Origin of the sequence: Streptomyces sp. NPDC097640, from assembly GCF_040302705.1 — a bacterium.
Lineage (GTDB): Bacteria > Actinomycetota > Actinomycetes > Streptomycetales > Streptomycetaceae > Streptomyces.
In genome coordinates this window covers 1-51,606 of sequence record NZ_JBEOSB010000049.1, presented here as the reverse complement: position 1 = coordinate 51,606, position 51,606 = coordinate 1, and the positions used below count along the sequence as shown (strand labels likewise).

Here is a 51,606-nt window from a genome sequence, read left to right as displayed (position 1 = left end):
CAGTGCCTCGCCGACACCCACGGCAACGTCGTCGTCGTCTCCACCCGCGACTGCTCCCTCCAACGACGCCACCAAAAACTCGTCGAAGAAGCCCCCGCCCCCTTCCTCACCCCGGAGCAGAACGCCCAGCTCTACCGCGCCTCCAAAGCCATCCTCAAGGAGGCCGGATACGTCGGTGCGGGCACCGTCGAATTCCTCGTAGGGACCGATGGCACGGTCTCGTTCCTGGAGGTCAACACCCGGCTCCAGGTCGAGCACCCGGTCACGGAGGAGGTCACGGGGATCGATCTGGTGCGGGAGATGTTCCGGATCGCGGACGGCGAGCCGATCGGCTACGACGACCCGCCGGCGCGCGGCCACTCGTTCGAGTTCCGTATCAACGGCGAGGACCCGGGCCGCAACTTCCTGCCCGCCCCCGGCACCGTCACCACGTTCACACCCCCGAGCGGGCCGGGTGTGCGCCTGGACGCGGGCGTCGAATCCGGCAGCGTGATCGGCCCGGCGTGGGACTCCCTCCTCGCCAAGCTGATCGTCACCGGCGCCACCCGCACCCAGGCCCTCCAGCGCGCCGCCCGCGCGCTCGCGGAGTTCCAGGTCGATGGGATGGCCACCGCCATCCCCTTCCACCGCGCCGTGGTCACCGACCCCGCCTTCACCGCCGACCCCTTCACCATCCACACCCGGTGGATCGAAACCGAGTTCACCAACACCATCACCCCCTACGCCCCCACCAACACCGACGAAACCGACGAGCCGGTGGCGCGGGAGACGGTGGTGGTCGAGGTCGGGGGCAAGCGGCTGGAGGTCTCCCTCCCGGCGTTCCTGTCCGTGGCCGCCGCGCCTGCCGCCGGGGACGCGGGCGGGGCGAAGAAGCCCAAGCGCAAGCCTGTGAAGAAGTCCGGATCGTCGGCCTCGGGGGATGCGCTGGCGTCGCCGATGCAGGGGACCATCGTCAAGGTCGCCGTGGCCGAGGGGGACCAGGTCGCCGAGGGCGATCTGGTCGTGGTCCTGGAGGCGATGAAGATGGAACAGCCCCTCAACGCCCACCGCGCGGGCACCGTGAAGGGTCTGGCCGCCGAGGTCGGCGCCGCCCTCACCGCCGGCGCCGTCATCTGCGAGATCAAGGACTGAGACCAAGGCTGAGACCAAGGACTGACACCCGGGGCCCGCCGACGCCCGAATGCGGCCGCGCCCAGCCCAACGGGCCCCCGTCTCACCGGCCGCGCCGGATGCGGGGGCCCGTTAATTCATATGGCATCTTCGTGCCATGGGTCTGGGACGCGAAGTCCACGTGACAGACCATGGAGCCGGTGATTCCGCACTGGTGGAATCACCGGTGAACTTGGTCTCCCCCGCGTAACGGGGGCGGGGGAGACCAATTTCCCGTGCCCGAACCGCCATCGATCCGGCGGTCGGCGTGCCCGAAACGGGCATCACTTCTTCATCGTCCGCTCCAGGAACCCCAGGACCGTCTCCGCGTAGAGCTCCGGGTGCGTTTTGACGCCCTGGAGATGCTCGGTGTCCGGCAGGGTGTGCACCTCCGCCAGCGGATACCGCTCGGCCAGCGCCCGCACCCCCGCCGCCGGGATCATCGTGTCGCTCTCGCCGGTCAGGAAGAGCATCGGCGTGCGCTCGTACGCGCCCTCGGCCGCGGGCGGCCACTGCACCCGCAGCATCGCCACGGCCGCCGTGGAGGCCACCTTCTCCAGGGCCTTCCGGGACGGCCCCTTCCGCATCGGGCCGGGGACCGGCAGCCCGCCGGACGCGACGAAGTTGGCGAACAGTGAGCGCAGTTCCAGCGCCGGGCCGCTGTCGAAGACCATCGCGTCCACCGGGCTCTCCCCGTCCCTCCTGAGCATGTAGAAGGAGGGGAAGGTGGAGATGGAGAAGCCGTAGACCGCGATGCGCGCCGAGGCGTGCTCCGCCGTCCCGCGCAGATGCCTGACCACCGCCTCCACATCGTCGGTGTGCCGGTCGCTCATGCCCCAGCAGGCCCGGTCCGCGCCGCTCTTGCCGTGGTTGCGGTGGTCGAACATCGCGACCGTATAGCCCGCCTCGTTGAGCATCCGGGCCTGCGCCAGGCTCGCGGACTTGCTCAGCCCCAGGCCGTGCCCGAGCACCACCACCCGGTCCGGGTCGCCCGCGCACAGCCACACATGCAGCCCGCGCCGCACGCCGTCCAGCGGCACGGTCACATCGGTGGTGGACAGCCCCACGTCCGCGGGCTTCTTGTGATACGGCCTGCGGGGTGGGTGATAGATGAAATACGAGAGGAAGGCGCCGTACAGCGGAGCCACCGGGAGCGCGAGCGCGGAGGCCGCCTTCGCCCAGAATCCCGTCGCCATGTCGCAAACCCCCATTACGGAAAGTACACGGACTGTGCTTGATCGTAGTGGTGCCGCCAGGTGATCGTACCCGCCGGTAGGGGAACGTGTCCTAAGTCACCGGGTGTCGTCCGTGCCGCAACGCCTACCCGGGGCAAGGATGTTGAGTCAGGCTCAGCGCTGCGGGGGGAGAAAGGGAATCGTGTCGTACACCGGCCCGGCGGATCCCGCCGTCGACACCGCAGGAGACACGGCGGGCGACCAGGCGTACGAGTCGGCCTGGGGCCCGGACCGCGCGCTGCCCCGCCCCGGGGACCGCCCCTCCGGCCCCGAGGTGGCCGTATGGCTGCTGCGCATCCCGCCGTCCGCCGCTGCCGCCGCCGAGCGCGCCGGAATGCTGGACGACCGGGAGCGCGAGCGGGCCGCCAGATTCCGCGACGACACCCTGCGGGAGCGCTATGTCGCCTCCCACGTGGGCCTGCGGACGCTCCTCGGCGCGTATCTCGGCATCGCCCCCGCCGAAGTCGAGCTGATCCGCGAGAAGTGCGGCATGCCGGACTGCGACAAGCCGCACGGCCGCCCCGCCGTGGCGGGCGAGCCCCGGCTCTCGTTCTCCCTGTCCCACGCCGAGGACGCCGCGCTGTACGCCTTCGCCGAAGCTGCCGTCGGCGCCGACATCGAGGCCCGGAACGCGCGGCGCACCGGCACGGTGCTGACCGGCCTGATCCGGCAGCTCCACCCCGACGAGCGCGCGGCCATCGAGGCGCTGCCCGAGTCGCTGCACGAAGAGGCGTTCCTCAGCTGCTGGGTGCGCAAGGAGGCCTACCTCAAGGGCATCGGCACCGGCCTGCCCGGCGGCCTCCGCGCCCACCACGTCGGCCTCGCCGACCACCTCGCCCCGCCCGGCTCCACCGCCCCGCCCGGCTGGACCCTCGCCGACGTACCCGCCCCGCCCGGCTACGCCGCCGCGGTCGCGCTCCGCGCCGACGGCACGCCGGCCGTGCGCCCGGTCGTCACACGCCACGGCCTCGGCCTGGCCGGGACCTTCGGGGGCTAGCCATGCCTGAGCTGGAGCTGTCTGCGGGCACCCTCGACTACGAGGACACCGGAGGCGACGGCCCGGTCGCCGTGCTGCTGCACGGGGTCGCCATGGACGGCTCGCTGTGGCGCAACGTCGTCCCCCGCCTCGCCCCCGACATCCGCTGCGTGGTCCCGACCCTGCCGCTGGGCGGCCACCGCCGCCCGATGCGCCCCGGCGCGGACCTGTCGGTCCTCGGCGTGGCCCGGCTGGTCGCCGAGTTCCTCGAACGGCTGGACCTCACCGACGTCACCCTCGCCATGAACGACTGGGGCGGCGCGCAGGCCCTCGTCGCCGACGGCCGGGACCAGCGGATCGGGCGGCTGGTCATCACCTCCTGCGAGGCGTTCGAGAACTTCCCGCCCGGCCTTCCCAGCCACAACCTCTACGCCGCCGCCAAGGTCCCCGGCGGGCTGGCCGCCGCCTTCGGCCTCCTCAAGCTGCGCCCCGCCCGCCGTCTCCCCATGACTTGGGGCCGGATGACCAGGCGCCCGGTGCCGCCGGAGGTCATGGACGGCTGGTTCCGGCCGCTGTGGACCTCCCCCGGGATCCGCCGCGACCTGCGCGCGTACGTCCTCGGGGTGCCGCCCAGGGCCGAACTGCTGCGCTGGGCCGAGGCGCTGCGCGGCTTCGACCGCCCGGCGCTGGTGGCCTGGGCGGCCGAGGACAAGGTCATGCCGCCCGAGCACGGCCGCCGGCTGGCGGAGCTGCTGCCGCGCGCCCGCCATGTGGAGATCGCCGACAGCTACACCCTCATCCCCGAGGACCAGCCGGAGCGACTGGCCGAGCTGATCCGCGAGTTCGTGCTGGACGGCGCGTCGGCGTAGGGGCGCCCGGCCCGCGAGCCGTCACTTCACATACGCCAGCACGGCCAGGACCCGCCGGTTGTCGTCGTCGGAGACCGGCAGGTCCAGCTTGGCGAAGATGTTGGAGGTGTGCTTGATGACGGCCCGTTCGGTGATGACCAGCCGCTCGGCGATCGCGGCGTTGGAGCGGCCCTCGGCCATGATGCCGAGGACTTCGCGCTCCCGGGCGGTCAGCCGGGCCAGCGGATCCGCGGCGGAGGAGGCGGTGCTGGAGAACAGCCGGGCGATGACCTCGGGGTCCATGGCGGTGCCCCCGGCGGCCACCCGGCGGACCGCGTCCACGAACTCGTCCGGGTCGAACACGCGGTCCTTGAGCAGATAGCCGATGCCGCCCGTGCCGTCGGCCAGCAACTCCTTGGCGTACAGCTGCTCCACGTACTGGGAGAGGACCAGGACCGGGAGGCCGGGGATCTGTCGGCGGGCCTCCAGAGCAGCCTGAAGGCCCTCGTCGGTGAACGTCGGGGGGAGTCGTACGTCGACGACTGCCACGTCCGGACGTTTCTCGACGAGGGCCTGAAGGAGGTCGGGGCCGGTGTCCACAGCGGCGACGATCTCGAAGTCGTAAGCCTCCAGAAGCCTGACCAACCCGTCCCTCAGGAGGAAGAGGTCTTCGGCGAGGACAACACGCACGGCAGCTCCATGGTCAGTGTCGTCGGACCGCCCTGGGGGCTGGTCACGGCAAGAACACCGTCGAAAGTAGCAAGCCTGCGCTCCATTCCGCGCAGTCCCGTACCGCGGGAGGGGTCCGCGCCGCCGATCCCGTCGTCGGTGACCTGGCCGCGCAGCCGGCCCGTCTCGTACCAGAGGTCGACCGTGACCCGCTGGGCCTCGCCGTGCTTGGCCGCGTTGGTCAGGGCCTCGGAGATCGCGAAGTACATGGCGGACTCGACCGGGGCCTCGGGGCGGCCGGGCAGCTCGGCGTTGACCTCGACCTCCAGGGGGCTGTCCATGCCCAGGGCGCGGACGGCGTCGGCCAGGCCGCGGTCGGCGAGCACCGGCGGGTGGATGCCGCGGACCAGGTCGCGCAGCTCGTTGAGGGCGGCGGCGGAGGCCTGGCGGGTGTCGGCGAGGATGGCGCGGGCCGCCTCCGGGTCCTTGGCCAGCAGCCGCTCGGCCACGCCCAGGTTCATGCCCATCGCGACCAGCCGGGCCTGCGCGCCGTCGTGCAGATCGCGCTCGATGCGGCGCAGCTCGGCGGCCGAGGTGTTGACGGCGTCGCTGCGGGTCTCGGTGAGGTGGCGCACCTGGCGGGACATCTCGGTGGGGGCCAGCAGCGACTTGGCGAACTGGGCGTGCACCCGGAGCAGATGCGGGCCCGCGGCCAGACCGCCCAGCGCGATGGGGATGCCGAGGGCGGCGGCCATCAGGGCGGAGCCGTCACTGGTCACCTTGACCATCGCGTACCAGTTGTTGCCACCGGCTTCGGCGATGTCCTCCCAGATCAGAGGCATGATCAGGCCGAAGACGCCATAGCCGACCAGCGCCAGCGGCAGGATCGCGAGCGCCAGCCCGACCACCGGGCTCACCAGGGTCCAGGCCAGGTCCCGCCAGGTCGCCGGGTCGGTGAGGATCCACTGGTTGCGCTGCACCAATCCCTTGAGGCCCGGCTCGGCGGCCGGCCGCGGCCGGTACGGGTCCTCGATCCCGACCCCCGACCACTGCCCGGCCAGCCGCCGGGTGATCGCCGTGGTCCCCCGCAGGGCCACCGCCAGGGCGGGCACCAGGAACACCCCGAGGCCGACCCCCAGCAGGGAGATCGCGGTCACCATCAGACAGAAGAGCACCACTTCCCACGGGGCGAGGGCGGCCAGCGCCAGGCCGCGGCCCATGGCGCGCACTCCACGGACGGGCCAGGGGCCGTCGTCGCCGATCCGGCGTCCGCCGGTCCTCTCATCGCTCACGATGCTCATGTCCTAACCCCCTCCTCGGGGCGGCCCTTCCGCCGCTGTGTGCCCTTCAGTCTGCCCGTGGCGACCCCTTGGGAGCACTGGACTCCGGTGGCGTTTCGGGGGGTGTAGTCAGGTCCCCCACAAGACGCCACACAGGGCCCTCGGCGCGCCGCCGCGCGATGAGTTGACTTGTGGTCATACGACGCGAGAGCCCTCTGTGAGCGAAGGAGCCGGCAAATGAGTACTCGACGCAGCGTTACCGCGGCGGTGTCCCTGCTGCTCGCGGTCCTCATGACCGCGCTGGTGACGGCCGCCTCGGCCACCGCCGCGCCCGGCTCCCCGCAGCGGCCGCGCAGCCTGGAGGCCCTGGTCGACGGCATCGTCCAGAGGCAGCTCGACGAGTACCGGATCCCGGGCGCCGCGGTGGTCGTGGTCTCCGGCGGACGGCAGGTGCTGGCCAAGGGGTACGGCGTGGCGGACATCGACCGCGGCACCCGGGTGGACGCCGGCCGTACGGGTTTCTTCATGGGCTCGGACGCCAAGGTGTTCACCGCCATGGCCGTGCTCCAGCAGGCCGAGCGGGGGAAGCTGGACCTGAAGGCCGACGTCAACCGGTATCTCACCCGCCACAAGGCCGGCTTCACCATCAAGGACAGCTATCCGGGGCGCCCGGTCACCGTCCGCGACCTGCTGACGCACACCGCCGGCTTCGACAACAGCATCATCGGCCGCGCCACCGCCCGCCCCGAGGACGCCGAGCGGCTCGGCGACAGCCTGGCCGAACACCAGCCGCCCCGGGTGCGCCCGCCGGGCGAGGTGTCCAGCTACGACAACTACGGCGTGGCGCTGGCCGGATACCTGGTCGAGCTGGCCTCGGGCGAGCCCTTCGCCGCGTACGTCGACCGCCACATCCTGCGGCCCCTCGGGATGACCCGCACCTCCTTCGCCCAGCCGCACCCCGCCGCGATCGCCACCGCGCGCGCCGACGGCTACCGCCCCGACGGCAAGCGGCAGGTGCACGCCCAGGGCCAGTACGGCGCCTGGACCCCCACCGGCGCCGCGGCTGTCACCACCGCCACCGACATGGGGCGGCTGATGCTCGCCCAGCTCGCGGGCGGCGCGCTGGACGGCCACCGGGTGCTCGGCGAGACCCTGACCCGGGCCATGCAGCACCGCCAGTTCGCCAACGACCCCAGGCTGCCCGGCATCGGCTACATCCTCGAGGAGCGCGACCGGGACGGACACCGGATGCTCGTCAAGGACGGTGACATCCCCGGCTTCCACGACAACCTCGCGCTGCTCCCCGACCGGGACACCGGCGTCTACGTCGCGTACAACGGCGACGGCGAGGACGGCCGCGCCTCCTGGGCCGGCCAGGAACTCGTCAATCTCGTCGCCGACCACACCCTCGGCACCCCGCGCCGCGCGGCCGCCGCCCGCATGGGGGAGACCGACACGTTCACCGGCTTCTACCGCTCCACCCGCACCAGCCACTCCGACCTCACCCGCGCCGCCGCGCTCACCAGCTCCGTACGGGTCACCGCCGGACCTGACTCCACCCTCACCACCACCGGCCCGCTCAGCCGCGACCCGGACGTCACCGAGCAGCACTGGGTGCGCATCGGCGACGGGCTGTTCCAGGAGAAGGGCGGCCAGGAGCGACTCGCCTTCAAGGACGGCAGGCTCTTCCTCGCCTCCGACCCGACCGTGGGCTACGAGCGGGTGCCCTGGTACGAATCCCCGGTCCTGCACCAGCAGCTGCTCATCGGCTCCCTGGGCGTCCTGCTGCTGTCCGTCGCCGCCTGGCCCATCGCCGCCCTGATCGGCCGCCGCCGCTCCACCGACGCCGCCCCGGCCCCCGCGGGCGCCCGCCTGGCCCGGCTGCTCGCCTGGACCACCGGTGCCCTCCTCGCCGTCGCCACCGTCTGCTTCGCCCTCCTCGTCGCCGACCCCAACGCCCTCAACCAGACGGTCTTCCTCGGCGACTCGCCCATGCTGACCCTGGTCCCGGTCCTGGCGAAGGCGGCGCTGGCCACCACGGCGGCCGTGCTGGTGTGCGCGGTCATCGCCTGGTGGCGCCGCTGGTGGGGCTGGGCGGCCCGGATCCATTACAGCGCGGTGGCGCTGGCCGCGGTGCTCTTCCTGACGGTCGCGGGCAACTACCACCTGCTGGGCTGACGCCCGTCGCGTCAAAGGCGTGCGCGAATCGTCAACATCCCTGCGCGGATCGACAAGGCCAGGTGCGGACGCGCTCGGCACTCTGGATGCCGAAGCCCCGAACAACCCTTGATCAAGGGGGAGATATCCATGAGCATCACAGCGAAGATCGCCGCGACTGTCGCGGGAAGCGTCCTGGTCCTGAGCGCGGCGGTCGTTCCCGCCGCCGCCTCGTCGTCGTCGACGGCAGCCGACACGGCGGCCGGAACGGCGGCCGGCCCGGTGCAGGGCGCCTGGCTCACCGGGCTGCCCGGCGCGGTGGCCAAGGTGGCCGACGACGTGTACTGCTGCTGAAGGCGCGTCGGGGATCCGACGGGCAGCGTCCTCTCGGACGCTTGGCGCGGACGGCGGTACCGGCAGGGGGGGCCGGTACCGCCGTCCGCGCCGAACGCCTTGTCAGGGCCGGACGGGCTTGCCGCGTCCCCAGCCCCAGGCGAGCCGGTCGGCGCCGGACTGGTTGGTGGTGGCCAGCGAGGGCCGGGCGGGGTCGCCGGTCAGGGTCTGGAGCGTGTAGGTGTCGTCGGTGCGCAGGCCGGGCCAGTAGACGGACCCCATCTTGAGCTCGCGGAAGGTGTCCGTGACGGCCTGGACGTAGTTGATGTAGTTGTTGGACGGAGCCGGCTTGTTGTAGTTCAGGCCGGTGGTCATCGGGGCGCCGAACTCGTCGGCGACGGTCCGGTTGGCGCAGTCCCCGATGCGCACCTTGAGGTCGGCCACCCACTCGTCGTACGTGGCGTAGTTCTTCCAGAACCCGTAGTGGTGCAGCGACAGGTAGGTGCCGTCCAGGCGCGGGTCGGCGCAGACCGAGGTGACGTGGTCGTTGTAACCGGCGCCGCTGACGATCACCTGGTTGCGCGGCACCGAGGGGTAGGTGGACAGCCACTTCGCGGCGATGTCGGCCCACTCGGTGTCGGTGTAGCCGTGGGGCTCGTTCATCGGCTCGAAGTAGACGCGCTTGTCGTCCTTGTACGCGTCGACCACGGTGTTCCACATGGGCCAGAAGGTGGCGGGGTCGTCGATGAAGCCGTCCTTGCGGGGGCCCGTGCCCTCCCAGTAGGACAGGATGACCTTGAAGCCCTTGTCCGAGGCCGCGTCGATGACCCCTCGGTACGACTTCCAGTACGCGCCGTTGACGGTGTACGGGTTGATGGGCAGCCGGACGGTGTTGGCGCCGAGGTTCGCGCGGAACCCCGAGATGATCCGGCTCGCCTTGGCGTACGTCTGGTCGTAGCTGTCGGACGTCGACAGGCCGGACAGCACGACCGGGTCGTCGGCGAAGTTGTCGCGCGGGTCGGCCCAGTTCACGCCCCGGAACTGGGTGGTGTCGCCGCTGGGCGCGGCGGAGGCGGGGCTGCCGGCGAGGGTGGTGCCGCCGGCGGCGGCGACCAGGATCGCGACGAAGGCGGCGCGCAGCCGGGGGGTGAGGCGGGCTCTGGAGGGGCGGGCGGGGCTGGCGGGGGATGTGCGCATCGCTTGCTCTTTCGGCTTGCGGGAGAGGCCGACTCAGCGCGTGGCGGAGCTGCGCGGCTGAGTGGCCGGCGGGGATGTCGGCCGTGCGATGTTTGCGCAAACATGACGGCGCCCGAATCGTGACACCCGGCACAGCGGTCGTCAAGGTTTCGTGCATGTGACGGCCCGTGGTCATGGGCTGCTGCCGACGATGCTCCCGGCCGACGTCCACACCTAAGCTGTGCCCCATGTCAGACGCCATGGACGCCCTCATACGGGATCTCTCCGACAGCGACCGCACCGTTCGGAGGGCCGCGGAGGACGGTCTGGTCGCGCTCGGAGCGCGGAGCGTCGACCGGCTCCTGCCGTACGTCCGCGACACGCGACGGGGCAGCCCGAGATTCAGCGCCGTGTCCGTCCTGGAGCGGTTGGGTGACCAGGCGCTGCCGCGCCTTCGGGAGATCCGGCGTCAGGGTCCTGGGCGGCTGCGCGGCAAGGCCCTGGAGACGCTGGTCGACCTGGGCGGCGCGCAGGCGCTCGACGAGACCGACCGGAGTGCCGTGGAACGCCTCATGCGGATCAAGCTCCTCGACGAACTCCCGGTGAGTCTCCCCTTGGACGCCGGTCGCTGGCTGGCCTTTCCCGCGGACCGGTTCGACGACGCCGTAGCCGTCCTCGGCCTGCACGACCTTCGGCCGGTCACCACCGTGCTGGGCGTGGACGCCACCACCCGGGCCGACGACTCCATGGATTTCCAGGATGCCCAGGGTGAGCAGCAGAGGGCCTACCGGGTCTTCATCACCCCGGAGTTCGACAGCTGGCGCTACGTGTCCGGACCGCACAACAAATGGCGCATGGTGTGGGGGAACGCATTCCTGGACGAACTCGACGGCTTCACACTGGCCGACGAGCTCAGCAAGCGCTGTGGGGAGGCCCACTTCTACTGCATCGACCCCTACCACTCCGCCGAGAACTGGTACGTCGCCCGCGACGGCCGAACAGTGCGGAGCTACGGCACCTACGCGTGCCCGGAGTTCGTGGGGGAACCACTGCCCTTCGAGATCAGCTACATCGAAGACGCCAAGGAGGAGGGCGGCGACAAGGAATGGGCCGAAGGCGTCATCTGGGCGGGCACGGCGGCGAGCAACCTGTCGGTCGAACCCGGCCCCATGTCCGCGGAGGACACCCACGGCCACGGCTGGCTCGCCACCACCCACCCCGACGTGCCCACCTCCCGCTTCAAGGGGGCGCTGCCCGTCTGACACCCGCATAGGTGCGGCGACCGGGCGGGCGAGCGGTCGTGGCTAGAGTCACCCGTATGGATCAAGAGGAACTCCTGACGGAGCTCGGGCAGGCCCGCGACAAGGAGAGCCGGGAGCGCCTCATCGGCCGCCTGACCGAACGTGGCGAGACCGCGGTGCCGGCGCTGCTGGCGGTGCTGCCCAAAGCGGTCCCTTCCTCGCGCGAGGTGGTGAAGGAGGCGCTGTGGCGGATCGGCCCGCCCGCGTTCGACGCGGCGCTCGCCGCGCTGGCCGCGGACGAGAAGGGCCGAGGCTCACGCGAACTGGGACGGCTGGTCCGCGCCTTCGACGAGCGCTGCCTCACGCGCTACATCGCGGCGCTGGAGCACCCGAGCGAGACCATCCAGCAGGAGGGGCTGAGCGGCCTGGAGCACCTGGGCGCGGCGGCGATCTCCGCCGTCAGGGCCGTGCTGCCCTTCCTGGGGACGGGCGGTCACACCCGGTTCACCCAGTTCAAGGCGGAGGGGGCCCTCCAGGCCATCGGCCCGGCCGCGCTCCCGGAACTGCGCGGCATCCGCCGCAACGGACCGGGCCCGCTGCGCCGCCACGCGCTGACGGCCCTGACCCTCCTCGGCGGCGAGTCCGTGCTCGACGAACAGGACAGGCGGGCGCTTGAGCGGCTGGCCCGTATCAAGACGTCCGGGCCCGGCGCCGACGACGCCGAACCCCTCTCCGAGCACTGGTGGTTCGCCGTGCCCGGCGACACGTACGAGGGCCTGTTCACGGCCCTCGGCCTGCACGACCGGCGGCCGTGCACGCTGAGCATGGGCAACTCCGCGACACAGCGGGGCGATACGGCCGTCGTATCCCGCCCGGATGGGGCGCGGCGCACCGCGTACCGCGTGTTCGTGACCCCCGAACTGGACGGCTGGAGGCTGGTCTACGCGGACACTCCGCTGGGGGAGGGACAGTGGGGCCTCACCGAACTCGCGGCGATCAGCGCGGAGTGCGGCCATGCCCAGATGTTCTTCCAAGAGGACAACATGGACGCGATGACCTGGGCGGTCGCGGAGAACGGCACGGTGCGTCGCGCCTATGAGCGCTACGCGGAGCCCGAGTGGACGGGGGACCCGATGCCCTGGGAGACGCCCATCACCGAGGACCCGGACTACGACCCGGACTACGAGGTGCCCGGCGCGTCCGCAGAGACCGAGGTGGAGGGCGCCGCGAAGGCGTTGTCGCTCTACCCGCCGGACATCGGCCCCGGAACCACGGTCCGGGGCCACGGGTGGCTGGCGGTGACGGAGGAGGGCGTCGGGCACGGCCCGTTCGCCGGTGCGCTCCGGTTCTGAGGGGCGGCCATGGGGTGGCGGCTGTGGGGCGGCGGCCGTGGGGCGCCCGGACTCAGCCGGGAAAGGTGCGGGCGAACCCGGCCAGATTGGTCGGGCAGGACCATATCTCCCGCGTCATCCGGCCCTCGTACCAGGACTGAGCCCCTTCCTCGTCGGGCCAGTTCTCCTCGTCGGCCAGGGCCGCGTCATGGTCGGCGTCCCGCTCCGGGTGGGCCAGCATCTCCAGGACGTACCGGAAGTTGTCCAGCTCCTCATCGAGCGGCGCGTCGTCACAGGGATGTTCTTCATGCGCACAGGACGCCTGCCCGAGAGCCCGCTCGACCGCGCCCATCGCCTCCAGCACCCGGGCCTCGGCCGCGGCGTCCGGGCGGGCGTAGATCACGTACGGGCCTGTCAGCACCAGCCCGAGCGTCCACAGCGCCGTGTCCGGCGTCGGCGTGCCGGCCGCCACGCTCGCCTCGAGATTCGTCGCGCACTTCAGCACCGTGCCCGGCGCATCGCCAAGGTAGTAGCCGTGCCGGATCTCGTCCCACGCGCCGATCAGGTCGTCCCACTCTTCAGGGGTGAGCCTGTCGTCGTCGCGCCGTTCCTGGGCTGTCTCCGCATTGGTCACGGTCCGAGGATGACATGAGGGTCCGACAGCGAGGCCCCCCTCACCCCCGTACCGCCCGCGCGCGGTGTCGGCGTACCGCGTCGCGGTTGGCGCACCGCTGCGAGCAGTAGCGCTGCCGTCCCGTGCGGGAGGTGTCGGCGAAGATCGTGGTGCACTCGGTCACGGCACACCGTCGGAGCCGGTGCATGCCACGTCCCGCCAGGTGGAGCGCGGTGCCGACGGAGATCAGCGAGAACAGCAGGGAGCCGAGCGGCTGCTGGTCGTCGCGATAGTGCAGGTGCCAGCCGTCGCCACCGTGGTCGGTCAGCCGCGGGTGGGCGGCGGCGGCCGCCAGCATCCGGTTGACCAACTCGGCGCGCGTACGCCCGTCGGTAGCGTCGACGGCCTCCTCCCACGCGTCCAGCGCCGCCAGCGCATGGTCCAAGTCCTCTGGTGCGACCGGGCGTTCCAGCACCAGACCGGCGGCGCGGCAGCGGTCCGCGAGCTCCTCGGCGCTCGCCGGGCGCCGGTTGGCCAGATCCGCGGCCAGGTTGACGGCGTCCTCGCCGTAAGGGTTGAGGTGCATCAGTTCATTACAGCAGTCTGGCCGGCAGGACGCACGACGCCGGAGACTCTGGGCGGTGACTTCTTCAACCCGTCCTCAGAGGCGGACGACCGAGTCAACGCCTCCTGCCGACCGGCAGGACATCCAGCCCCTCGACATCGTCCAACGCGGCTCGCGCCGCCGCGGCAAACTCGCTCAAGCGCTCCGACAGCCGACCCACCTCCACGGCATGGCGCTCCAGGAAGCGGGCGTTGCCGTCCTCGGTGTCCGCCGGGGAGTCAAGCAATGCGAGAAGGGTCGTCTCCGTGGACCGAAGCGCTCTGTAGACGCTTCGAGCGGCCTGCTCCACGGTCTCCGGCCCTTCGACCGCCAGGTTGGCCCAGGCAGCCTGAGCCAGCGCCAGCTGGACATCAGCCTGTTGCAGTCTGCGAACGATTTCTTCTGTATCTCTTTCGCCTACGAACGCGCGCCCGGCCGTCTTCAGCGCGTTCTGTGACTCACTGGCTGGAGCGAGGAAGGCGCTGTAGGCATCACGGCGCACCTGCCTGCGCCAGTGTGCGTGCTCGGCCCTGGCCTGTGCTCGCACCTGCTGACGCGTTGACCAACCAGTGATCGCCGACGCGAGGACGGTGCCTGTTACGCCGATCGACGCCCCGAGCAATGCTGCTATTCCCTGGTCCACGGTGATGTGTCTACCGCACCTGTCGACGGCCGTGGGCGGGAACGTCGTTCAGGTGGGCAGTTGCCAACTCGGCCCGTCCGGGACTTCGAGCCAGACGGTCTGCGTCTCGTCGGTGACGGTCATCCCCAAGGCGGACTGGTCGGGTGATCCGGCCTTCTGCCATGTCCCCAGGGCCGCTTCGACCTGGTCCCACAGGCGCAGCGGGCCATGCTGGTGAACGGTCCAACCGTCTTGGTCCACTTCCGTCCACGCCTGGGATCCGGTGGCCACGTCGGCGAGGACCACGTCGTTGTCCCCGGAGGTCCAGAACTCTGCTGAGGGCGCGGACAGCTGGGCGATGAAGTGTCCCGTCCAGTCGTGGAGAAGCCCAGGATCAATACGGCTGGGGCGGGTCTGACCAGGAAGTCGGTGGAACACGGGCCGGGGCGGACGCTCGTGGGGGCGGGCCAGCATGTACGAGACGGTGTCCCCGGTGAAGCGGCCGGTCGCGGTGCCGCTCTCGTCGAGGGTGAGACGGATGAGGCCGGAGGCGATCATCCAGCCGCTGAGGGTGGTGGTGATGTGCCCGCCGTCGCGGACTTGCCACAGCCAGGGACGGGGAATGTGCCGGACGGCGCAGGTTGCCACGACGGCGTCGTACTCGGCGCCCTCGCTGTGTCCCTGGAGGCCGTCGCCGGTGACCAGGGTAGGGGAGTAGCCGATCGCGTGGAGGCGATCGGCGGCCCTTTCGGCCAGGGCGGGGTCGTATTCGATCGACGTGACGTTCGCATCGCCCAGGCGGTGGCAGAGGATCGCGGTCGAGTAGCCGGTGCCCGTGCCGATCTCGAGCACCTTGTCCCCCTCCCGGATCCCCGCCACTTCGAGTGTCCGTACCACCAGAGACGGCAGGGTGGCGGAAGACGTGGGTCGGCCGACCACCGGCCCGGGGGCGTCGGCGGCGGCGGTGCCGTCCACCTGGGTGACCCATGTGGTGTCGGAACAGGCCAGGCGTAGCCACTCCTCCTCGCCGAGCTCGGCGAGGTTGACGGGTTCCCACGTGGCGCCGTTGGGCCGGTAGAGCTCCGTCCCCAGGAAGAGCTCCCGGGGGACGGCCTCGATGGCCGCCCGCCATGCGGGGTCGGTCATGCGGCCGCTTTCGCTGATCTGGTCGGCGAGGGCGCGGCGGAGTCGGGCTGCGTCAGCGGGCATGGGGTTGTCCTGAGTGATGGAGTTGATCGGCGAGGGCATTGGTGATGCGGGCGGTGATGGGATCGGGGAACCAGGCCCACTGACCGTTGGGATTGCATTCATACATCCACCAGCGGCCGTGACGGTCCACACCGAAGTCAAAGGCGCCGAAGACCAAGCCGAACGCGTCGAGATAGGTCCGGGCTCCCTTGGCCACTTCCGGCGGCGTCTCGATCAGGGCGTACGAGAGCGCGTCGTAGTGCCGTCGCCAGTCCAGCCCCGGCGATCCGTCGATGCGCACGGCGAAGAAATGGTCTCCCACGACTGTCAGGCGGACGTCGGCCACTTTGTCCAGGCGTGGTTGGAAGACGTGCACGGTCCGCGTCACGCCGGTGTCGATGTCCGCGGGGTCCACTTCCTCCACCCACACCGTGAGCGCGCGGTGGCCTTCGCCGCGGTAGTCGCTGTTCCGTACCGGCTTGTAGACCACCGGTGCGTGCTCCGCCGCGAACTGCCTGGCACGCTCGGCGTCGTTGGTGATGAGAGTCGGCAGCACCGCCAGCCCGCACCGCGTGGCGGTGGCGAGCTGAGCGGGCTTGTATTCGGCCGCGCGGTTGCGCCAGGGATGGTTCACGTAGTGCGCGCCGGGTAGCGCCCCGAGCAGTCCGCCCAGGCCGTAGCGGGCCTGCTCGGCGCACCAGCGCGCATCCTGAGCGCTCAGATCCCCGGCAGCGGTATAGGGACTGGGGCGTCGCCAGTAGACCGAACGGATCCGTCGGAGGTCGGCGAAGCGGGAAGGGGTGCGGAGGCTGCCGCTCAGGCCGTGACTGTCCACGTAGGCGCTCACTGCCACGGTTGTGGGGAAGTCGCCGGGATCCAACCGCACGACCGGGACCCGTCGGGCGTTCAGCTGCTCGATGACCAGATCGGCGGTGGTGTCGTCCACCTTGGTGACGAGAAGCACGGCCGGCTCGCGGTCGGCTTCACCCATCAGTCGGTCTCCTGGTCGCTTCCCTCGTCCGTGTTGCCGTCCAGACTTGTCTTCGGCCTCGTCTCCTTGGCCGTTGACGGCTTCTTGTGTTTGCCCGTCACCGGTACAACGGTGCCGTCCGCGTCGAGCCACTGGCCGATCTGCGTCTTTGGGTCGAGCACGGTCGTGGCGTGGGGGAGTCGTTCTGCCGGTGGAAAGGGCCTCATCCGAGTCAACCCCCATGGGGCTGGGCCGTGATCACTCACGTGCAACCGCCTCGTAGTGTTTGCGTTGGTACTCAGAGTGCCGTCTGTTCGGGGGGCGCCTGATAGAGGGCGCAGAGGGCATGGCTCGGGTGCGGGGTGCGCCCTTGGCGCGCCCGTGGGGTGCGTTGGGGTTGGCGATCGGCATGCCATCGCATAATTCGCGCTTGATCACGTATTACGGGATCCACTTGGGCCGCCGCCCGGACGAGCACACCATGCACGCCACTTTGGCGGTGCCCTCGCACGTCACGCATCCCGCGAATCCCCCGCAGTCGGGACAGTTGACGTCGCCCCAGCCCGCGCAATAGCCGCAGTACCGCCGGTGGCCGTGGGTCGAGCGCTGCCCTGAGGTCTTCGGCCGTCGTCTGTCCGAGGAGTGCTCCTTGGGGGCTTCTGCTGCGGATGCCTCGTCTGACGACGTACGCGAGACTCTGGGCCGCTTGTGGGCGGACGCCGATGATGTGCACGAGGCGCAGGGGTGACGTTCCGCCTGTGGCCGACCAGCCGATGCTCAGCACCTCGACACCGGCGAGGTCTAACGCGGATTGGAGTTCGCGGGCGGCTTTCTCGGCGTCGACGGCGGGGTCTTCTGGGTCCGTCACCAGTTGGTCCCCGCCCGTTCGTGTGCGAAGTGCGGGACGTACGGGGGCGCCGGGTCGGTGCCGTGCATGAGGGGGATCGTCCACCCGAACGGAATACGGGGCAGCCCGAAGCGGATCTGTTCCGCGTACGACATGAGGTGCGGCATGGGGTCGGGTTCGGCGCTGCGCGGCGGGGGCTGGACGGGAATCGGGTGTTGTTCGGGGGCGGGGGTGCGGGGGCCGAACAGGGCCTTTTTCACCCGTCCGAGTGATCGTGATACGAATTGCATTGTCGGTCTGCTCCAGTCAGATTGGCCATGCCCCCCCGCGATCGTTGCAGCAGTCAACGGCTGAGCGAACGGTTCCTGTCTCATGTCCATTGCGCCTCGGTGGCCTGCGTCTCCGGGCACCGTCGGGCGGAGCCGGCCGACGGTGCCGGGGGATGACCCCTGCGTGGCTGAAAAGACAGGTGCAGATGCGGACGACGCTCGTGCATGGGATGAGCGGCTGGGCTGGGCGTTCGGGCTGACAGCAGATGATCCGGCTGCGAGGAGTGCGGCACGCGCTGGCCGTCGTCCTCGACCTGACCGTGTGCGCGGGGGCGGACCGACGGCGCACCCCGCGCTATGGCGACCTGGCGCAACCTCGCGGTCGGCGCCCTGCGACTGAACGGCGCGAAGAACATCGCCTCCGGCCGACCCCTCACGCTCCTCGGCCTCGCCTGAGCACGAAGTGGACGTCACTCGACTACGCCGAAGCCCTGAGGGCTGTCGCAGAATAACTTCAGGCCTTGACCTTGGTCAGGCGGGCCGTCTCGCGAGGTCACCGAGTGGAACGGCGCTTCAGCGTGCGTGAGTTGTTTTCCGACGGCTCCCTGGGCCGCTCAGGGGTCGACCGGGGCCGGCGCATGCGTTCTCGGCGTTCTCTCAGGCCGAGAACGAGAGGTAACGCCGCCTCAGATGGTCGGGGTGTCGTCAACAACCGGCCTGTGAATCTCAACGACCGGCTTCCACCCCGCGGAGAACTCGATGAAGTCCGCACGGGTGGGGTAGGTGTCGACCGCGCGACGGTCACGCTTGGGGCTGTCGCCCGCCTTGCGCCCCCGGGGAATCTGCTCCTCGAAGATGTCGACCTTCACGTCGGGAACCTCCTTGAGGCCCTGGCGCCAGATCTGCACGACGTCGGCGCCGAAGGCCTGCCGGGCCGCAGCGTAAAGGGCCGTGAGGGCCCCCTTGTCCCCACCAGGGACGAAAAGTGCCAGGTCCAGCACGACACCGGCGGACTGGAGAACCTCGATGGTCGCCGAGCCGTTCTCGTCGGCCAAGTAGATTCCGGCTTCATTCTCGTCGTCGGGAAGGCAGGTGACCTCTTCCTGGAATACGGTTCTCGCCGTGATCGAGCCGCCCTCGAAATCCTCACCGGACTTGGTCAGAAAAGCAGGGACATAGCAGTTGGGAAGCTTGAATTCTGCCGTGTCGGCGGAAACGAAGAGCCTGTCCTTCACGCCGAGCTTCGTCACCTCTTCCAGTGAGAGGCGGCGAGCGGCGATCTTCTCCGTGTTCACGATTTCCCTTTCAGGTTGCACTGTCCCTTCGAACAAGGACGCTACCACGAAACCCTGAGGTCAACTGCCCGGTAATCTCTGGGTAAATGGCCTCCGATGACCTGCACGGGAGGACGCCGAGGCGAGTGCCACTCGGTCGGGAACGCGCATCCGCCAGGTAGTGTCCCTCGTCATGCTGTTGGGGATCAACTGGCGGTTGCATTTCGGTGCGTTGGGTAGCGCGGAGGAACTAAAAGAGAGTTTACGGTAGATATCGCCCGTATCGCCTTCGGGGAGGTGGCGGCGCGGTAAGGCGATCCATTCGTCGTGCATCTCGAAGAGCGCAGAAGAGCGCAGCGGAAACCAACCGGATGGTCCGACAACGCAACAACGGAGACCCCCACCGGCAACATCTGGATGGAGCGCGAACCGGAAGTCGCGTACTACCGCGTCCTCGTCGGTCTGTTGGAACGCCTCGCGCAGGTCCGGACCCGCGGGATCCGCGGGGAGTACGGCACCCTCTCGTGACGCTCCTGGCACTGACGGCCTGCGCGGTCCTCGCCGGAGCGCGATCCCTGCTCGTGGTGAGTGAACGGGTGGCCGACGCACCGCCGGCCCTGACGCCCGCCTATGTGGCCCCGGAGCAGATCCGGGGGCTGGAGAGCTCACCCGCCACCGATCTGTGGGGACTTGGAGCCACCCTCTTCTACGCCGCCGAGGCATCGGCGGCCTTCGGCGGGCCGAGCCCGACGGCGGCCATGGCCGCCGTGCTGACCGACCCGCCGCTCACCCCGCGACGCGCGGGGTCACTGGGGCCGCTGCTCATCGGCCTGCTCGCGAAGGATCCTGGGGACAGGCCGGCACCGGCACGGATTCGCTCCGATCTCTCGCAGCTGACCTTGCGTATCTGACGCGGTTGCCCACGCGTCGGCCGCGTCGGCACAGCAGGAACAAGACCCCCGCGACGAGCAGATACGCGGGCACGAGCAGCACCGCGTCGGGGCTCGTCCGGCTCGCCGACCAGCCCGCGCCGCGCCGGTCGCCCTCCAGCGCGACGCGGTTGACCGTGAGAAAGGTCAAGTGTGTGCCGATGGCGGCCCAGAGCGGGGACTGGCCGACCGCGGTCCGGGCCGCGACGAGGGTCAGCCCGAAGATGGGGAGCAGGATCAGATAGGAGGCCGCGTCCTGTCCCGGTGGCACGATGCCGACGGGGGCGGGCTCGGCGCCGGCCAACCACGCTGTCGCCGCGTACGCCACGGTCGACGCGCCCGGCACGAGCAGGAAGACGGCCGTCGTGCCGAGCGCCGAGGCCGTGCCGCCGAACCGTTCGCGCAGGGCGGTCCAGGCGTAGCCGCGCAGCGTGGTCTCTTCGGGCAGGGCTTCGAGCAGCAGCGCGATCACCGCGTTGGTTATCAGGAAGCCGACGAGCGGCACGGGGTCCGGGCGCGACCAGCGCAGCAGGCCCCCGGCCGTCCCGGCGCCGAGGACGAGCGCCGCCGAGGCCGCCGTCACGGCCACGCCGGTGAGAAACGCCCGCAGCCCGGCCCTGGCACCGCCGAGGCCCAGGGCCTTGAGCGATGCGCCGCGCCGCCGTACCGCGAGAGTTACGGGGACGACCGCCAGCGCGCTGACCAGAACGGCCGGGACCAACCGGGCCGCGGTCCCGGTGAGCCCGGCCCGTTCCGCGGCGGCCGAGCCCGCGGCCGTACCGACGCCCAGCGCGGCGGCCATGAGCAGGCCGCCGGCGAGGGCCCTGGCCAGGGCGCTGGATCGGGAAGGGGCGGCGCTTCCGCCCGGGTGCTGCCGCGTCATTCGTCCGTCCTGGCTGAGCTGGTGATCGGTTCGCCGTGCTTCTGCCAGTCTCGGTTCCGTTTCGGCCCCGGACCTCGTGACCGCTGATGAGACGCGCCTACATCCTTCGAGGTATTCCGGATCGGAGGTGTTCCGGGTCAGCGGACCTTGTCGAAGAAGCGGCGGAGGTCGGCGGCCACGTCGTCGGGCCGCTCCATGGCCACGAAGTGGTGGCCGCCCGGGTTGTCGGTGGGCCAGTGGACGATGGTGTTGTGCCGTTCGGCGAGCCGGCGGATCCCGGGGGCGCCGCTGTAGACGCCGGTGGGCGCGGCCTTCTGGCCCTCCGGCCAGCCGAAGCCCGTGCTGTCGTACATGGGCCAGGAGGAGGAACCGAAGGTGTCGGTGAGCCAGTAGAGGGTCGTGTTGGTGAGGAGCAGGTCGCGGTCGATCAACTCCTCGGGGAGTTTGTCGGCGACGGTGAACTCCTTGAACTTCTGCGTCATCCAGGCCAGCGCGGCGACGGGGGAGTCGTGCCAGCCGTAGGCGAAGGTCTGCGCGGCGGCGCGCAGCAGCGCGTGGTGGGGGACGCCGTTCATCCAGTCCGCCTGCTGGAGTTGCTCGAAGGCGGCGCGTTCGTCGTCGGTCAGCTCGGAGACGTCGGCCTCCGTGGGGAGGCCGAGGCCCGCGATGATGTAGACGCCGACCACGTGGTCCGGCGCCGCTTTGGCCATGTCGGGGGCGATGTACGCGCCGAGGTCCCCGCCCTGGGTGCCGTAGCGGTCGTAGCCGAGGCGCCGCAGCAGCTGGGTCCAGAGCCCCGCCACCCGGGTGGCGGTCCAGCCGGTCTCGCGGGGCGGCGCGGAGAAGCCGAAGCCGGGCGGGGACGGGACGACGACGTGGAAGGCCTGGGACGGGTCGCCGCCGTGTGCGCGAGGGTCGGTGAGGCGGTCGATGAGGTCGGCGAACTCGATGAAGGAGTTCGGCCAGCCGTGGTTGAGGACCAGCGGCAGGGCGTCGGGTTCGGGCGAGCGTACGTGCAGGAAGTGGATGTCCTGTCCGTCGATCTCGGTCATGAACTGCGGGAACTCATTCAGCCGCGCCTCGTGCCGACGCCAGTCGTAGCCGTCTCCCCAGTAGTCGGCCAGCTCCTTGAGGTGAGCCAGGGGCACGCCACGGCTCCAGCCCTCGCCGGGCAGCCCGCGCGTCCAGCGGGTACGGGCGAGGCGTTCGCGCAGCTCGTCCAGGTCGGCCTGGGGGATGTCGATGCGGAAGGGGCGAATGGGGTGGAGGTCGTCGCTCATGGCGGTGCTGATTCCTCTTCTGGAAGGGGCTTGCGGTCGCTGCGACGACTGTAGGAGTGATCTAGGTCGGATCCTGGCCTAGATGGCCGGGCATCATGGACGCCATGAGCACCCCATCGGCCCGGCTGCTGTCCCTGTTGTCCCTGCTTCAGACCCCGCGCGAATGGCCCGGCAGCGAGCTCGCGGATCGGCTGGGGGTCAGCCCTCGCACGGTCCGCCGGGACGTCGACCGGCTGCGCGAGCTGGGATATCCGGTGGAGGCGACGATGGGGGCCACCGGGGGATACCGGCTCGCCGCGGGCAAGGCCATGCCGCCGCTGCTGCTGGACGACGAGGAGGCGGTGGCCATCGCGGTCGCGCTGAGCACGGCGGTCGGCAAGCCGGTGAGCGGTATCGAGCAGGCGTCCCTGCGCGCCCTGGCCAAGCTGGAGCAGGTGCTGCCGTCCCGGCTGCGGCACCGGGTCGGGGCCTTCCGGACCGCGACGGAGTCGCTCTTCACCGGGAGCGCCTCGCCCGTCGACCCCCATGAACTCGCGGTGGCCGCCGCGGCCGTGGCCGGCCACGAACGGCTGCGATTCGCCTACCAGGCGGGGGACGGTGGCCGGACCCGGCGGCTCGTCGAGCCGCACCGGCTGGTGCTGGCCGGCCGCCGCTGGTATCTGCTGGCGTACGACACCGAGCGCGACGACTGGAGGATCTTCCGCGTCGACCGGATGGCCCGCCTCCAGCCCACCGGCGTACGCGTCCCGCCCCGCGATCTGCCGGAGAAGGACGCGGCCGCCTTCGTCACCCGCAGGCTGTACTCCCTCGCGCCGACCTACGAGGTGCGGGCCACGGTGGGTCTGCCGGCCGATCAGGCGGCGGAGCGGCTCGGGGCGGCGCCGGGCGAGGTGCGGCCGATCGACGAGAACAGCTGTGAACTGCGCGGACGCGCCGACACGTTGGAGTGGCTGGCGTCCCGGCTGCTCATGCTGGGCTGCGAGTTCCAGGTGCATGAGCCCCCGGAGCTGCTGGCTCATCTGCGTACGGTCGGGGCCCGTGCGCTCCGGGCCGCCGGTGCCGCGGATGTCAGGCGGTGATCTCCACGTACATCGCCCTGAGCTCGTGGGTCGCGGCCCACAGATCACCCAGGTCGGGGTCTTCGATGGCGTCCTCCCAGAAGAGGTACATCTGATCCGACCGAGTCCAGGCCGCCATGTCGGCGATCTGCGTGAACGTCGAGGGAGCGAAGCGCGGGAGCACGTCCTCGCCATCCGTGTGGGAGTCGTCGCCGCGCAGTCCCCGCCCCGCCCAGAGGGTCAGCCAGGCCGCCGCCGCGTAGGCCGACTGGGATATCACGTGGAAGTCCGGATCCTGGTCCTCGGAATAGGACAGCCCCACGGTGGTCAGGTGCTCATGGATGGCGTCGGCGTCCACCTGCTCCCCGGCGGCTGCCGCGCGCAGCCCCCGCACCGCTTCCTGATTCGACATCACCGGATCATCGCTGAGCTCGCCGTCCTCACCTTCGATACGACCGAGCAGCGGGGCGATCAGTCCGTAAAGCACGGCGACTCGCTCACGCGGGTCCAGGCCCTCGGCGAACTTGTCGAGAGCCAGCAGCAGTTCGGAGTATTCCGCATCCGTCATACGAGCATGGGTAGCACGGGTCACGGACATCTCCGTCCGGAGCGATGCCGATGCCGATGCCCGATGCCCGATGCCCGATGCCCGATGCCCGGGGCCCGGCAGAGGGCTGCCGGGCCCCGGGGGTGGGGGCAGTGGTCAGGAGCGGCGGGCGAGCAGCACCCGGTGCATCGGGGTGTCGAGCAGGCCGATCCGGCGCAGCCCCGCGTCCGCCAGCCACTGGTCGTAGTCCTGGACGGTGAAGGCGTCGCCGCCGCCGGTGGCCAGCATCGACGCGGCGAACAGCCGGAAGAACCTGTTCTGGACCGAGCCCTTCCCGTTCTCCTCGTCGACGATGTGGTCGGCGATCGCGATCACTCCGTCCTCGGTGAGCCCCTTGGTCGCCTTCAGCAGCAGCTCACGGGCCGACTCGGGGGTCTGGAGGTGGAAGATGTTGACGAACAGCGCGAGGTCGGTGCCGTTGCCCCAGTCCTCGCTCCAGAAGTCCACGACCTCGCCCCGGAACCGCTCGGCGACCCCCAGCTGTGCGGCCTGCCGGGCGGCGATCGGGATGATCCGCTCGGCGTCCAGGCCGCGCGCGGTCAGCTCGGGGAACTCGCGCAGCAGCAGGTGGCTGTAGATGCCGGTGCCGCAGCCGACGTCAAGGAGGGTCGCGGAGCGGCCGGTGCTCCAGCCGAGGTCCCGCAGGGCGTCGGCGAGCGCCCGGGTGATCGGCGGGGCCCAGAAGCTGATGCCGCGGACCAGCGAGGTGTAGTCCTCTTCCGATATCTGGTTGAGCTGCTGCGCGCCGTCGGCGGACCGGGCGCCGGAGCGGACGTTCTCGGCGAGGTGGCGCCAGGCGTTCCAGGCGACGTTGCGGTCGTGGCCGATCTTCCCGGCGAGGCTGAACAGCCCGTCGGCGGCGAAGACGCCGTGCAGTTCGGGCGGGAGGGTGTAGACGGCCTGGCCGTCCGCTCCTCTGGTGCGTTCGACCACGTCGTACGCGTAGAGGCCGTCCAGCAGGACGCGGGTGGCCCGCAGGTCCGTGTCGAGGATCTCGGCGAGCTGGGCGGCGGTGGCCGGGCCGACGGTGAGGGCGGCGAAGGCGCCGAGGTCCTGGGCGGCCTCGATGACGCCTGGCGCCCAGATGCCGATCAGATGCTCGTACAGCCGGTGGGCGGCCCGCACCTCGCCGTCCACGGTCTGCGGGAAGGCGGTGGTGTCGACGAGCGGGGTGAGGTTGGCGGACGCGGTCGTGGCGGGGAGGGTCATGAGGCCGGCTCCTTGGCGGGGCGAGTGAGGACAGGGGTGTGGTGGGCGGTGGCGCGGCGGGCCTCCGGCGGGCGTGTCACAGGACGATCCCGCCGTCGATCTGGAGCACGGATCCGGTGATGTACGCGGACCTGTCGGAGGCCAGGAAGGACACGGCCTCCGCGACCTCCTCCGCGGTGCCGAACCGGCCCAGCGGGATGGCCGCCACGGCGCGGTCCCGCCGGCTGCCGCTGAGGGCGCCGGTCATATCGGTGTCGATCATTCCGGGGGCCACGGCGTTGGCGCGGATGCCGTAGCGGCCGACCTCCTTGGCCAGCGCCCGGGTCATGGCGACCATCCCGGCCTTGGAGGCCGAGTAGTTGCCCTGGCCCGGGTTGCCGTAGACCCCGGACACCGACGAGAGGGTGATGATGGCGCCCGACCTGCGCTTGACCATCGGGAACAGCACGGCCCGGCAGACGTGGGCCGCGCCGTCCAGGTTGGTGGAGACGACCGCGTGCCAGTCCTGGTCGGACATCATCAGCATCGGCTTGTCGCGGGTGATGCCCGCGCTGGCCACGGCGACGGCGATCGGGCCCAGCTCGCGCTCGGTGCGTGTGACCCATGCGCGTACGGCCTCGCCGTCGGAGATGTCCAGGCGCTGGGCGAGCGAGCCGACCCCCAGCTCGGCGAGTTCCTTGCCGAGCTGCCGGGCCGCCTCCTCGTCCGAGCGGTAGCAGAAGCTGATCGCGTAGCCGTCCCGGGCCAGCCGCAGCGCGGCCGCCCGGCCGATGCCCCGGGAGCCGCCGCTGACCAGCGCGACCGGAGCCATCGGCCGTTCTATGGGGCTCATCGGGCACCGCCCAGCAGCCGCAGCACCCCGCAGGCCACCAGGCCCTCGCGGTCCACCGAGGTGATCACGGCCGCCCGGCCCGCCGAGGCCGGGTCCTCGGCCGCCGCGACCAGGACGGCGGCGAGCTGGAACGCGGCCTGGGCGGAGGCCGTGTCGCCGATGAGCTCGTGGCACACCAGGCGGCCGGCTGCCTCCTGCCCGAACAGCTCGGTGAGCAGCGCCCGTTCCGCGTCTCCCGCGGCGCCGGTCAGCCCGCCGCCGGCCGCCGCCCACACCTCGCCCGGCTCGACGCCGGACTCGGTGAGGGCGTGGCGCACGCTCTCCCGCAGGGTGCCGGGGAGGTCGCCGGTGACGTCCACCCGTACGTCGATCGCCAGGAGTTCGGCGAGCGCCTGACGATCCTCGGGGAGGGCGTCGGCGGGCTCGACCAGCAGCACCGCGCAGCCCTCCCCCAGCGGCGCGGCCTGATCCTCGTCCGCGCCCCGGCTGTGCCGCTCCATCCAGGAGCGGGTCCCGGAGTACTCCTCCATCGCCCCGACCAGCGCCCGCTCGGCCCGGCCCGCGGCCAGCAGCCGGCGGGCGTAGGCGAGGGCGAGCAGGGCGGCGGGGCGGCCGCCGGCCAGGGTGGTGTTGGGGCCCTTGAGGCCGAAGCGGATGGCGCTGGCCCCGGCCGAGCTGTTCATCAGGGTGTTGGGCATCAGCTGGGCCGGCACGTCGTAGGGCTTTTCCCCGACGAACGAGGCCCGGCTGAAGTTGTGCTGTCCGGCCGCGCCGCCCCAGGTGGTGCCGAGGACGAGCGCGGTCCCGGCCCCGCGGGTCACCGGGCGCTCGTCGGCCTCGGCCTCCGCGAACAGCTCGCGTACGGCGGTGACGGCGAGCCCCATGCCGCGGTCCATGGTGCGGGTGCCCGCCCGGCCCAGGACCGTACGGAGGTCGAAGCCGGGCACCAGGCAGGCGGTGGCGTCGGGCGTCTGCCAGGCGTCCGGGTCCGGGGCGGCCGCGGTGGGGCGGCGCGCGGCGATCCCCGCCGCGTACGCCTCCCGCCCCAGCCCGTACGGGGAGACCGCCGACCAGGCGGTGATGACGGCGCGGCCGGTACGGGCGGGCGGCCGGTCGTCGGGCCGGCCGGCGGGGGTGACCTCCGTGAGGTGTGCGGGGGTCATCGCTGGTCCTCCTCGTAGCGGCCGAGGACGACGGAGGCGTTGTTGCCGCCGAAGGCCAGGCCGTTGTTGACCACGATCCGCAGGGGCGCCGCGACGGCCTGGTTGGGCACGCAGTCGATGCCGCACTCGGGATCGGTGGAGCGGTGGTTGACGGTGGGCGGGATGAAGCCGTGGGCCAGGGCGACGGCCGAGGCCGCGGCGCCCAGGGCGCTGGCCGCGCCCATGGAGTGGCCGAGCATGGACTTCAGGGCCACGGTGCGCGGCGGCCGGTCGCCGAACAGCTCGCGGATCGCGCGGGTCTCGGTGATGTCGTTGGTCTTGGTGCCCGTGCCGTGCGCGGACACCAGATCGACCTCCTCCGGCTTGATCCCGGCGTCGGCGAGCGCGAGGCCCATGCAGCGGGCGACGCTCTCCTGGTCGGGCGCGGTCGGGTGGTGGGCGTCGCAGTTGAGGCCGTAGCCCAGCAGCTCGGCGTAGATCCGGGCGCCGCGCGCCAGGGCCGACTCCAGGGGCTCCAGCAGCAGCACACCGGCGCCCTCGGCGGTCAGCAGCCCCTCGCGGTGGGCGTCGAACGGCCGGCACCGGTCGGAGGCGACCAGGCCGAGCCGGGAGAAGCCGGCGAAGGTACGGCGGGCCAGCGCGTCCGACCCGCCGACCAGCGCGTAGTCGGCCTCGCCGGAGCGTACGGCGTCGAAGCCGTCGCCGATGGCGTAGTTGCCGGCCGCGCAGGCGGTGCCGAGCACGGACGGCACCGCCCGCGGCAGCCGCAGTTCACGGACGACGGCGAGGGCCAGCCGGTGGGCCGGCAGCCGCCGCACCGCGGTCGGGGACAGGCCCTCGGTGCCGACCTCCAGCTCGGACTCGACGAGCCGGTCGAGCTCGCGGGCCTCGCCGTCGGTGGTGCCGATGGTGACCAGGCCGCGCCCGCCGCGCAGTTCGTCGAGGCCGAGCCCGGCGTCCCGGACCGCCAGCCGGGTGGCGGCGACGGAGAACTGGGCGGCCCGGCCGAGTTCCTCGAGCGGGGTGTGGTGGATCCACTCGGCCGGGTCGAAGCCCCTGACCTCGTGGGCCAGTTGGCGGCGGAAGCCGGTGGCGTCGAAGAGAGTGATCTCTCCGGCGCCGCACCGGCCTTCGCGCAGCCCCCTGGTGAACTCGGTGACGCCATTGCCGATGCTGGACAGGACCCCGAGCCCGGTCAGCACGACTCGCCGGGCGGTCATCGCGACTCGGCCCGGGAGAGCACCTCGAGGACCGCCTCGAAGTGGATCATATTTTCCAGTTCGTCCTGCTCGATGGTGACGCCGAAGGCCACCTCCAGGGCGGACAGCATCTCGATCGCGCACAGCGAGTCGGCCCCGTACTCGTCCACGAACAGCCCGGTGCGGGTCAGCTCCTCGCCGTCCAGGTCGAGGGAGTTGGCGAGGATCTCACGGACCTTGTCCTCGGTGGCGGTGTCGATGGTGATGGCGCTCATGGCGAATTCCTCCGTTGGGAAAATGAGTGGTGCGGCGGTGCGGCGGTGCGGTGGGGGGTTGGGGGGTTGGGCGGTGCGCGGTGGCAGTTGTCGGTTTCAGCGGTCGGGCCGCCTGGCTCAGACCGCGTCGATCAGGCTCTTCGGGCGCAGATCGGTCCAGGTGCGCTCGACGTAGGCCAGGGCCTCCTCACGGCTGGTCTCGGCGAGTACCGCCGTCCAGCCGGCCGGGACCTCGGCGAACGCGGGCCACAGGGAGTGCTGGCCCTCGTGGTTGACCAGGACCAGAAAGGTTCCGGTCTCGTCGTCGAAGGGGTTTGTCATATCCGGGTGTTGTCCTCTCTCGTGTTCCTTTTCCGGCATGGGTATCCTCGTCTCGGCTCAGCCGCCGAGCGCTTCGGAAATCACCTTGGCGATATGGGCGGCGGGTTGCGGGGACAGCATTCCGTCGTGGTCGGCGTCGACCTCGTGGCGCACGATGGCGCCCTCGATATGGGCCGACCAGCGAGCCTCGGTGGGGGCCGGTTCCGGGAGCCCCCGGGTGGCCGCGAAGAGGAGCAGATCTCCGCGGTAGCGGCCCGGCCGATGGGCCGACCCGAGGCCGCTGAAGTGGCGGATCACCTGGAGGAGATTGCCGAGCTGCGCCTCGTCGAGCTCGGCGAGGGGGTTGCCCTCCCGGGCCAGCAGCGCCAGCACCCCGGCGGCGTCCAGCTTGCCCCCGCCCTCGGCACCCAGGCCCTGTCCGGGCGGTCTTATCGGGCCCGCGACGCCAGGGGGCACCTCCCAGCGGTAGCTGGGGGAGGCATATCGATCGCAGCGCCCAGTACGAGGGCCCGCGGCGTCAGCCGCCGGTGTCGCAGCCTCCGCCTTGCGATGCTCCCCCAGCCTCCGGCCGGGAGGTGCCCCCTCATCTGACGCCGCGGGCCCCGCGGCGTCAGCCGCTGATGTCGCAGCCTCAAAGACCGCCCGGACAGGGCCTCGCGGATCGAGGCCGCAGCGCAGCAGGACCTGGGCCAGCAGGGCCTGATCGCTCAGGTCCTCCTCGGGCTCCCGCTCCGCCGCCGGGAAGCCGTCCAGATCGGCCAGCAGCGCCACTTCGCGCCCCTGCGCCTGCAATTGGACGGCCATTTCATGGGCGACCAGTGCTCCGAAAGACCACCCGAGAATATGGTAGGGGCCGTCGGGCTGGATTTCCACCAGACTCCGGATGTAATCCGCTGCCATTTCCCTTACGGAGGCGGGCTGTTGTTTCGGTGCGAGAATTCCGCCCGCCTGGAATCCGTACACGGGGAATTCGGTGAGCGCGCCGGCCAGCTCCAGGAACGGCCAGGAGAGGCCGACCCCGCCGTGCACACAGAACAGCGGCGGGCGCGTCCCCCGGGAGCGGATCGGCAGCACCCGGGCGAAGGCGTCGGCCACATCCGGCGCCGACCCCGCCGCGGTGGCCGCCGTGGCCAGGCCCGCGGCCGTCCGGTGCAGGAACACATCGGCGGGGGTGAGTCCGACGCCCAGCTCGCGGGCGCGGCCGACCAGCCGGATGGAGCGGATGGAGTCGCCGCCCAGCTCGAAGAAGCTGTCCTCGGCGCCGACCCGCTCGACCCCCAGCACCTCGGCGAAGGCCTGGCACAGCGTCTGTTCCAGCGGGGTGCGCGGCCCGCGGCCGGTGGCCGCGCGGGGCAGCCCGGGCGCCGGCAGGGCCTTGCGGTCCACCTTCGCGTTGGGCGTCAGCGGCATCCGCTCCAGCTCGGTGAAGAACGCCGGGACCATGTAGTCGGGCACCGCGCCCGCCACATGGGCCCGCAGCTCCGACGGGTCGAGGCCGGGCTCGCCGCGCGGCACGACGTACGCCGCAAGCCGCGGCTCGCCCGGCTCGTCCTCGCGTACCACCACCACCGCCTGGGCCACCCGCGGATGGCTCAGCAGCGTGGCCTCGATCTCGCCCGGTTCGATCCGGAAGCCGCGCACCTTGACCTGGTGGTCGGCTCGGCCCAGATAGTCGAGCGTGCCGTCCGGCCGCCGCCGCACCAGGTCGCCGGTGCGGTACATCCGGGCGCCGGGCGCCGGCGAGTACGGGTCGGCGACGAACCGCTGCGCGGTCAGGCCCGGCCGGTCGTGGTAGCCGCGGGCCGGGGACGCCCCGCCGAGGTACAGCTCGCCGGTCACCCCGGCCGGCACCGGCCGCACCGCCGCGTCCAGGACATACGCCCGGTTGCCGGCCAGCGGGCGGCCGATGGGCGGGGTGCCCGTGCCGTCCAGCTCGGCGGCGGTGGACCAGATGGTGGTCTCCGTCGGCCCGTACAGATTGGTCACCCTGCGCGCCGCGCCGTGCAGCGCGGCGGCCAGGTCCTGGCCGATCGCCTCGCCGCCGGTCAGCGCGTGCACCTCGCGCAGCGCGCCCGGGTGCCCGGCGACCAGGGCGTGCCACAGCGTCGGGGTGGCCTGCATGACGGTCGCGCGGGACTCGACCAGCAGCGCGGCCAGCGCCTGCGGGTCCCGTACGGTCGCGGGCGGGGCCAGGGCCAGCGTGGCGCCGGAGAGCAGCGGGACGAAGATCTCCAGGTTGGCGATGTCGAAGCCGAAGGTGGTCACCGACACCAGCCGGTCCTCCGCGCCCAGGTCCAGCAGGCGCGAGGCCTCGGCCAGGAAGTTGGCGAAGGCGCCGAGGGACACGACGACGCCCTTGGGGCGGCCGGTGGAGCCCGAGGTGTAGATGACATACGCGGTGTGGTCCGCGCGCGGCGCGGCACGGCGCTCGTGCGGCCGCAGGTCGTCCCCCGGAAGGGCGGCGATCTCCGCCCGTGCCGACGGGTCGTCCAGCAGCAGCCGTGGCACGGCGGCCAGTCCGGGCACCGCCCGCGCCACGTCCCGGTCGGTCAGGGCCAGCACCGGCCGGGCGTCCTCGGCCATGGAGGCGATCCGGTCCGCCGGGTACGCCGGGTCGATGGGCAGATACGCGGCGCCCGACTTGAGCACCGCCAGCACCGCCACGACCATCTCGGGAGAGCGCGGCAACGCGATGGCGACCAGCCGGTCGGGGCCCGCGCCCCGCGCGACCAGGGCCCGCGCCAGCCGGTTGGCCCGCTCGTTCAGCTCGCGGTAGCTCGTGGCCCGCCCCTCGAAGAGCAGCGCGGGATGGTCGGGCACAGCGGTCACCCGCGCCTCGAACCGCTCGTACAGCGGCGGTTCCGCGGGGTGCGCGGGCGCGCCGTTCCACTCCTCCAGCAGCCGCTCCCGCTCGCCCGGCAGCAGCGCGCCCGTCTCGCCCAGCCGGCCGTCGGGGGCGGCGGTCAGCCGGTCCAGCAGATGGCACAGCCGGGCGGTGAGCGTGCGCGCGGTCTCCTCGGTGAACAGGTCGGCGCTGTACTCCAGGCGCCCGGCGATCCCGCCCGGCTCCCCGGACCCGGTGTGCTCCTCGGCCAGGTCGAAGGCCAGGTCGAACCGGGCGCCGCCGGTGCGCGCCGCCCCGGCGGTCCCGGTGAGGCCCGGCAGCTCCAGCCTCGCCGCCGCGTTGTTCTGGAACGCCAGCATCGTCTGGAACAGCGCGTGCCGGGCCATCGACCGGGCGGGGGACAGGGCGTCCACCAGCCGCTCGAACGGCAGGTCCTGGTGGGCGAAGGCGGCCAGCGACGCCGAGCGCACCCGGCCCACCAGCCCCCGGAAGGTCGGGTCGCCCGACAGATCGGTGCGCAGCACCAGGGTGTTGACGAAGAAGCCGACCAGGTCGTCCAGCGCGTCGTCGGTGCGCCCGGCCACCGGGGTGCCCACCGGGATGTCCTCCCCGGCGCCCAGCTTGGACAGCAGCGTGGCCAGCGCCGCCTGCACCACCATGTACAGGCTGGCCCCGCACTCCCTGGCCAGCGCGGCGGCGCGGGCGTGGACGGCGGCGGGGACGGTGAACTCCACGGTGCCGCCCCGGTAGGAGGGCAGCGCGGGGCGCGGGAAGTCGGTGGGCAGCGCCAGCTCGTCCGGCAGCCCGTCCAGCGTCTCGCGCCAGTACGCCAGCTGCTGCGCGGCCAGGGACGCGGGGTCGCTCTCGTCGCCCAGCAGCTCCCGCTGCCACAGCGCGTAGTCCGCGTACTGCACCGGCAGCGGGCTCCACCGGGGCTCCTCGCCGCGCAGCCGGGCCGCGTAGGCGCGGCTGAGGTCCCGGGCCAGCGGGGCGTTGGACCAGCCGTCGCCCGCGATGTGGTGGATGACCGTCACCAGCACGTGGTGGTGGTCGCCCAGCACGAACAACGCCGCCCGGAAGGGGAGTTCGCGCGCGAGGTCGAAGCCGCGCGAGGCGAACTCGGCGACCGCGTCGTCCAGCCCGTCCTCGCCGACGTGGTGCACCGGCAGCGTGATCCGCGCCCGGCGGCGGACGCGCTGGTACGGGCCGTCGGCCGCGTCGGGGAAGACGGTGCGCAGCGCCTCGTGCCGCATCACCACATCGCCGAGGGCGGCGCGCAGCGCGGGCCGGTCCAGCTTCCCGGCCAGCCGCAGCGTCCACGGCAGGTTGTAGGTGCCGGACGGGCCCTCGAGCCGGCCCAGGAACCACATGCGCCGCTGGGCGAACGACAGCGGCAGCCGCCTGGGCCGCTCGCCCGCGGTCAGCGCCGGCCGGGCCGCGTCGGCGCCGGTCAGCCGGGCGGCGAGCGCGGCCGGGGTCGGCGCCTCGAAGACCGTACGGAGCGGGACCTCCGCGTCCAGCAGCGACCGCACCCGGCTGATCAGCCGGGTCGCCAGCAGCGAGTGGCCGCCGAGGTCGAAGAAGTCCTCGTCGATGGAGACCCGGTCCAGGCCGAGCACCTCGGCGAACGCCTGGCACAGCAACTCCTCGCGCGGGGTGCGCGGGCCGCGCCCGGCCGAGGTGGCGATCCCGGGGGCGGGCAGCGCCTTGCGGTCCACCTTGCCGTTGGTGGTCAGCGGCAGGGCGGCCAGCACGACGAACGCGGACGGCACCATGTACTCCGGCAGCCGCTCGGCGGCCGACGCCCGCGCCGCCACCGGGTCCGCCGCGCCGACCAGATAGCCGACCAGCCGGCCCTCGCCCCGGGTGTCCTTCGCGACGTTCACCACCGCGTCGGTGACCCCGGGCACGGTGCGCAGCACGGCCTCGATCTCGCCGAGTTCGATGCGATGGCCGCGGATCTTGACCTGGTGGTCGCGCCGCTCCAGGAACTCAAGACGCCCGTCCGGCCGCCGCACCACCCGGTCGCCGGTGCGGTACATCCGCGCCCCCGGCAGCGGCGAGTGCGGGTCGGCGACGAACACGGCGGCGGTGCGGCGCGGGTCGCGCAGGTAGCCGCGGCCCACCCCGGTCCCGCCGACGTACAGCTCGCCGGGCACCCCGGCGGGCACCGGGCGCAGCCCGTCGGCCAGCACGTACAGGCCGGTGTTGCGGACCGCCGACCCGATCGGCGCCCGCACCCCGGGCACCTCGCCGGCGTCATGGATCACGGCGTGGGTGACATCGTCCGAGCACTCGGTGGGCCCGTACGCGTTGACGAGCGGAATGCCGGGGAAGTACGCGAACCAGCGGCGGCACAGCTCGGCGGGCAGCGCCTCGCCGGTCACCACCAGGCGGCGCAGCCGGGACAGATCGGGCATCGCCGCGCCCGCGTCCCAGCTGTCGAGTGCCGCCCGCAGCAGCGAGGGCACGACCTCCAGGACGGTGATCCGCTCCGGGCCGACCATCCCGAACAGCTCGGCCGGGTCGGCCGCCGTCCGCTTGGGCACCACCCGCAGCAGACCGCCGACGACCAGCGGGGACAGCATCTGCCACACCGAGATGTCGAAGGTGACGGGCGCGTTGTGCACGACCGTGTCACACGCGGTCAGATCCAGGTCCTCGACCTTGGCCAGCAGGTGGTTGACCATGCCCCGGCGGTGGACCATCGCGCCCTTGGGGCGGCCCGTGGAGCCCGAGGTGAAGATGACATACGCCAGGTCGTCGGCGGCCCCGGCCACGGGGACGAGGTCGCTCACGGCGTCGCGGCGGTCGGAGACCGGCAGGACGGGCAGCGCGCCGCCCACCTCGGCGGCGAGCGCGGTGTGTTCGTGGTCGGTCAGCAGCAGGGCCACCCCCGCGTCCGCGACCAGCGCGGCCGTACGGGCCATCGGCGCCGCGACGTCCAGCGGCACCCACGCCGCGCCCGCGCCCAGCGTGCCGAGCACCGCCGTCACAAACCGGGCCCCGGGCGCGGCGAGCACGCCCACCAGCGAGCCGGGACCGATGCCGTGCCCGGATAACTCCCGGGACAGGGCGCTGCCCCGGGCCACCAGCTCCCGGTAGCTCAGGGTCTCCCGGCCGTCGGTGACGGCCGGGGCCTCCGCCTGCTCCCGGGCCAGCGCCCGTACCCGCTCCACCACATCCGCGAACGGGTCCTCGGCCGCCGGGTCGGCGGGCAGGTCCAGGACCCGCTCGCGCTCGCCGGGCAGCAGCGCGTCGAGCTGCCCGAAGGGGCGGTCGGGGTGGTCGAGCAGGGTGCGCAGCAGCCCCGTGAGGCGGTCCATCACCGCGCCCGCCTCGTCGGCGGTGTACAGGTCGGGGGCGTATCCGATGTCCAGCCGCAGCCGCTCGCCGGGCAGCGCCATCAGGCTCAGCGGATAGTGCGTGGCGTCCTTGGCCTGGAGGGCGGCGAGGCGCAGCCCGGGCGCGGGCTCCGCCATCTCGGAGGGGTCGAGCGGGTAGTTCTCGAAGACCAGGACGGTGTCGAACAGCTCCCCGGCGCCCACGGCCCGCTGGATGCGGGTGAGGCTCAGATGCTGGTGCGGCAGCAGGCCGGTCTGCCGGTCCTGGAGCGTGGTGAGGATCTCGGCGAAGGAGCGCGCCGGGTCCAGATCGACCCGCACCGGCAGGGTGTTGATGAACAGCCCGACCATCGTCTCGACCCCGGGCAGCCCCGGCGGCCGGCCGGAGACCGTGCCGCCGAAGACCACGTCGCGCAGCCCGGTGAGGGTGGAGAGGGTGGCCGCCCAGGCGCCCTGCACCACGGTGTTCAGGGTCAGGCCGCGCCCGCGCGCCCAGGCGGTGAGCTCGGCGGTGAACGCCCGGGGCAGCTCCACCGCGTGGTGTCCGGGCAGCGCCGCCGCGCGTCCCGCCGCCGCCGGAGCCACCAGGGTCGGCTCGTCGAGCCCGGCCAGCGCCCCGCGCCACGCCTCCTCGGCGGCGGCCCGGTCCTGCCCGGCCAGATGCGCCAGATAGGACTTGTACGGGGCGGCGGGGGCGAGAGCCGCCGCGTTCCCGCCGTACAGGGTGAACAGCTCGCGCACGATCAGCGGCATGGACCAGCCGTCGAACACCATCTGATGTGCCGTCAGTACGACGCGGTGCGCGCCCGCGCCCAGGTCCAGCACGATGAACCGCAGCAGCGGCGGGCGGTGGACGTCGAACCGGCGCACCCGGTCCTCGTCGGTGAGGCGCTCCGCCTCGGCGGCCCGCTCCTCGGGGGCGAGCGAGCGCAGATCGGTCTCGGTCCACGGCACTTCGACGGCGCGCGGGATCAGCTGCACCGGATCGCCGTTCCCGCGGTAGCGGAAGGCCGCCCGCAGATTGGGGTGGCGCTGGAGCAGGGCGGCGGCCGCGGCCTTGAGGCGGCCGGTGTCCAGCGGGCCCTCCAGGTCCAGGACCAGCTGGACGGCGTACACGTCCAGCTCGGCCTGCTGCTCGTACACCGCGTGGAAGAGCAGCCCTTCCTGGAGCGGGGTCAGCGGCAGGACGTCCTGGAAGTTGGACCGCTTGGGGTTGCGCGCCGGTGCTCGGAGCGCGCCTTCCGGTTGACTCAGGGTTCCGCTCACAGAGACCACGCATCCATCTCGTCTTCGAACTCGTCGATCTCGTCCTGGCTCAGCTCCACCAGGTCGACATCGGAAGGTGTGTGTCCGCCCGAATCGGGGCTCTGGGCGTGCAGGGCCAGGGCCCCCAGCGCGCGGAACCAGGCCTCGGCGATGGCCCGCGCGTCCTCCTCCGGCAGGAGCTCGGCCGCCCAGGTCCAGGCGGCGACCAGGCGCGGCCCGTCCGGCCCGTCCTCGGTGCGGGCGTTGAGGCCGAGCACGTGCGGCAGCGGCAGGGACGGGTCCGCGCCGGCCGCGACCAGCGCCGCCTCCGGGGCGACCGACCAGTCCTCGGCCACCGGGGCGGGCAGCCGCCCCAGGTAGTTGAAGCCCAGCTGCGGCGGGCCGGCCGCGACCAGCTCGGGCGCGGTGTCCGGGGCGAGCCGCCGCAGCAGCCCGTGGCCCAGGCCGTGGTCGGGCAGGGCGCGCAGCTGCTCCTTGACCGACTTGAGGACCAGCCCGGCGGCGGGCCCGCCCGACCAGGCCTCGGCCCAGACGGAGTCGTGCACGAGGTGCGAGCCCACCTCCAGCCGGGCCGGGCAGGTGGTGGTGAACCAGCCGACGGTCCGGCTCAGATCCACCCCCTCCGCGAACTCCTCCCGGCCGTGGCCCTCCAGCTCCACCAGCACCGCCGAGCTCTCCTCGCCCCTGCGCCGCCGCCAGTCGGCCACGGCCAGCGCCAGACCGGCCAGCAGCACGTCGTTGGCCTCGGTGTGGAAGGCCGCCGGGACCTCGGTCAGCAGCGCCGCCGTGGTGGCGGTGTCCAGGGTCAGCCGCAGGGTGCGGGCGGTGGCCGCGGTGTCCCGGGCGCGGTCGAGCGGGCGCGCGCCCAGCAGCGGGTCGGGGGTGGCCACCACCTCGCGCCAGAAGGGCAGTTCGGCGCCGCGGCGCACGGTGCGCGCCTCGGCCGCCAGCAGCCCGGACCAGTGGCGCAGCGAGGTGCCCACCGGCTGGAGCGCCACCGGGGTGCGATGGGTGACCGCCTCGTACGCCTGGGCCAGGTCGGGCAGCAGGATCCGCCAGGACACCCCGTCGACGACCAGGTGGTGCAGGGTCAGCAGCAGCCGCCCGGGGCGGCCGGGGCCCGCGTCGAACCACACCGCCCGGACCACGACGCCCGCGCGCGGGTCGAGCCGTGCCTGGGCCGCGGCGGCCGAGCCGGCCACCGCCTCTGCGAGGGACTCCTCGGGCAGCGAGGCGACGCCCACGCGGCTCAGCAGCTCCTTGGCCCGCACCGCGCCGGGCTCGGCGATCCGCAGCGTCCAGCGCCCGTCAGCGGATTCAAGGCTCATCCGCAGCGCGTCATGGTGGTCGAGCAGGGCCTGGAGCGCCGCGGCCAGGGTGGCCTGGGAGGCGCCGGCCGGGGTGCGGACCACGACCGCCTGGTGGAATCCGGCGAACTCCGCTTCCTGGGACAGGTCCTGGAGCCAGTGCGCGATCGGGGTGGGCGCCAGGGTGCCGACGCCGTCGTCCGTGCCGAGCACGACGTGTTCGTCGGCGGGCCTGGCGGCGGCGGCGAGCGCGGCGGGGGTGCGGTGGGTGAACACGTCCTGCGCGGTGATCAGCAGCCCGGCCTTGCGGGCCCGGCCCACCAGCTGGATCGAGACGATGGAGTCGCCGCCCAGGTCGAAGAAGCTGTCGTCGGCGCCGGCCCGCTCCAGGCCCAGGACGTCGGCGAAGACCTGGCACAGCGTCTCCTCCTGCGCGGTGGCCGGCGCCCGGCCGGTGGCGCGGGCGGTGAAGTCGGGCGCGGGCAGCGCCTTGCGGTCCAGCTTTCCGTTGCCGGTCAGCGGCAGGGCGTCCAGCGTGACGAAGGCGGCGGGGACCATGTAGTCGGGCAGCCGCCCGGCCAGCCGCTCCCGCAGCCGCGCGGCGTCGGGCGCCTGGTGCGCATCCTCCCCGGCCGGGACGACGTACCCGACCAGGCGCTTCTCCCCGGGCCGGTCCGAGCGCACGATCACCGCGGCCTGGGCGATGCCGGGGTCCGCGAGCAGGGCGCTCTCGATCTCCCCGGGCTCGATCCGGAAGCCGCGCAGCTTGACCTGGTCGTCCGAGCGGCCGATGTAGTCCAGCGTCCCGTCGGGCAGCCAGCGCACCAGGTCCCCGGTGCGGTACATGCGTGCCCCCGGCTCCCCGTACGGGTCGGCGACGAACCGCTCGGCGGTCAGCCGCGCCCGCCCCAGATAGCCGCGGGCCAGCCCGGCGCCCGCCATGTACAGCTCCCCGGTGACGCCGACCGGCACCGGCCGCAGCGAAGCGTCCAGCACCCGCACCTGCTTGCCGGCCAGCGGGCGGCCGACGGGCGGCTTGACGGCCCCGGCGAGCGGCTCGCTGAGGGTGGCGCACACCGTGGTCTCGGTGGGCCCGTACGCGTTGATCATCCGGCGTCCGGCCGACCACCGCTCCACCAGCTCGGGCGGGCAGGCCTCGCCCGCCATGATGACCGTGATCCCCTCGGGCATCGGCAGCTCCTCGGGCCACGCGGAGAGCACGGTCGGCGGCAGGCAGACCACGTCGATACGGGCCTCGGTGATCAGCGCGGCGAGCGGCTCGCCGGGCGCCCGGTCCGCCTCGGAGGCCAGCACCAGCACCGCGCCGGTGAGCAGCGAGGTGCACACTTCCCAGGCGGCGGCGTCGAAGCTGAACGAGGCGAACTGGAGCACCCGCGCGCCCTCGCGCACCCCGAACGGCTCGCCCTGGGCGGCCAGCGCCACCACATTGGCGTGCGGCACGACCACGCCCTTGGGGCGGCCGGTGGAGCCCGAGGTGTAGATGACGTACGCGGGGTGCTGGGGCGTCAGCCGCGCCCGCCGGTCGGCGTCCGTCGGGCTGTGCGCGGGGGCCGCGGCCAGCGCGGCCGCCGTCCCCGGCGCGTCCAGCGCGAGGATCCCCTCCGTCCGCCGGAACGCTCCCGCCCGCTCCACCGTGGTCAGCACCGCGGCCGGCCGGGCGTCGTTGACAACGTAGTCGACGCGGTCCTGCGGATACGCCGGGTCGACCGGCAGATACGCCGCACCGGCCTTGAGCACCCCGAGCACCGCCACCACCGCCTCCACCGTGCGGGGCAGGACCAGCGCGACGGTGTCCTCGGGGCCCACGCCCAGCGAGATCAGATGGTGGGCGAGCCGGTTGGCCCGCTCGTCCAGCTCCCCGCAGGTGACCGGCCCCACGCCCGTGGCCAGCAGCGCCGTACGGCCCGGGTCCGCCGCGACCCGGGCCGCGAACAGCTCGGGGAGCGTGGCCGCTTCGGGGGCTTCGGCGCCGCCGCCGGCCCACGGGCCGAGGATCCGCGCGGCCTCCTCGGGCAGCAGGGCGTCCAGACGGCTCAGCGGCCGGTCCGGCCCGGCGGTGGCCTTGCGCAACAGCTCCACCAGCCGTTCGGCGATCACCGTGGCGCTCGCCTCGGTGAACAGGTCCGCGCTGTACTCCAGCTGTCCGCCGATGCCGCCTGGCGCGCCGCCGTCCGTGTGCTCCTCGGCGAGTTCGAAGGCCAGGTCGAAGCGGGCGGTGCCGGTGGGCACCGGGGCCATGGTGGTGGTCAGGCCCGGCAGCCCGAAGTCGGCGGGCGCGTTGTTCTGGAAGGCCAGCATCACCTGGAACAGCGGCTGCCGCGACAGCGAACGGGCCGGGCCGACCGCATCGACCAGCGCCTCGAACGGCACGTCCTGATGGTCGAAGGCCGCCAGGTCGGCGTCGCGCGCCCGGCCCACCAGCTCCCGGAACGTCGGGTCGCCGGAGACATCGGTGCGCAGCACCAGCGTGTTGACGAGAAAGCCGACCAGCCCTTCGAGCGCCGCCTCGCCGCGCCCCGCGACGGGCGTGCCCAGCGGGATGTCCTCCCCGGCGCCCAGCTTGGACAGCAGCGCCGCGAGCGCCGCCTGGAGCACCATGAACACGCTGGCCCCGGACGAGCGCGCCAGCTTCGTGACGGCCGCGTGCAGCTCGGGCTCCACGCGGAAGTCCACGGTGCCGCCCCGGTAGGAGGGCAGCGCGGGGCGCGGGAAGTCGGTGGGCAGCTCCAGCCCGTCCGGCAGCCCCGCCAGCGCCTCGCGCCAGAAGGCGAGCTGCCGCGCGGCCAGGCTGTCCGGGTCCTTCTCGTCGCCCAGCAGCTCCCGCTGCCACAGCGTGTAGTCGGCGTACTGGACCGGCAGCGGCCGGAACGCGGGCGCCCTGCCGCGCACCCGCGCCGCGTACGCCTGGCGCAGATCCTGGGCCAGCGGCAGCACCGACCAGCCGTCGCCCGCGATGTGGTGCAGCACGACCAGGAGTACGTGCTCCTCCGCATACGCGGCTCGGTTCGCCTCCGGGGCGCCACAGCCCCTGTCGACGGTCGACCACGCGGCGGTAGCCGCATATGGATCGCAGCCTCGGCCACTCGCGCGGCGGAGCCGCATATCGATTGCAGCCTCGGGGCCTCCGCGCGCTCTCCCTTTCACAGCGACATCAGCGCCTCCGGCGCGGGCGGCGCGCCCCTTCGGCTCGCCCCCAGCTACCGCTGGGCGGTGCCCCCTCCCAGCTACCGCTGGCGGGGGTCCCCCCAGCGGTAGCTGGGGGCGCCCCCGGCCGGGGCCGAGCCGGAACAGCTCGGCGCGCAGCGGCAGTTCCGCCGCCAGGTCGAACGGGCGCGCCGCCCGCTCGGCGAGCAGCGACTCCAGCTGGTCCTCGGGCGCCTCGGTCACCGGCAGGCCCGGCCGGGCCACCTCGGCGGCCAGCACCACCTGGGTGGCGCGCCCGTCCACCTCGGGGAAGACGGTGCGCAGGCTCTCGTGCCGGGCGACCACGTCGGCCAGCGCCTCGGCCAGCGCGGCGGTGTCCAGCTCGCCGGACAGCCGCAGCGCCCTCGGCAGGTGGTAGGTGGCGCCGCGGTTGTCCAGGTGGCCGAGGAACCACAGCCGCTGCTGGGCGAAGGACAGCGGCAGCTCGGCGGGGCGGTCCGCCGCGACGAGCGCGGGGCGCGCCTGCCCGGCGCCGTCCAGCGAGGCGGCGAGCCGCTCGACGGTGGGCGCGTCGAACAGCGCCCTGATGGGCAGTTCGATGCCGAGCAGCACCCGCAGCCGGCTGATCACCTTGGTGGCGAGGAGCGAGTGGCCGCCGAGCCCGAAGAAGTCGTCGTCGATGGACACCCGCTCCAGCCTCAGCACATCGGCGAACAGCTGGCACAGCACCTCCTCGCGCGGGGTGCGCGGGGCACGGCCCGAACCCGCCGCGGCGGCCGCGAAGTCCGGCTCCGGCAGCGCCTTGCGGTCCACCTTGCCGTTGACGGTCAGCGGCAGGGCGTCCAGCACCACGAACGCGGCGGGCACCATGTAGTCGGGCAGCGCGCCGGCCACCCGGTCGCGCGCGGCGACCACATCGGCGGAGCCGGACAGGAAGGCCGCCAGCCGGGAGTTGCCTTCGCGGTCCACGGCCACGGTCACCACCGCGTCGACGACCCCGGGCACCTCGCGCAGCACGGCCTCGATCTCGCCGAGTTCGATGCGATGGCCGCGGATCTTGACCTGGTGGTCGACGCGCTCCAGGAACTCCAGTTGGCCGTCCGGCCGGTGTACCACCCGGTCCCCGGTGCGGTACATCCGGGCGCCGGACACCGGGGAGTACGGGTCCGCCACGAACACCGAGGCGGTGCGGCGCGAGTCGTCCAGATAGCCGCGGCCGACCCCGAACCCGCCGACGTACAGCTCGCCGGGCACCCCGGCGGGCACCGGGCGCAGCCCGTCGCCGAGTACGTACAGGCTGGTGTTGCGCACTGCCGAGCCGATCGGCGCCCGCACCGGGCCCAGGTCGGCCTCGGAGCGGATGAAAGCGTGGGTGACGTCGTCCGAGCACTCGGTGGGCCCGTACGCGTTGACCAGCGGCACGCCGGGGTAGTGCGCGAGCCAGCGGCGGCACAGGTCCGCCGGCAGGGTCTCGCCGGTGACCACCAGATGGCGCAGCGCGGCCAGTTCCGGGCGGGCCGCCCCGGCGTCCCACTCGTCCAGGGCCACCCGCAGCAGCGAGGGCACCACTTCGAGCACGGTGATCCGCTCGGTGTCGGCCAGGGCGAACAGCGTCTGCGGATCGCCGGCCACCTCGCGGGACACCACCCGGGTGCGGCCGCCCACGACGAGCGCGGACAGCATCTGCCAGATGGAGATGTCGAAGGTGACGGGGGCGTTGTGGACCACCGAGTCGGCGGCGGTCAGATCCAGGTCCTCGACCTTGGCGAGAAGGTGGTTGACCATGCCGTGGCGGTGGACCATCGCGCCCTTGGGGCGGCCGGTGGAGCCCGAGGTGAAGATCACGTAAGCCAGGTCGTCGCCCTGGCCCGCGACCGGGAGGAGATCCGCCGCGGCATTCCCGGAGCCCTCCGCTCCCGGTCCGGTGGCGCCCAGCTCGATCACCTGGGGCCAAGTGCCGCACGCGGCCAGCGCCTGGTGGGCGAACCCCTCCTGGTCCCGGCCGAACAGCAGCGCCTTCGCGCCGCTGTCGGCCAGCAGGGCGGCCCCGCGGGCGACAGGGGCCCGTACGTCAAGCGGCACCCACGCGGCGCCCGCGCCCAGCACGCCGAGCAGGGCGGTCACAAAGGCCGCGCCGGGCCCCGCGGCCAGCGCGACCAGCGAGCCGGCTCCGAGCCCGGCGGTGGTCAGGGTGCGGGACAGGGCGTCGGCGCGGGCGACCAGCTCGGCGTAGCTCAGCCGGGTCGCGCCGTCGTCGACGGCCACCGCGTCCGGGGTCAGCCCGGCGAGCTCGCGGACCCGCTCCACCACGTCGGTGAAGCCGTCGGTGCGCTCGGTGGCGTTCCAGTCGACCAGCAGCCGCTGCCGCTCGGCGGGCAGGGTGACGTCCACGCGGCCCAGCGGGAGGCCGTCCGCGCCGTGCGCGAAGGCCTCGATGGCGGCGAGCAGCCGGTCCTGATGGGCCGTCAGCTCGGATTCGGTGTACAGGCTGGAGTTGGCGTCCAGACGGACCGTCCAGCCCGCGTCCGGCGTGTCCAGATAGATGATCTGGAGATCGGGCACCGGGCCGGTGGACAGGTTGTGCAGCCGGCCCGTGCAGGAGTCGCCGAAGGCGAAGTCGGCGCCGGACTCCAGCACATTGACCGTGGGCCCGTATGTGGTGTCCGCGTCCCCCGTGAGGCCCAGCTCGCGCCGCAGCTCGTCGCCGCGGTACCGCTGGTGGCGGACGGTGGCGCGCAGCTGGGCGGCGGTGTGCCCGAGCAGCTCCGCGCGGGTCATCGAGGGGCGCACCGACAGGGCCAGCGGCAGGAAGTTGGCGCGCATCCCGGGCACGGCCCGCGCGGTGGCGGTCGTCCGGGCGGGCACCGGGAGGGTCAGCAGCACCTCTCCGTCGCCACTGGCCCGGGCGGCCCATGCGGCGGTGGCCGCGATCAGCGTGGTGGGCCAGGTGACCCGCGCCTGCCAGGCCAGCTCGCCCAGCCGCGCCACGGTGGCGGCGGGCAGCGGTGCGGTGCGGCGCAGGGTGTGGCGGGCGTGTTCCGGGCGCCGTAGGGACAGCCGGGTGGGCTCCGGGGCGGCCTCGAACCGCCCGGCCCAGAACCGCGCGTCGCGCTCGTACGCCTGCGAGGCGTGGTACGCCTTCTCGTCGGCGAGCAGCTCGGCGAGCGGCGGCAGCGGGTCCGCGGCGGCCGCTCCGTCGTGGCCGCCCTTGGCCGCCTCATTCTGGTAAAGCGCGGCCAGCCGCTGGTGGAACACCGCCCGGCTGAACCCGTCCATATGGATGTGGTTGGTCCGGGCGTAGAGCCTGACCCGCCGCGGGCCGAGCAGATGCAGCTCGCTGTGGAAGGCCTCGGTGCCCAGGGACGAGGGGAGCCGCAGGTCTTCGCGCATCCGGTGGCGGGACGCGGCGTCGGGGTCGGTGGCGGCCCGGAAGTCCCGCACCGCCAGTGTTCGCTCCCCGAGCGGGTGGATCGTCTGCACGGGCTCGCCGTCGCGCTCGGTGAACCGGGCCCGCAGACACTCCGTTTCGCGGATCAGCTGCCACCAGGCGCGCTCGAACCGGGCCAGGTCCAGCGGCCCGTTCAGGTCGAGGTGGTCGGCCATGGTGAAGACCGGGTTGCCGGGGTCGAGCGCCTGCGCGTACCACATCTCCCGTTGCGCACCGGAGAGCGGCAGTTCGAAAAGGGCGGTCTCTCTCATCGTCAGTGCACTCCTGATGTGACGGCGCCCGGACGGGGGGCCGGCTCCAGTGCGGCCGGCCCGTAGACGTCCTGGACCCAGGTGGGCCGGTAGATGGTGTCCAGGTAGCGGTCGCCGAGGTCCGGCGAGATGGCCACGGCGGTGACGTCCTGGCCCGGGCGGTGTTCGGCCAGCCACTTCACGGCGCCGTTGACGACGGTGCCGGTGGAGCCGCCGAACAGAAAGCCGCCGCGGGCCAGGGTGCGACAGGTGCGGACGGTGTCGATCTCGGGGACCAGCACCATGTCGTCGACGTACCGCGGGTCGAACAGGGCGGGCCGCACTCCGGCGCCCAGGCCCGGGATCATGCGGGGGCCGGCCGGGGCGCCGAAGGTGACCGAGCCGACGCTGTCGATGCCGACGATGGTGACGGGGGAGTTCGGCTGCTCCTTGAAGTAGCGCGCGCAGCCCATGAGGGTGCCCGTGGTGCCCGCCCCCACGAACAGCACGTCCAGGTCGGGAAACTGCTTTTCGATCGCGGGCGCGGTGGTGCGGTAGTGCGCCTTCCAGTTGTTCTGGTTGGCGTGCTGGTTCAGCCAGACGTACCGCGGATCCGTGGTGCACAGCCCGCGTACGAAATCGAGGCGAGCCCCGAGAAAACCGCCGGTGGCGGAGGGCTCCGTGATGACGTGCACCTCGCTGCCGAGCGATTCGATGACCTGCCGGGTCGACAGGTTGGTCCGTGAGTCCACCACGCAGATGAACCGGTAGCCCTTGGCCGCGGCGATCACGCTGAGCGCCATACCGAGGTTTCCCGAAGAGGACTCGACCAGGATCGATTCGGGGCCCAGGAGCCCGCCGCGCTCCGCGGCTTCGATCATGGACGCGGCGGCCTTGAGCTTCACCGAGCCGGCGAAGTTGAACCCCTCGCACTTCAGGTAGAGCGGATGACCGAACATCTCCCGCAGGTCCACGAAGAGGTCTTCTTCGTTGAACTCCTGCGGCGTCGTGATGATGGGCACGAGGCCTTCCCCCTGCTCGCCGTAATCCGTCCCGCTGCTCAGTCCCAGCCCACGTCGGACTTGTCGGCCGGTTTGCGGTCCCGGCCGCCGCCCGGCCCGTTCGCCGGCGCGCTGTCCCAGCCCATGTCGGGGCGGTGCGCCCCGACCAGATCCCAGCCGACCTCCGGTGAGGCGAGGACTCTGTCCCAGCCGACGCCCGGAGCGGTCTGGGCGGTGGCGAGAATGACGGCTCCGAAAGCGAGCGAGATGAAGGCGTTCAGGCGAGCGGAGGAGTTATTGGCGGCGGGCATGAGTATTCCCTTTTCTCTGGGGATTGGTTGGTCTCAGGTATTGGAATCGAGAATTCCAGAATGGATTCGAATTCTCGTCCGGTGTTACGAGTCTGTCCCGCTGTAGACCCGGTGTCATGTGTTTACGCTGTCAGGGTCCTGCGGTGGCCGGAGAATGCCAGGGGGTATTTGGGTTTCCCCTAGACTTAGCCTCGACGGCCTTCCCACTCCCAGCCCCGGAGCTCATCCTGGGCAAGCAAGCGGTCCACGATACGGACGGCGGTGGCCTCAGCTCGTTCAGCGGAAGCGGCACAGAGAAAGAGGACGGTGCCGGCGCCCTCCAGATCGGTCTCGGCATACACGTGCTCGAGACCGTCGTCCGGCTCGGCGGCGGCATACACCAGGGCTCGCAGCTGCCCTGCGTCCACGATCGTCCGGCCGCGCAGCATGCGTCCCATGACGATGTACATGGCCACCTCTCATGGTTCGATGCCGGGCTGCCGAAGGACAGGTGAATTAATCAACTACCGCGCGGTCACACCCCGTTCGTGCCGTAACATGCAGGAGAATGATCGGGACGTAGGGGTGGGTTTCGATCACGCGCGGGGGGCGCGCGGGGACGAGGGAGTACACACGTGCTGGAGATCCTCGGTGTCAGTTCCGCGGCCGAGAGCGTGTACCGAGCGATGCTGGGCCGGCCCGAACTCGGCGTATCGGACCTGGCCGGACATCTCGGCTGGGCTGAGGAGCAGGTCAGGAGCGCCCTGGACGAACTGGCCGGGCTCTCCCTGGTGCGCCAGTCCGACCAGCGGCCCGGCGGGCTCTTATTGATCAATCCGGAGATCAGCCTGGTGTCTCTGCTGGCGCGCCAGGAGGTCGAACTGACCCAGCGGCAGCAGGAGATCATCTCCGGTCGGCTCGCCATCAGCAAGATCGTCGCTGAATACGTCGACGGCGTCCAGAACAAGCGCCGGGTGGACGTCGAGGAGCTGAGCGGCATCGACATGGTCCGGGTCCGGCTCGAGGAGCTGGCCCATGACTGCACCTCCGAAATCATGGAATTCACCACCGGCGGGGGACAGTCGGCCGAGTCCCGGCAGGCCAGCAGGCCGATCGACCAGGCACTCCTGGAGCGCGGCGTGCGCATGCGCTGCGTGTATCTGGAGAGCGTGGTCAACCACCCCCAGACCGTGTCCTATCTGGACTGGCTGACCGGCCTCGGCTGCCGGGTCCGGGTGGTCCCCTCGCTGCCGCTGCGCATGGTCATCTTCGACCGGCAGGCGGCCGTCGTGCCCAGCAACCCCGACGACACCGCCGTCGGGGCGCTGCTGCTGCGCGGCACCGGGCTGGTCTCCGCCCTGTGCGCGCTGTTCGAACACATCTGGGAAGAGGCCCCGCCGTTCGGCTCCACGCGCCGGCGCGACGAGGACACCGGGCTCACCAGCCAGGCCCGCGCCGTGCTGAGCCTGCTGGCCCAGGGCCACACCGACGAGGTGGTGGCCCGCAAGATGGGCATCTCGGTGCGGACCGCCCGCCGGATCACCGCGGAGCTGATGACCCAGCTCGGCGCCCGCAGCCGCTTCCAGGCCGGTGTGATCGCCGGCGAGCGCGGCTGGCTCCAGGGCAGCGCGGACGGGTCCTCGGAACCGGAGTGACCGGCGGGCGCCCATGGTCAGCGCACGGCCGCGGTGCGGAAGGTCCGCAGGGCTATTGGGATCAGGACGGCGATCAGCGCGCCCACCGTGATGACCGAGACCAGCACCGGATGCTGCATCGGCAGGCTGCCGCCCGTTGACGCGGGCGCGTTGCCCCACAGCACCCGGCAGGCCTCGGACACCGTGCTGACCGGGTTCCACTCCACCACCGTGCGCAGCCAGCCGGGCAGCCCGGACAGCGGCATGAAGGAGTTGGACATGAACGACAGGATGACCAGGGCCAGCGCCGAAATGCCGTTGATGGCCTCCATGTTGCGGAGCACCATCCCCAGCAGCGCGCCCAGCCACAGCATCGCGTACGCGAAGGCCAGCAGCAGCGCGAAGCCGCCCGCGACGGACAGCGGGCCGGCGTCGGTGCGCCAGCCGACCAGCAGCCCGACCGACCCCACCGCGACCATGCTGATGGCCACCGGCACGAGATCGGCCGTGGTGTGGCCGACCAGCACCGAGGAGCGCGCCATCGGCAGCGAACGGAACCGGTCGATCAGCCCCTTGCCCAGGTCCGAGGCCACCCCGAGCGCGGTGATCCCGATGCAGGTGAGCCCGATCTGGGCGAACACCCCGGCCATCACGTAGTCGTGGTATTCGATCCCTCCGCTGTTCTTGATTGTCACGACGCTGGCGAACAGATAGCCCAGGATCACCACCATGGCCACCGGCGTCAGGGCCACCGCGATCAGCTTCTCGGGCGTTCTGCGCAGATGCCTCAGATGCCGTCCGGTCAGCGCCAGCACATCCCCGACGGCCGCCAGAACGCCCGTCCCGGCTGCCCCGGCCGCTCCGGCGCCGAGCCCGGCCGCCCCCGTCACGCCGCTCATGACCCGTCCTCCGCGGTGGTTGTGGTGTGTTCCCCGGTGAGGTGGAAGAACACGTCGTCGAGCGAGGGGCGGCGCAGGGCGAAGTCGACGACCTCGGCCCCGCTGGCCTCAAGCGCCGTCGCGGCGGCCGCGATGGCGCCCATCCGGTCCGTCAGCTGGACGGAGATCCGGTGGCCCGCCTCGTCCACGGTGGGGCTGGCGACGGCCACCGGCCCCAGCGCGGACAGCGCCGCGGGCAGGTCCCCGGCGGTGGCCACGGCCACCTCCAGCCACTCCTCGCCGACCTTCTGCTTGAGCTCGTCCGGGGTGCCCTCGGCCAGGGTGCGGCCCGCGGCGAAGACCATGATCCGGTCGGCCAGGAAGTCGGCCTCCTCCAGGTACTGCGTGGTCAGCAGCACGGTCACCCCCTGGGCGACCTGCTCGCGCACCATCTGCCACAGCACCATCCGGCTGGCCGGGTCGAGCCCGGTCGTCGGCTCGTCGAGGAACAGCACGCTCGGCGAGGAGATCAAACAGGCCGCCAGGTCCAGCCGGCGGCGCATCCCACCGGAGTAGGTGCGCACCGGACGCTCCGCGGCCCCGGTCAGCTCGAACGCCGTCAGCAGTTCGTCCGCCCGCTGCCGGGCCCGCTTGCGGCCCAGCCGCAGCAGCGTGCCCAGCAGGACCAGGTTCTCCCGGCCGGTGAGCAGCTCGTCCACGGCCGCGTACTGGCCCGCCAGGCCGATCCTGCGGCGCACCTCGCGCTGTTCGCGTACGACGTCGAAGCCCGCGACCCGGGCGCTGCCGGAGTCCGGTTCCAGCAGCGTGGCCAGTAACCGGACGGTGGTGGTCTTGCCCGCGCCGTTGTGCCCGAGCAGCCCGAGCACGGTTCCGGCCCGCACTTCGAGATCCACTCCCGCGAGCGCCTGGTGATTTCCGTAGCGCTTTCCAAGATTCTCTGCCGCGATGGCGATATCCACGAATCCCCCTCTCCCAGCTTTCCCTTTCGATGGAAATCCGAATTCCCTTCGAAGCCTGGGAGTTCGGGTGTTCAACTGCTGGGGAAATGTAGCAGCGGAATCGCATACCTGGTGCCCGATATGCCCGGATCGTGGTGGCAGTACTCTGCAAGCGCAGCTTGCTGCAAGCTCCATGCCCGCCATGGCCTCTGATCAGCGCCTAGCGTTTTGGGTAATCCCCCACAGCCTCCGCGGCTACGGGGCAAACGCCGCTGACCGCAGGAGAGGTAATGGCACGTCATCGAAATTTCGCCGCCGCGCTCGGTGACTGGAGCGCCCGCCACCGGAAGACGGCCGTCTTCGGCTGGCTGATCCTGGTGGTCCTGGTCACCGTCGTGGGCGGCGCCGTGGGACAGAAGACCCTGACCAACGCCGATTACGGAACGGGGGACTCGGGCCGGGCCGAGCGCATCCTCCAGGACGCCGGCCTCGCCCCGCCCGCCGCCGAACTGGTGCTGGTCCACAGCGACCAACTCATCGCCGAGGACGCCGAGTTCCAGGGCGCGGTGACCGCCACGGTCAACGCCATCAAGGCGACCGGGCTGGTCGAGAACCTGCGCGACCCCAACACCACGCGGGTGGTCTCGCAGGACAAGCACTCCGCGCTCATCCAGTACGACGTCAAGGGCGACCCGGACACCGCGGCCGACCGCATCCAGCCCGTCATCGACGCCGTCAAGAAGACCGACCAGGCCCAGGACTCGGTGACGCTCGGCCAGTACGGCGCCGCCACCGGCCTCAAGGGCATCAACGACAGCCTCGGCGAGGACTTCGCGCGGGCCGAGATGACCGCCCTCCCGGTCGCCCTCGGCATCCTGCTCGTCGTCTTCGGCGCCTTCGTGGCCGCCGTGCTGCCGGTGCTGCTCGCCGCCACCGCCTGCGTCGGCGCCATGGGCCTGCTGGCCCTGACCAGCCAGGTGGTGCCGGTGGACGGCATGACCAGCTCCGTGATGTTCCTCATGGGCCTGGCCGTCGGCGTTGACTACTGCCTGTTCTATCTGCGCCGGGAGCGCGAGGAGCGGGCCGCCGGGCGGGACAAGGACACCGCCCTGCACATCGCCGCCGCCACCTCGGGACACTCGGTGCTGATCTCCGGCATCACCGTGGTGGTCGCCATGGCCGGCATGTTCCTGTCCGGGCTGACCGTGTTCAAGGGCTTCGCCTTCGCCACCATCGAGGTGGTCCTGATCGCGGTCATCGGCTCCATGACCGTACTGCCCGCCATGATGGCCATGCTCGGCGACCGGGTCGAGAAGGGGCGCATCCCCTTCATCGCCCGCCGCCGCCAGGCCCGCGCCGAGGCCGCCGCGGCCGTCGGCGGCCGCCGCACCAACGCCCTGCTGCGCGGCGTGCTCGCCCGGCCTGGAGTCTTCGCTCTCCTGGGCGCCGCGCTGCTGCTCGCCCTGGCCGCGCCGGCCCTGGGCATGAAGACCGAGAAGCTGGGCACCGACAAGCTGCTGCCCGCCGACAACCCGATGGTGTCCGTCTCGACACAGATCGGAAGGGAGTTCCCCGGAGCGCCCGCCCCCGCGGACGTGGTGGTCACGTCAGACGACATCGACTCCCCGAAGGTCACCCAGGCCATCGCCGACTTCAAGAAGCAGGCGCTCGCCTCCGGACAGACCGGCGAGCAGATCGACGTGACCGTCCACGCCAAGGAGAACATCGCCGAGATCAGCGTCCCGCTGATCGGCAACGGCACCGACAAGACCTCCAAGAAGGCCCTTGCGGAACTGCGCGGCACGCTGATCCCCGACACCCTCGGCAAGGTCGCGGGCACCACCACCCTCGTCCGCGGCGACCTGGCCTTCTCCGAGGACTACAACGACCAGCTCAAGAGCAGCATCGTCCCGGTCTTCGCCTTCGTGATGGGCGTGACCTTCCTGCTGATGCTGGTGTCCTTCCGGTCCCCGGTCATCGCGCTGACCTCGATCGTGCTCAACCTGCTGTCGGTGGGCGCCGCCTACGGTGTGATGACCGCCGTCTTCCAGCACGGCTGGGGCGCCTCCCTGGTCGGCACCGAGGCCCCGGGCGCCCTGGAGTCCTGGATGCCGCTGTTCGTGTTCGTGGTCCTCTTCGGGCTCTCCATGGACTACCACGTGTTCGTGGTCTCCCGGATCCGCGAGGCCTACGACCAGGGGGCGAGCACCCGGGACGCCATCGCCCACGGCATCCGCTCCACGGCCGGGGTGGTCACCAGCGCCGGTCTGATCATGGTCGCCGTGTTCGCGGTCTTCGGCACCCTGGCCATGCAGGACTTCAAGCAGCTGGGCGTGGGCCTGGCGGTGGCCGTCCTGCTCGACGCCACGGTCGTCCGGGCGATCCTGCTGCCCTCCGTGATGGCCCTGCTGGGCCGGGCGAACTGGGCCGCCCCCGGCTTCCTCCGCAAGTCCCGCCCCGCCGAGGCGGACCACGGCGGCCCGAGCCATGTGGTGGCGCGGGAGACCCAGCAGGGTGTGCCGGTGACACACTGATCGACACCTGGGTGAAAGCGACATCGACACATTCGGCACGAGGAAACGTACTGAAGTAATGACAGCGGGCGGGGCCGGCGGCATGCTGGGGGGGGGGGGGGGGGCGCGGCGGCGGCGCGCGCGCCGGGCCCCCCCCCCCCCCCCCCCGCGCCCCCCCCCCCCCCCCC

40 protein-coding genes are annotated in these 51,606 nt (G+C 72.3%); 12 read left to right on the top strand and 28 right to left on the bottom strand.

Annotated elements, in window-relative coordinates; all coding sequences use genetic code 11:
- Positions 1-1,131: ATP-binding protein (locus tag ABTY62_RS45540; protein ID WP_352135287.1), on the top strand; the 1,131-nt coding region annotated here is incomplete at its 5' end.
- Between the two features lie 302 nt (positions 1,132-1,433).
- Here ABTY62_RS45540 and ABTY62_RS45535 read toward each other — a convergent pair.
- The gene (locus tag ABTY62_RS45535) at positions 1,434-2,345 is read right to left on the bottom strand and encodes an alpha/beta hydrolase (protein ID WP_352135286.1); all 912 of its coding nucleotides are present in this window, start codon (positions 2,343-2,345) and stop codon (positions 1,434-1,436) included.
- Positions 2,346-2,526: 181 nt separating this feature from the next.
- Between ABTY62_RS45535 and ABTY62_RS45530 the strand changes: the two genes are divergently transcribed.
- Together ABTY62_RS45530 and ABTY62_RS45525 are read left to right on the top strand one after the other, a co-directional pair.
- On the top strand, positions 2,527-3,381 hold the full coding sequence (locus tag ABTY62_RS45530) for a 4'-phosphopantetheinyl transferase family protein (RefSeq protein WP_352135285.1): 855 nt from the start codon (positions 2,527-2,529) through the stop codon (positions 3,379-3,381).
- A gap of 2 nt (positions 3,382-3,383) precedes the next feature.
- On the top strand, positions 3,384-4,229 hold the full coding sequence (locus ABTY62_RS45525) for an alpha/beta fold hydrolase (protein WP_352135284.1): 846 nt from the start codon (positions 3,384-3,386) through the stop codon (positions 4,227-4,229).
- Between the two features lie 21 nt (positions 4,230-4,250).
- On the opposite strand, the gene ABTY62_RS45520 is transcribed toward ABTY62_RS45525, so the two are convergent.
- Complete coding sequence (locus ABTY62_RS45520; protein WP_311730774.1) at positions 4,251-4,898, bottom strand: response regulator; 648 nt, start codon at positions 4,896-4,898, stop codon at positions 4,251-4,253.
- The gene (locus tag ABTY62_RS45515) at positions 4,862-6,178 is read right to left on the bottom strand and encodes a sensor histidine kinase (protein WP_352135283.1); all 1,317 of its coding nucleotides are present in this window, start codon (positions 6,176-6,178) and stop codon (positions 4,862-4,864) included. Before ABTY62_RS45515 ends, ABTY62_RS45520 begins: the two co-directional genes overlap by 37 nt.
- A 216-nt stretch (positions 6,179-6,394) precedes the next feature.
- On the opposite strand from ABTY62_RS45515, the gene ABTY62_RS45510 reads away from it, so the two are divergent.
- Positions 6,395-8,335 (top strand): serine hydrolase domain-containing protein, encoded by a 1,941-nt coding sequence (locus ABTY62_RS45510; RefSeq protein WP_352135282.1) that lies wholly within the window; start codon positions 6,395-6,397, stop codon positions 8,333-8,335.
- Between the two features lie 129 nt (positions 8,336-8,464).
- Entirely contained in the window at positions 8,465-8,668 is a 204-nt protein-coding gene (locus ABTY62_RS45505; protein ID WP_352135281.1) for a hypothetical protein, read from the top strand.
- A 102-nt stretch (positions 8,669-8,770) separates the two neighbouring features.
- Here the strand turns inward: ABTY62_RS45505 and ABTY62_RS45500 are convergent, their stop codons facing one another.
- Positions 8,771-9,844: a glycoside hydrolase family 5 protein gene (locus ABTY62_RS45500; RefSeq protein WP_352135280.1), complete on the bottom strand. Its 1,074-nt coding sequence runs from the start codon at positions 9,842-9,844 to the stop codon at positions 8,771-8,773.
- A gap of 227 nt (positions 9,845-10,071) precedes the next feature.
- Here ABTY62_RS45500 and ABTY62_RS45495 point away from each other — a divergent pair, with 227 nt between their 5' ends.
- Positions 10,072-11,085 (top strand): HEAT repeat domain-containing protein, encoded by a 1,014-nt coding sequence (locus ABTY62_RS45495; RefSeq protein ID WP_352135279.1) that lies wholly within the window; start codon positions 10,072-10,074, stop codon positions 11,083-11,085.
- A 56-nt stretch (positions 11,086-11,141) separates the two neighbouring features.
- Positions 11,142-12,416, top strand: coding sequence for a hypothetical protein (locus ABTY62_RS45490; RefSeq protein ID WP_352135278.1), 1,275 nt, complete (start codon positions 11,142-11,144; stop codon positions 12,414-12,416).
- A gap of 52 nt (positions 12,417-12,468) precedes the next feature.
- Here the strand turns inward: ABTY62_RS45490 and ABTY62_RS45485 are convergent, their stop codons facing one another.
- The 8 genes from ABTY62_RS45485 to ABTY62_RS45450 all read right to left on the bottom strand — a co-directional run bounded on the left by ABTY62_RS45485 (position 12,469) and on the right by ABTY62_RS45450 (position 18,803).
- Positions 12,469-13,029: a hypothetical protein gene (locus ABTY62_RS45485; protein ID WP_352135277.1), complete on the bottom strand. Its 561-nt coding sequence runs from the start codon at positions 13,027-13,029 to the stop codon at positions 12,469-12,471.
- Positions 13,030-13,069: 40 nt separating this feature from the next.
- Positions 13,070-13,594, bottom strand: a complete 525-nt coding sequence (locus tag ABTY62_RS45480; protein WP_352135276.1) for a CGNR zinc finger domain-containing protein — start codon at positions 13,592-13,594, stop codon at positions 13,070-13,072.
- A 94-nt stretch (positions 13,595-13,688) separates the two neighbouring features.
- Entirely contained in the window at positions 13,689-14,255 is a 567-nt protein-coding gene (locus tag ABTY62_RS45475) for a hypothetical protein (RefSeq protein ID WP_352135275.1), read from the bottom strand.
- A 48-nt stretch (positions 14,256-14,303) separates the two neighbouring features.
- A complete protein-coding gene (gene tgmC, locus ABTY62_RS45470) occupies positions 14,304-15,443 on the bottom strand; it encodes an ATP-grasp peptide maturase system methyltransferase (RefSeq protein WP_352135274.1) in 1,140 nt (379 codons plus the stop codon).
- Positions 15,433-16,413 (bottom strand): ATP-grasp ribosomal peptide maturase, encoded by a 981-nt coding sequence (tgmB, locus tag ABTY62_RS45465; protein ID WP_352135273.1) that lies wholly within the window; start codon positions 16,411-16,413, stop codon positions 15,433-15,435. The genes tgmC and tgmB overlap by 11 nt, the downstream gene beginning before the upstream one ends.
- Positions 16,413-16,808 (bottom strand): putative ATP-grasp-modified RiPP, encoded by a 396-nt coding sequence (tgmA, locus tag ABTY62_RS45460; RefSeq protein ID WP_352135272.1) that lies wholly within the window; start codon positions 16,806-16,808, stop codon positions 16,413-16,415. The genes tgmB and tgmA overlap by 1 nt, the downstream gene beginning before the upstream one ends.
- 448 nt (positions 16,809-17,256) lie before the next feature.
- Positions 17,257-17,499: a hypothetical protein gene (locus ABTY62_RS45455; RefSeq protein WP_352135271.1), complete on the bottom strand. Its 243-nt coding sequence runs from the start codon at positions 17,497-17,499 to the stop codon at positions 17,257-17,259.
- A 695-nt stretch (positions 17,500-18,194) separates the two neighbouring features.
- Positions 18,195-18,803 (bottom strand): hypothetical protein, encoded by a 609-nt coding sequence (locus ABTY62_RS45450; RefSeq protein ID WP_352135270.1) that lies wholly within the window; start codon positions 18,801-18,803, stop codon positions 18,195-18,197.
- A gap of 306 nt (positions 18,804-19,109) precedes the next feature.
- Between ABTY62_RS45450 and ABTY62_RS45445 the strand changes: the two genes are divergently transcribed.
- Together ABTY62_RS45445 and ABTY62_RS45440 are read left to right on the top strand one after the other, a co-directional pair.
- Complete coding sequence (locus tag ABTY62_RS45445) at positions 19,110-19,310, top strand: hypothetical protein (protein WP_352135269.1); 201 nt, start codon at positions 19,110-19,112, stop codon at positions 19,308-19,310.
- Positions 19,307-19,693: a protein kinase family protein gene (locus ABTY62_RS45440; protein ID WP_352135268.1), complete on the top strand. Its 387-nt coding sequence runs from the start codon at positions 19,307-19,309 to the stop codon at positions 19,691-19,693. The genes ABTY62_RS45445 and ABTY62_RS45440 overlap by 4 nt, the downstream gene beginning before the upstream one ends.
- Here the strand turns inward: ABTY62_RS45440 and ABTY62_RS45435 are convergent.
- The gene (locus tag ABTY62_RS45435) at positions 19,605-20,594 is read right to left on the bottom strand and encodes a CPBP family glutamic-type intramembrane protease (RefSeq protein ID WP_352135267.1); all 990 of its coding nucleotides are present in this window, start codon (positions 20,592-20,594) and stop codon (positions 19,605-19,607) included. The genes ABTY62_RS45440 and ABTY62_RS45435 overlap by 89 nt on opposite strands.
- 137 nt (positions 20,595-20,731) lie before the next feature.
- Positions 20,732-21,874: an epoxide hydrolase family protein gene (locus ABTY62_RS45430; RefSeq protein ID WP_352135266.1), complete on the bottom strand. Its 1,143-nt coding sequence runs from the start codon at positions 21,872-21,874 to the stop codon at positions 20,732-20,734.
- A 104-nt stretch (positions 21,875-21,978) separates the two neighbouring features.
- Between ABTY62_RS45430 and ABTY62_RS45425 the strand changes: the two genes are divergently transcribed.
- Positions 21,979-22,953: a helix-turn-helix transcriptional regulator gene (locus tag ABTY62_RS45425; RefSeq protein WP_352135265.1), complete on the top strand. Its 975-nt coding sequence runs from the start codon at positions 21,979-21,981 to the stop codon at positions 22,951-22,953.
- Here ABTY62_RS45425 and ABTY62_RS45420 read toward each other — a convergent pair.
- From ABTY62_RS45420 to ABTY62_RS45365, 12 genes are all read right to left on the bottom strand, one after another.
- On the bottom strand, positions 22,943-23,500 hold the full coding sequence (locus ABTY62_RS45420) for a hypothetical protein (protein WP_352135264.1): 558 nt from the start codon (positions 23,498-23,500) through the stop codon (positions 22,943-22,945). The two genes, ABTY62_RS45425 and ABTY62_RS45420, sit on opposite strands and share 11 nt — an antisense overlap.
- Positions 23,501-23,635: 135 nt before the next feature.
- Positions 23,636-24,748 (bottom strand): methyltransferase, encoded by a 1,113-nt coding sequence (locus ABTY62_RS45415; protein WP_352135263.1) that lies wholly within the window; start codon positions 24,746-24,748, stop codon positions 23,636-23,638.
- Between the two features lie 76 nt (positions 24,749-24,824).
- Positions 24,825-25,580 (bottom strand): 3-oxoacyl-ACP reductase FabG, encoded by a 756-nt coding sequence (gene fabG, locus ABTY62_RS45410; RefSeq protein ID WP_352135262.1) that lies wholly within the window; start codon positions 25,578-25,580, stop codon positions 24,825-24,827.
- A complete protein-coding gene (locus ABTY62_RS45405) occupies positions 25,577-26,743 on the bottom strand; it encodes a beta-ketoacyl synthase N-terminal-like domain-containing protein (protein ID WP_352135261.1) in 1,167 nt (388 codons plus the stop codon). The genes fabG and ABTY62_RS45405 overlap by 4 nt, the downstream gene beginning before the upstream one ends.
- Positions 26,740-27,963 carry a beta-ketoacyl-[acyl-carrier-protein] synthase family protein gene (locus tag ABTY62_RS45400; protein ID WP_352135260.1) on the bottom strand — a complete coding sequence of 408 codons (1,224 nt, stop codon included), beginning with the start codon at positions 27,961-27,963 and terminating at the stop codon, positions 26,740-26,742. The genes ABTY62_RS45405 and ABTY62_RS45400 overlap by 4 nt, the downstream gene beginning before the upstream one ends.
- On the bottom strand, positions 27,960-28,217 hold the full coding sequence (locus ABTY62_RS45395; protein WP_311730754.1) for an acyl carrier protein: 258 nt from the start codon (positions 28,215-28,217) through the stop codon (positions 27,960-27,962). The genes ABTY62_RS45400 and ABTY62_RS45395 overlap by 4 nt, the downstream gene beginning before the upstream one ends.
- 117 nt (positions 28,218-28,334) lie before the next feature.
- Complete coding sequence (locus ABTY62_RS45390; RefSeq protein WP_311730753.1) at positions 28,335-28,538, bottom strand: MbtH family protein; 204 nt, start codon at positions 28,536-28,538, stop codon at positions 28,335-28,337.
- 57 nt (positions 28,539-28,595) lie between these two features.
- Positions 28,596-35,993: a non-ribosomal peptide synthetase gene (locus ABTY62_RS45385; RefSeq protein ID WP_352135259.1), complete on the bottom strand. Its 7,398-nt coding sequence runs from the start codon at positions 35,991-35,993 to the stop codon at positions 28,596-28,598.
- The gene (locus ABTY62_RS45380) at positions 35,990-44,164 is read right to left on the bottom strand and encodes a non-ribosomal peptide synthetase (RefSeq protein ID WP_352135258.1); all 8,175 of its coding nucleotides are present in this window, start codon (positions 44,162-44,164) and stop codon (positions 35,990-35,992) included. The genes ABTY62_RS45385 and ABTY62_RS45380 overlap by 4 nt, the downstream gene beginning before the upstream one ends.
- A gap of 2 nt (positions 44,165-44,166) precedes the next feature.
- On the bottom strand, positions 44,167-45,165 hold the full coding sequence (gene sbnA, locus ABTY62_RS45375; RefSeq protein ID WP_352135257.1) for a 2,3-diaminopropionate biosynthesis protein SbnA: 999 nt from the start codon (positions 45,163-45,165) through the stop codon (positions 44,167-44,169).
- Positions 45,166-45,203: 38 nt separating this feature from the next.
- Complete coding sequence (locus tag ABTY62_RS45370) at positions 45,204-45,455, bottom strand: hypothetical protein (protein WP_352135256.1); 252 nt, start codon at positions 45,453-45,455, stop codon at positions 45,204-45,206.
- Between the two features lie 185 nt (positions 45,456-45,640).
- A complete protein-coding gene (locus tag ABTY62_RS45365; RefSeq protein WP_311730748.1) occupies positions 45,641-45,904 on the bottom strand; it encodes a hypothetical protein in 264 nt (87 codons plus the stop codon).
- A 165-nt stretch (positions 45,905-46,069) separates the two neighbouring features.
- On the opposite strand from ABTY62_RS45365, the gene ABTY62_RS45360 reads away from it, so the two are divergent.
- A complete protein-coding gene (locus tag ABTY62_RS45360; RefSeq protein WP_352135255.1) occupies positions 46,070-47,089 on the top strand; it encodes a LuxR C-terminal-related transcriptional regulator in 1,020 nt (339 codons plus the stop codon).
- Positions 47,090-47,106: 17 nt separating this feature from the next.
- Here ABTY62_RS45360 and ABTY62_RS45355 read toward each other — a convergent pair whose 3' ends face one another.
- Both ABTY62_RS45355 and ABTY62_RS45350 read right to left on the bottom strand, forming a co-directional pair.
- Complete coding sequence (locus tag ABTY62_RS45355) at positions 47,107-47,967, bottom strand: ABC transporter permease (RefSeq protein ID WP_352135254.1); 861 nt, start codon at positions 47,965-47,967, stop codon at positions 47,107-47,109.
- Positions 47,964-48,926: an ATP-binding cassette domain-containing protein gene (locus ABTY62_RS45350; protein WP_352135253.1), complete on the bottom strand. Its 963-nt coding sequence runs from the start codon at positions 48,924-48,926 to the stop codon at positions 47,964-47,966. The genes ABTY62_RS45355 and ABTY62_RS45350 overlap by 4 nt, the downstream gene beginning before the upstream one ends.
- A gap of 269 nt (positions 48,927-49,195) precedes the next feature.
- On the opposite strand from ABTY62_RS45350, the gene ABTY62_RS45345 reads away from it, so the two are divergent.
- Positions 49,196-51,439 (top strand): MMPL family transporter, encoded by a 2,244-nt coding sequence (locus tag ABTY62_RS45345; protein ID WP_352135252.1) that lies wholly within the window; start codon positions 49,196-49,198, stop codon positions 51,437-51,439.
- Positions 51,440-51,606 lie beyond the last annotated feature (167 nt).

What these genes read in the sequence shown, in the direction of transcription:
- ABTY62_RS45535 (WP_352135286.1), bottom strand. Translation starts at nt 2,345, where the DNA reads ATGGCGACGGGATTCTGGGCGAAGGCGGCCTCCGCGCTCGCGCTCCCG.
- ABTY62_RS45525 (WP_352135284.1), top strand. Translation starts at nt 3,384, where the DNA reads ATGCCTGAGCTGGAGCTGTCTGCGGGCACCCTCGACTACGAGGACACC.
- ABTY62_RS45515 (WP_352135283.1), bottom strand. Translation starts at nt 6,178, where the DNA reads ATGAGCATCGTGAGCGATGAGAGGACCGGCGGACGCCGGATCGGCGAC.
- ABTY62_RS45510 (WP_352135282.1), top strand. Translation starts at nt 6,395, where the DNA reads ATGAGTACTCGACGCAGCGTTACCGCGGCGGTGTCCCTGCTGCTCGCG.
- ABTY62_RS45505 (WP_352135281.1), top strand. Translation starts at nt 8,465, where the DNA reads ATGAGCATCACAGCGAAGATCGCCGCGACTGTCGCGGGAAGCGTCCTG.
- ABTY62_RS45500 (WP_352135280.1), bottom strand. Translation starts at nt 9,844, where the DNA reads ATGCGCACATCCCCCGCCAGCCCCGCCCGCCCCTCCAGAGCCCGCCTC.
- ABTY62_RS45495 (WP_352135279.1), top strand. Translation starts at nt 10,072, where the DNA reads ATGTCAGACGCCATGGACGCCCTCATACGGGATCTCTCCGACAGCGAC.
- ABTY62_RS45490 (WP_352135278.1), top strand. Translation starts at nt 11,142, where the DNA reads ATGGATCAAGAGGAACTCCTGACGGAGCTCGGGCAGGCCCGCGACAAG.
- ABTY62_RS45480 (WP_352135276.1), bottom strand. Translation starts at nt 13,594, where the DNA reads ATGCACCTCAACCCTTACGGCGAGGACGCCGTCAACCTGGCCGCGGAT.
- tgmC (WP_352135274.1), bottom strand. Translation starts at nt 15,443, where the DNA reads ATGCCCGCTGACGCAGCCCGACTCCGCCGCGCCCTCGCCGACCAGATC.
- tgmB (WP_352135273.1), bottom strand. Translation starts at nt 16,413, where the DNA reads ATGGGTGAAGCCGACCGCGAGCCGGCCGTGCTTCTCGTCACCAAGGTG.
- tgmA (WP_352135272.1), bottom strand. Translation starts at nt 16,808, where the DNA reads ATGGCATGCCGATCGCCAACCCCAACGCACCCCACGGGCGCGCCAAGG.
- ABTY62_RS45435 (WP_352135267.1), bottom strand. Translation starts at nt 20,594, where the DNA reads ATGACGCGGCAGCACCCGGGCGGAAGCGCCGCCCCTTCCCGATCCAGC.
- ABTY62_RS45430 (WP_352135266.1), bottom strand. Translation starts at nt 21,874, where the DNA reads ATGAGCGACGACCTCCACCCCATTCGCCCCTTCCGCATCGACATCCCC.
- ABTY62_RS45425 (WP_352135265.1), top strand. Translation starts at nt 21,979, where the DNA reads ATGAGCACCCCATCGGCCCGGCTGCTGTCCCTGTTGTCCCTGCTTCAG.
- ABTY62_RS45420 (WP_352135264.1), bottom strand. Translation starts at nt 23,500, where the DNA reads ATGACGGATGCGGAATACTCCGAACTGCTGCTGGCTCTCGACAAGTTC.
- ABTY62_RS45415 (WP_352135263.1), bottom strand. Translation starts at nt 24,748, where the DNA reads ATGACCCTCCCCGCCACGACCGCGTCCGCCAACCTCACCCCGCTCGTC.
- fabG (WP_352135262.1), bottom strand. Translation starts at nt 25,580, where the DNA reads ATGAGCCCCATAGAACGGCCGATGGCTCCGGTCGCGCTGGTCAGCGGC.
- ABTY62_RS45405 (WP_352135261.1), bottom strand. Translation starts at nt 26,743, where the DNA reads ATGACCCCCGCACACCTCACGGAGGTCACCCCCGCCGGCCGGCCCGAC.
- ABTY62_RS45400 (WP_352135260.1), bottom strand. Translation starts at nt 27,963, where the DNA reads ATGACCGCCCGGCGAGTCGTGCTGACCGGGCTCGGGGTCCTGTCCAGC.
- ABTY62_RS45395 (WP_311730754.1), bottom strand. Translation starts at nt 28,217, where the DNA reads ATGAGCGCCATCACCATCGACACCGCCACCGAGGACAAGGTCCGTGAG.
- ABTY62_RS45390 (WP_311730753.1), bottom strand. Translation starts at nt 28,538, where the DNA reads ATGACAAACCCCTTCGACGACGAGACCGGAACCTTTCTGGTCCTGGTC.
- ABTY62_RS45380 (WP_352135258.1), bottom strand. Translation starts at nt 44,164, where the DNA reads ATGAGAGAGACCGCCCTTTTCGAACTGCCGCTCTCCGGTGCGCAACGG.
- ABTY62_RS45370 (WP_352135256.1), bottom strand. Translation starts at nt 45,455, where the DNA reads ATGCCCGCCGCCAATAACTCCTCCGCTCGCCTGAACGCCTTCATCTCG.
- ABTY62_RS45365 (WP_311730748.1), bottom strand. Translation starts at nt 45,904, where the DNA reads ATGTACATCGTCATGGGACGCATGCTGCGCGGCCGGACGATCGTGGAC.
- ABTY62_RS45355 (WP_352135254.1), bottom strand. Translation starts at nt 47,967, where the DNA reads ATGAGCGGCGTGACGGGGGCGGCCGGGCTCGGCGCCGGAGCGGCCGGG.
- ABTY62_RS45345 (WP_352135252.1), top strand. Translation starts at nt 49,196, where the DNA reads ATGGCACGTCATCGAAATTTCGCCGCCGCGCTCGGTGACTGGAGCGCC.